A 57,671-nucleotide genomic window follows, 5' to 3' on the forward strand; every position below is an offset into this window, starting at 1 on the left:
GCTTCTATCGCCTGCTTGATTCTTCTCTTTAATAGATAATCAGGATAGAAATAAAGCAGTGGTGAAATCAAAACGCCTACTTTAAATAAGTAGTAATCATGAAACACTGTACATATCAAGAAAACAGAAGTGAAAATGATGGGATACGCAACCTTCATTTTCAAATATTCTTCTGGTTTCGTATCCAAACCAGCTTCTTCTAATTTTTTCTGGATCAGCTCTTTCTTTTCTTCTGTCAGATACTTATGTGATAACGACTGGAAGGGAGCGAGCATCATTTGATTTAAATTCTTTTTTTCAATTCGTTTTGCATTTTCTACATAGTTTGTAAGTAGGCTACCGCTATCTTTTTTACTTTGTAGAAAGGTAGAGAATACCCAGTACATGACAACGAATACCACTAAAGCTAAAATCGTAGCCACTTTATTCCCCTCTTTCTGTTGGATTATAATTTGCAATCTTTTCTACACGGGTTGCTAAGAAAAATACAATGAACATATTTACCGCTAATGCAATTTTCCCCATCATAGAACCTGCTAAAAATCCATATGCTTCTTTTGACATCAACATAATCACAATCGGCATGGCAATCACGATTAAGCAGTTCTGTACAAACGCACGTTGTGCTTGTGACAAACTAGAACGTAATCTTGCCAGATATAGCTTTTGTTTTTCGAAATCTTCTGCAATATCTAATAAGACTTGTACTGAATTCGCCCCGCCTTCTCGACTACATACTTCCAACATTTCATGGAAGAAAACCAATTCTCTAAAATTAAAAGTTTCATTGAATCCTTTAAATGCACGGTGCATTGTAGTTCCACCTTCTAATAAAAGAGAAACTTTTTCTATTTCTTCTTGAATGCTCTCATGCATCATTGGCTTTACTTGTACTAACACGCGTTTAGCGTTATTACTAATTTGAAGAGCATTCGCTACTGCCTTCATATAAATAGAAAGACGGTCAATAACAACCAAGTAGTAACGTTTTTTTCTTCGATAGAGAAGAAATCTCGGTACTAAAAATCCACATAAAGCAGAAATCAGTGTAAAAGGATCTCTTCCAAAGGAGAAGTAGAATATTGCTGCTATACTCATTCCCGAAAGAATCGTATATACCCAGTACATACTTTTCGTCAATTTCCACTCGTACTTTTGGGCTTCTTGGATAACAGATTGTGGCAGATACATTCGTATGCCTTTAATATTCCTTAATTCTAAGCGCCTTTCTTCTTTCTCATTTTCTTGTACAAATTGGGAAAGTGCAGAACCTTTAGATTTTGCAAAAAGTAAAACAAGTAATACTATACTAATAAAGATTAATAATATACATCCATAGGCGAACAAACTATGCATACTGCACCTCCTGTTGTGAAAGGAATGGTGCATAAAGAGCCGGGTTTACAGAAGAAGAACGGAATTTCCTCTCCATTTCGGCTGACATTCTTGCTGTAATTTTATGCTGGCCATGAATCTTTCCTACTCTTTCATTCATTTCATCATGTTCCTCGTATGTCGGAATAAACTGAGAAAGTTGATTAAATTGTATATCACCTTGATAATCCAATAATTCAATCATCTCTGTAATATAACGATTCCCATCATCTTTCTTTTCGAAAAAGACAATCACATCAAATGTCTGTGAAATTAATTCATATAAATATTGAGCACCAATATTCGCACCACTTTGTAGACACATAAGCATTAAACGTCTTACTGCTTCTTTTGCACTTCTTGCATGGACAGAGGTAGAACCCGAGTGTCCCGTTTGGAAGAAGTTAATCATTTTCAGGGCTTCTCCCCCCCTTGATTCCCCTACAAGTAATCTCTTTAGTCCTTGACGTAAAGCATTCGTTAACAATCTATCAAAATCAATTGCATTTTCTTCAACTTCGGATGCTCTACATTGCATCGGAACAAAATGATGCTCTGGAAATATGCGATGTAAATAGAGTTCAGGATTATCTTCCACTACAAGAGTACGTTCATTCTTTGGTATATGAGAAGCGAGGTACTTCATAAACTCCGTTTTCCCTGTTCCTGTTGCTCCAGCAATTAAAATATTCATTTTGGCTTTCACAGCTGCCGCCAAAAAGTCCAACATCTCTTTCGATGCTTGATTTGTGGATAACATACGTTCTTCTGAGGCACGAAGATGATCTGCATTCTTACGAATAGTAATTGTTGTACCAAGTCCAGCAATCTCATCTAAGGCGATATTGATACGAATATAAGGGAACACGCAGTCGACAGATGGCTTTGCTGTATTAAGTGATTCTGACGTACTGTTTACCATCTTATAAGCTAAGGCTTTTACATCTTCTTCAGCTTCATATCGATACTTGTATTTGCATTCTCCCTCACCAATTTTTTCGTATATAATCTCTTTTATGCCATTGATATAAATATCTGTTACATCTTTATCATCAATCAGAGGTTGAATAATTCCAAATCCCACAATATCGTCACACACCATGTTCAGTAACTGTTCAGAAGGTACCTCTGAAATGACGACTTGATTACTTAATAAGAAACTTTTGATGATTTGCTCTACAGCTGCTTTTTTTTCCTTATTCATAAAAGATTCACTTAAGATATCACGATGTTCTTTAACTAAAAACGCACGAATTTCATCTGTTATATCTTTAATTTGTTGAGCTGTAGTTGTTCCTAACTTTCGAGCTGATTTAGAACGAATCATATAACCAAAATGATATAAATCAACTCGATTTCTCTTTAAGGCGACTTGTTTTCCCTGTAAATAGCCCCACATACTACTGCCTCCCTTTTAATTTCGTAAACCAAAGAGACCCTTTTTCATAGAGGATGTATGCTGGGTTGGAATATCAAGACCAGCTGCTTCCATAATGTGATGGACCTTTGTATTAATTTGCGGGGAACCAAACTGCATCCCCCATTCATAACTCGTACGATCCCTGTCATACGGAATTGTCACCGCAATTTTTTGGGAAGAAAGCTTTTCAATATCTTCTACATAATCCTCATCTCCCATATTTAAAACATGAATCATACGAGGCAATGTTAGCTTTGCTTCTTCTAGTAGTTGTAATTCTCTTTTAATTGCTATTGCACCACGAGGGTTGCCGTTTAATACATGAACAACAAGGTCTGATTGGTATAGGATTGGATAACTCAGAACCTCAGATAATTCAGTTGGTACTGATAGAATGATAAAATCGTATTCTGTATCTACAAGTGATTCTATAAATGTCGTTACAAACAGTTCTTTGTTTTGAATCTCTGGGAATTGAGCTAAGTTATAACCTGATGGAAACACCAGAAAACCCATCTTATCGTGCAATTTTTGCATCAACCTTGGATTCACTTTTCTCTCTAATAAATCTTGCTTGGTACAAATATACTGCGAGAGATTGGATTCATTTTCTTTTCTTACAAGTTCTAAGATGTTTTTACTATCGTGGCTAAGACCAGTTCCAACTGCAAAGCTAGGTCTTACTTGGTCTGCTTCAACATAAAGCACCTTTTTCCCTAAATGAGCTAATTCATTTGCCATCGCAATACTTAATGTGCTTTTCCCTACATTTTCGTTTGTTGCATAAAAGGCAATGATTCTTGCTTGCCGCTCCATCTTAATAACCCCTTTCTTACTTAGATTCATTCAGATACTGTGCTACATACTCTTTTACATTTTTAGAAATTGGATTAGTCGAATGCTTCTCTACATAGTCTAAAATGTTCTTTTGATCAGATATTTGTGAGAATCCTTCAGCTGGTTCTAATTCTTTCCCTGTTTGCTCCACCTTTTGTCCAACTGCAACAGGAATGACATCTCCAAGTGTTTTTGCACGATTTAAGTATTGAAGTTGTTCAGGGGAAACAGCCAGTGTGTATAATCGCGTTACTTTAGGCTTTTGTTTTCCTTCTTGTTCCTCTTTTGATTCTTTCTTTTCTAGCACAAATGCATCTTCTGTATTGCTATCTTTTGCAGCCGTCACACGTACACGTTGGAACAGACCACCAAAGACAACCTTCTCATTGTCTCCTTCTTTCACAACTTGTTTGAAATACAAGTCCACATACGTGTTTGGGATAATACTATTCCCTGAACTTGTTTCCAAATCAACGAGTAACGGGAAAGCAACTTCTCCATCTTTCAAATTTAAAATAGCAGAGTCCGGTAACTCCTCTTTCTTTACTACTTTGTTTTTAAAGAGATAGCTATTTTCTGTAATGGGTTGCCCATCATTTGTCCACTTACCTACAACCTCTTTTTTATTTACACGTAATGCATTTGGGGGAATCGCATCACCAGGTAAAGTTCGTTCCACTAGCATGTCTTCTTTAATTTCTGTATGTGCAGGTATATCCTTTGCGGCTACAACAATTTTTGTTGGTTTTACAGCATTTTCTACTGCGAAATGATTGTATCCATAGATACCCGCTACTGTTGCAGCGGCTAGACCTACCGCAACAATCTGCTTCTTTTGAAACTTAGATGGCTTCAATGTTTGTATTCCTCCTTATGTAGCCTTTAAACGCAAAAAAAGGACACACCTATGGCATAATGCGCCTTAGGTGTGTCCTTTTAGCTAATCTAAAGTCTATATGAAAATGTTGGATTTGATTTCTTTAATATTACAATTTCAATATTATGATATATAGAGTTTTATGTCAATCATTTCTAAAAAAAATATTATTTTTACCATTTCAAATCTCTGATTCCAAAACTTAAAAACCCTTAAAAACGTTGTCATATCAAGGCTTTTAAGCTATTAACCCAACCGTAAATATGGTATAATTAATATAACGTAACTGAATATTTCAGGGTGGTCGGTTGCTTTCCTTTCTCTTTTATTTTATGGAGAAAGGAGGTGACACTATGGACATTCTTTTCACGATAGCAATTGAAATTGTAAAAGTTATTGCTAGAGAAGTCGCTGTGTTTGTGGCAAAACGTATAGGGAAATCCCTATCAACGTCTTGGAAGCAAATACAAAAAAAGCGACGAAAGACGAAAAGAACCACCCTCAATGCCAGCAAGCGTCTGTGAACCGCACCCAATTTGTTAGACAAATAACTAACAATTGGAGGTGCGGTTTTATTATGTCTAGAAAATATAAATTCGAATTAAAAAGAAATGCCGTTGAACATTATTTAAATACAAATGATTCTTTTAAAGTGACTGCCAAAAAATATCAAGTCAGTATATCGTTATTAAAAGAGTGGGTGGCACGTACTAGAGAACAAGGAATAGAGTCCTTAAACTCTAAATGTACAAGGTATGACATTCAGTTTAAAATGGAAGTATTGAATTTTATGAACAATACAGGAGCTTCGCCCCTACAAGCGGCCGCTATGTTCAACGTTCCATCTCCTCGTACCGTTAGGAAGTGGCGATCAATGCTAGAATCACAGGGGATAGATGCTCTTCGTAAAACAAGTAAGGGGTACTCCACTGTGAAGAAGAAACAGGCTATTGCACCTAAGAAAAAACAAAATATTAACTCTCAAAATGATTTACAAAAAGAAATTGAATACTTACGCATGGAAAATGCTTATTTAAAAAAGTTACACGCCTTAATTCAACAAAAACAACAATCTCTGAAAAAGACAAAGCACACATAATATATGAGTTAAGGCATGAATATAAAATTATCGACTTGATTAAAGCGGCTGAAATGGCTCGTAGTACATATTATTACTGGGTGAAACAAATGAGTCGTGAAGATAAATATAACGAGGTTAAAGAAAGTATTAAGCAGATTTTTCAGGAACACCAAGGGCGATATGGCTATAGGCGTATCACACTTGAATTACGTAATCAGGGCTATACCATTAACCACAAAACCGTCCTTCGCTTAATGAATCAATTAGGGTTAAAATCGTTGGTAAGAATCACTAAATACCGCTCTTATCGCGGGAAGGTTGGGAAGGTAGCGCCAAATGTCTTGAAGCGTGATTTCAAGGCCTCTAAGCCTAATGAAAAGTGGGTTACAGATGTTACTGAAGTTCATTTGTTTGGTGAAAAACTCTACCTATCTCCTATTCTAGACTTGTTTAATGGTGAGATTATTTCCTATAATATTGAGAAACGCCCTACATTCCTTCTAGTCGAAAGGATGTTAGATAAGGCTTTAAAATGCTTGGATAAAGAAGATACTCCTATCCTTCATTCAGATCAAGGTTGGCACTATCAAATGGATAGATATCAATATATTTTAAGAGAAAATAATATAACTCAAAGTATGTCCCGTAAGGGAAATTGCTTAGATAATGCAGTCATTGAAAATTTCTTTGGCTTATTAAAATCTGAATTACTTTATCTTAAAGATTTTGAAAGTATGGAACACTTTAGGGAAGAACTAGAGAATTATATTTATTATTACAATAATAAAAGGATTAAGGCAAAATTAAAAGGATTGCCTCCTGTAAAATACAGAATTCAATCCTTATTAGCTGCTTAAATATATGTCTAACTTTTCGGGTCCAGTTCAGTGAAGGGCGGTTCTAAGAAAAAATAAACTTTTTTAGCAACTAGCCACCTTGCGGTAACAGTTACATAAGGCGAGATGTTGGAGCATCTCGTCTTCTTTAGTTTATGCAAAAACTATTGTTATAATACTTCTACACTTATTATAACATCAACTATTGTACATGTCATGCAGATTTATCCACGATAGTTGATAAAAAAGACATTATTATTAAAACGAAATCAATTTTGTTCCTGTTTCAAAATACTTTGCAGGGGCATAACTTGTCCCATTTCGATCCTGAAATTCATTTCCAACATATAACGATACAATCATTGCGATTACTCCAAGAAAAATCACTCGTCTCACACGTTGCTTTTTCTTTTTATCCACTCAAATTTCCCCTTTCTATGAAAAAAGGCACACCCCATTAAGGGGTGTGCCTTTGGTTTATCCATTCAGCTACTAGTACAAGAAGGATTATATACTTTTGTCGATTCAAGTCATTATACAATACTATTTAACTAATTTCTATTCTTCATATAGTACCAATTTGATAAATCAGTAATAATATGTTCCTTTCCAACCCAATTCCAACCTGGTGTTTGCACAGGGAATGGAAGATCCGCAAGCACCCTTCTCTTTTTAAAATCATCGTACGCAACACCTTTAATTTCCACTTCATTTGTCAGGCACAAACTCATTTCATTCACACCTGCTGGGTTTGTTTCAACATTGAACGAATATTTTCCATCTTTCGTTTTTAATGGCGCATACCATTTGCGTTGGCCATCAATAATTTTTTCCTTCCCATCCCAATATAAAGACTTAGTTGGTCTGTTACTATCAAAGACATGTCCTGTTACTCCAGATAAATACATATTTTTAGGTAGGAATTTTGATGTTAAGCCATTATTAGAAACACTCTCTAAATCATATGTTGGTTTTAGTCCTTCATCTGCAAATGGATACTGTGCCGTTGCTTTTGTAAATACACCTGGATAATTTGTATTCCAATCATTTTTGTATTTTCCGTTAACTTCATAAGAAAAACCATACCCAGCATGGAGCTTAGATGGTGCTAAATTATCAATACTTCCACTTAATGTTTCATAGAACATTTCTCCCACTGTGTCCTCTTTTGACACACGTTCACTTACTGTTTCTACCACACCTTTTACACTCGTAACTCCGCACATCCCTTTTTCATGGGATGGTGCATAGATAGCTGTTTTAATAGGATTGTTTTTGTATGTGGTTTCTTCTATATCTAGACGGTTACCAGCAGGATTAATTTCTGCCTGAATTGTTCCTTTCCCCTTATGTTGCCAGCCAAGGTTCAAGGTTTTCTTTTCTCCCTCAGTTAACCTTACCTTTTGTGATGCTACTTGTAGTCCATTATGCTTGAGCACGACTACTGTTTCAGGATTTGCATACTTCGCTTCTAGCGCATCTAACTTTTTAATTTTGTTTTTCTCTTTTTCTAACTTCTGCCTTGCTGTATCTAACCTACTTGCTGCACTATCCAGTCTATTTTCTTCCCAAGAGCAGTCTCTATCGTAATAGTGATGGTTCCCTTCTGCATCTACCTCATGAATTGGATTACGACGGCAATAACTAAGACTAGACTGCGCACTATCTCTATCGGATTCAGAACTATTTACCGCTTGCTCGGACATATTAATATTGTTATTTACCTTTTCTCTATATTGGTCACGTTCTGGTTTAAAATTATCACGTGATACATCTATTCTTGTTTTTATATTCTTTCCTTCTCTTGCTGTTTCTCCTTCAATTCGGTCAGCAGAGAAATCAATTTTATATTTAAAATCATCTTCATCACCTGGATCTGGATTAGGTGTTACTTCTGTACCACAGTTACCATTTATGGTGAAATCAACAGTTTTCTCATTTGATTCCCTTTGAACAGCATCAAGAACTTTAATTTTCGCAGTATACCGGCCACACATTTGTGGCTGCCACTTTAGTTCTTCTGACTTAAATTGCCCTGCATCACCTTCATTTGGTTTTTGATTATCTTTTTGCGGTGTTGAACGCAGATAATTTTCTTGATGATACACGGTTTCGTCATCTTTTGTAATATCTAACAGCCATTTAACTCGATTCCGTTCACCAGCAGCTGATTGATATGGATTTACTGTTGTCCCATTCGGATCTCTATCGTTATACCCTTTTCCCTTGCTGACATATTCAAAACCGTTAAAAGTGAATTTCACAGGTACATCTTTTTTTCCACTCGTAGCTTTAAAATCATCTATCTTAGGATTACTTGTACGTACATACCACAAGCTATACCTATTCACACTATCTACACCACCAGCTCCTGCATAACCACCAGAAAGGTAGGCTATATCCCTAATCCAATAAAACTTTCCTAATGTAACATTAGGACCATTAAATTTTTTAATATCATGTTTCTTCAAATTCCCCAAAACAAAATTGGGTTCTCCCCAATACTTATCTTTAATAACAGTTTTCGTAACTTGTTGAACTTCTGTTACCATTCGATCACCAACAACAACTTCACTGTTAATGTACCCATCATTTGAAATTCGAACATAAGGATCCGATGTATCTTCATTTTGGACTAGATTTTCCCATGGATTTCCCCAATTGAAAGAGCCATTGTAAACAGCAGGAAAATGTAAGTCAGCTTTATAATTGAACTCTTTTGATCTATAGCCACTACCCGGTCTAAGCAAATTACCACTTAGTTGCAATTCATCAGATTTTAAAATCGAATTTTTACTGCCATCAAAAAATGGTATGTCATTATTTGCCGCACTTGCAACTGATGGTAATGCCAACATTAATGATGCGCAAGTCAATAATAATCCTTTTCTCATTCTCATAAAATCCTCCTTAAACGCAAAAAAAGGACAAACCTGTACCTTGGTAAGGTACGTAAGGTTTGTCCTTTACGTATTTATCATTATATTAAACTTATATAATTATACAATATTTAACTCAACCTGTAAATACTAAATGATTATTTAGGCTCTACTTCTACATACATCATGTGATCTGCTGTAGAATGGCCTACACGAATTTTATATTTACCTTTTTCATAGTTATTAATTGATTGAGCATCTACAGTTTCCTGAATTTCTTTATTTAAAACTAAATCAGAATTTAACATAGTAACCCATTTTTTAGTTAACTCAATAGTTGCTTCATTATTATCTAAGAAAATAATTTTAAAATCATTTTCATTATTTGCATCAATATAAACTTGCGCACCAATTGTACCTGCTGGCAAGTACATATTTTTATCAAGTATTCTAATAGTTCCATTTAAATCTGCATATTTAAGGTTAGTACCAAATTTACTATTCACACTCTTAATAATGTTTTGCGCTTCTGTAGAAATGGATTTTTGAGAAATTGGATTATCCATAGCAATCGGATTATAAATAACATCCTCTGTAGTTAAAACTTTGTCTAAACTCGTTGGTAAATTAGTTTCTGGTTTTTCCTCTGGTTTTGTTTCAGGTTTTGTTTCAGGTTTTGGATCTGGCTTCACTTCTGGTTTTTCCTCTGGTTTTGTTTCAGGTTTTGGATCTGGCTTCACTTCTGGTTTTTCCTCTGGTTTTGTTTCAGGTTTTGGATCTGGCTTCACTTCTGGCTTAGTCTCTTTTTCTACTGCATTAATAGAGTTATATAAGAACTGGCTATATTGTTCACGAGTTACATGTGCATACGGTGAATACATTTTACCTCCTGTACCAATAGTAACGCCATTTTCTTCTAATGCACTAATTGCTTTTAATGCCCATGAGTTTTTATCAATGTCAGTAAAGGAAGTTGTCTTAGTAGATTTGAACTTGAAAGCATTTGTAAGTACTTGCGCCATTTGTTCACGAGTTAAGACATCATCTGGACCATATTTCGCATCACCATAACCACTTACCAGACCTGCTTTAGCAAGTGCTCTAATTTCTTTTTCAAACATATGTCCTTTAATATCAGTAAATGGATTTTTGAAGCTAGCATCTGCATCTACTGGTTTTACGTACATATAAATCATACGAGCAACTTGCCCACGAGTTACATTGTCACCAAAACCAAAGATATTATTTCCGTACCCTTGTACTATTTTACGATTTGTTAAATCATAAATTGCTTTTGTAGACCAGTGATTTGCTGGAACATCATTGAATTTTAATGAGTCTGTGTTATCAGCCTTTGCAGTAAATGCTCCTGCTCCTAGTAATGATGTACCCATAATTGTTAATGCTGTTGCTGTTTTTAAAAATTTGTTTGCCATTGTTTGTTCCTCCAAATATATTAGTTTTTTTCATAGATTCCTTTATTGTACCGAATTTAAATATAAAATCCAGATATTTTAACATATAAATTATTGAACTACCCCCATTTTCACTTCGTTTAGAAGTGAGGGATTCCTAAGTAAAGGGTTCTATCGAACTCTAATTGATTAGGCTATCTCCGCAGTCCTTGCGGTTAGAAGCCTTATCGCTTCATTTTTTAAATTGATACTTGCGTTAATATCCCTATCATGGTGTGTACGACAAGAAGGACAGTCCCATTTACGTAGATTCAGATTTTTAACGTCTTTGTTTTGATATCCACAACGAGAACATAATTGGCTGGAAGCAAATGTTTTCGATACGACAATGACTTGTTTCCCATACCATTTTGCTTTGTATTCTAACATGGATCGAAATTGCGACCATGATACTTCACTAATTGCTTTTGCTAACTTATGATTCTTTAACATATTCAATACTTGCAAATCCTCTATACCAATAACATCGTGGTTTTTGATGATTTCAGTTGAGACTTTGTCCAAGTAATCTTTTCTAGCATTCGTCATGTGTTCATGAATTCTAGCCACTTTTACTCGCTGTTTATTCCAGCGAGAAGACCCTTTTATTCTTCTAGAAAGAACGCGCTGCGCTTTCGCCAACTTCTCTTCTAATGACCGAAAAAACTTCGGATTTTTATAGGTTGTTCCATCTGACAAAATGGCGAAATCTTTTAGTCCCACATCCATTCCGATGTAAGATTGTGTTTTCGGAATTTCTTGCACTTCTGTTTCAACTAATAATGACACAAAGTATTTGCCAGAAGGGTTCCGTCTAACAGTCGCATTTACAATACGTCCCTCTACTTCACGACTTTTGGCAAATCGAACAAGACCTAGTTTTGGCAATTTTATTTTGTTTCCTACAATGGCAATGTTTTCATTTGTTTGTTTTGTGGTATAAGATTGTACGTTATTCTTCTTAGATTTGAAGCGTGGGGCACTATTTTGTTTCTTAAAAAAACGTGTATACGCATCCGCAAGGTTACGAACAGAAGATTGAATCGCAATACTATCTACTTCTTTTAGCCAAATAAACTCTTTTTTCATGGCAGGAAGTTTGGCAGAGCATGTACCATATGTTAAACCTTTTCCAGTTTCTTTATATGCGTGATCCCATAGAGATAAGAAATGATTGAATACAAAGCGAGAACAACCTATTGTTTTATTAATTAGAATTGCTTGTGCTTGATTTGGATAGATACGAAACTTAAAGGCCTTATTAATTATCATTTGATTCACCTCCATTTTGGTATATGACTATCATAAACCAAACGTATATTTGATGGATAAAGAAGTAACTCTTTATGTATATCGAACAATTAAGATGGCTTCCTGCCATTCCTTGTTCGAAGCCAATTCATCCCCCACCTACTCACTGGGCTGTGACCCTTCACGCTCCTTGAATAAGGAGTCTTCTTGGCTAAAACGATAAATTAGCATTTTTATAACTGTTGTTCTATATGGGAAATATTACCATATAGAAATAGGCTTGTAAAGTATTTTTATATATTTATTTATAAATATATATTTCTAGTAAAAAAACTACACTTTTCAGTATAGTTTTTACCTCTTTTTATACATATTGATATTTTCAACGGAAATAGATTTGTCCCATTCCATCTTTGTTAGCCCATATGGGTGCTTTCACACTATCAATCCCTATCATTTTAAAAATAAAGAAGTGATGTTCAGCTTTTATTTTAAAATTTAATGGCTGATTATGATCTACGCGCCCTTTAGTATATTCATATTTCCATCCATCCATATTCTGCTCTTTCATTTTCTTCTCTATATCAGGAATTAGATTTACGTTTTTTCCTTCATATGTGTACTGAAAACCACCTGTTTGTTCTGCTAACTCTACTGTACTAGAAGCAAAATCATGCGCCTTTACTAACTGCATTCCATACAGTACACCTTCTGGTATAAGAGTTATCAATAATAAAGAAAGCGTTAGAAAAAGCGCTGTTGTTACTGTATTTTGCATTTCTTACACACCTACTTTTTCTTATTTATTTCACGTTTCCTCCAGCTTTCTTGTTGTCAGAATCTGCTTCATAAATAAATATGTGTTTTGCGTTACTCTTAATGCTGCCTTTCTTTTCATCAAATTGTTTCGTATAACTAGCAGCTTCCGCCTCTCCTTCAACCGCAATCATTGCAGGTTGCTCATGTACAGCATGTACAGAAAACTCTCGTTTTGATGCCGGATCCTTAAATGTTGCATTTTGTTTATAAGACTTTTCAAATTCTTTCTTTGCGATATCTGGTTCAATAGCGATTTCTTCTTGTGCTCGTAAAACACCTACTTTTACGGCTTTATCCATCGCTGTACTTCCAGCACGTTCTGATGCAGACTTATTATCTGTGTGTGTTGTATCTCCAATAATCATATCTGTCATTAAAAATAAACAACCAACAAATAATAATAGTGAGGCAGCCCCTATTATTATTTTTTGCATCTTTCTTCACCCCTCCTTAATTTTCAGACTTCCGAAATCGAAATCCACTTAAAATAGAACTTTTCTTTTGATTCAACAATTGGTTTGGCAGCAATAACTCTGCTATTTCCTTCATTATTCCTTCAAGCTCTTTATAATAGTTCCGACTAGATAGTAACGTACTACTTTTTAATTGAGATTCAAATACATCCTCTATCTCATATGGTGCTAAAGCAGTTAATACCTTATCGCCAAAACATTCTTCTACTACTTCATGCTTTAAAAGTGCAGTAGAAAACTTATTCCCAATAATTCTCGTTTTCTCTAAAACTAAGTAAGAAACAAGTTTTCTCTCCTTTTGTGTAAGAGGATGCGCTATCTTTAACAATTGATGCAGATCTGGTTCTGCTACAAAGAAAATAAAATCTGCCATTTCACATATTTCATGGTATAAATCTTTATCCCAATCGTACCCCGCATCAATAATAGATATAGGCGCTTCTTGGTTAGCCAATAATACCTTAATAAAATGGTCAAAGTCCTGCTCTGTTTCGTTTTTCAGCTCTTGGTCCACTATAGGATTCTTTACGATATAATTTATTCTTCCTTGCTTCCATTTTGGAATTGATAATATATCAGATTCCTTCTGTAGCATCTCCTTATATCGCTGTAACATAAATTCACTACGATAGTTTTCTGGTGCTTCTGTATATCCCTTTAATAAAGGATACGTATATCCATCATCATATAGATTCTCTATATAGTTCACATCAATCTGTAGTTCATTTAAGTAAGCAGCTAAAAGATGTGAAACAAAAGTTGCACCACTTCTTTTGTTCATGCTGGCCACAACAATTGTTCTTCTCGGAATAGCAATACCTATTTGTTTTTCATATACCGGCTCAAAAGCCAATTTATATTGTTTTTTTATAATAGGTGCTTTTTGTGACTCACCTGGAACAGACTTACGCTTTTGATTGTTTTTAAATAGTTTCTTGGAGTTAGAGGAAGCTTCATTGTTGCCACCTTCCTCTAATTCACTTGATACTTCCTCTTCTTCCTCATCAACAGGAACTTCGGGTAACTTTGTTTGTTGTGGTGCCTGACTTGCGCCTACAATTTCTGCTACATTTTTAATATCCGACTCCTGTAGCAGCTGCGGGATAACTTTATTATCAATATCAATTCTACGAGAGTTAAAAATGTCATAGATACCTAGATAAATCAGTTTCGCCAAAAACTCATCATCATTTTCACGCTCTGTAAATACCACAATACGAATATCTCGATTAAAGCGAATATCTCTTAGTTTCTGTAAGATAATCAATTCACGTTTCTCTTCATGTCCCGCATCAATATTTAATCGTTTGTCATTAATACATAGAATATCGGGCTGTTCTGTATCTAGAATTTCATCTAGATACTTGATATGCATCACATCACTATCAGCTACTTCAAATCCCGCACCAATAAAATCCTCACGTAAATATGCCGTATATACAGTATCACTAATAGCTAAAACGATTTTTTTCACCATAGTTAACCTCCTACAAAATCTAACGTTGGATTAAAATCATGTTTTCAATTGGAATTTGTGCCTCAAGATGAACCTTCCCAATAATCTCATTCAAAATATACTCAATTTCAACTTGTTCCATTGTACGTGGAGCTCCAAAATCAGAATTTAGCTTTACTCGTATTTCTAATCGATCTTGTATCTCATGTAAAGGTGTACCAAGATAAAGAATGCTGTAGTATAAAACACCATCTTCAATATTTTTTTGAATCATATCTTTTGTTTGATGAATAAACGTAACCTCAGCAAGCTCAATAAAAGGATCATTAATTGTTACTTTGCTATTCCAATTTAAATTCCAAATCTCGCAATGTTCTTCCGCATGTACAACAACTCCATTAACAGAAGGCGTAATCGCGAAAAGACGATCTACAGGAACTTTGGTTAACGAGGTACTATTACCTTTCTTTAATTCAAGTCCTTTTTCCATTCGCTCATGTTCAAAAGCATATTCAGCACCAGTGAATGCAACTTCGCAAAATACTTGTTCTAACAATGGACGAATCCCTTCATATGTTCGTATAGCAAATACACTAAATTCCTGTGTTTCATCTGTACGAATGATTTCGTACAATTCATATTCAGATGCATTTGCTAAGGCAAAAGGAATATCTTTTATAAAATTCGGATCAGTATATAGATTCTCAGGAATTTGCGTTTCAGGATGATTTATAAACTCAAGGCATAATTGATATCCTTTTAAAAATGCATTTTTAACAGCTGCAGGGAATAGAGTTTCAAAACGTTTCACATTATTTTTAAACGTTTTTTCTTCAATTTCGTTATTAAATTCTCTTTCCTGTAAGATATTTGCCTTATTCCCTAGTAATAAAAAGTAGTGATTAATAATGCGACTAATATCCTCTTCAAATGCTGCATTCTCCTCACAATACTTTGTAAATCGTTCTTTACTCATGTTCACAATTTCGTTCATAGCTTCAAATTCTCCCTTTTTATTGTTATTTATACAAAAAAAAGACACACCGATGGCAGGTTATGTGCCTTCGGTGTGTCCGTTTAGCTAGAAATTAAATCTATTAATTTGTATATTTCTCTTAGTTAATTGTAGTTCACGTATAAGAATACCTCTATGAATTTTAAAAGTCAATAGATTAATTACCTCCTTGTAAACTTATATTTATTCCTTCTTTCTATTTTTCTATGTATTTAATTTAAAAAAATACAAGTAATTAAATATAAATAATCCAAGTATTTTATATAAAAACAACAAGAAATATATATAACTAAACTCAATCATTAATTATAAAGAGATTCAGCAAACACCTCTAAAGCCTTGTATTACATACGTTCCTGGATATTAAGCTAAATTCACTATCGTAATATCCCCATTACATACAAGCTCTACATCATAGAAATCACAAATTAAGAAGTTAAATACCATATTACTAAGAATTCACAAGGTTAGAATCATATTACTAAGATAACCACAAGTATTGAATCGAATTATGAACATACCGAGTCGTAACCAAACATAACGTAAATCAATTATATGCTTCCGTAAAAATGCTAATAGATATATTTTCCTAAATAAAAAAGCATGTCTTCAAATTAAAGAACATGCCAAATAACCCTTGCTTTTAAGTAACTTTTTAACAAGGGTTTCCATATATATTTTTTTAAAATCACATAAATTCCGGATAAACACCATTCTTCTTATGATAATTTATCATTGCATCGTGTTTTTTCCCTGTAGACAAGTTTTTTTCCTTAAAACCTATCCAGGACTCTCTAAACTTTACACGCATAAATGCTGGAATAGAGAATATTTCTTGCTCTTTCAAACAACTTTCCACTTGATCTAATGCATAAGTCATTGCGTAAATTAATAATTCACTTTGTTTTTGTTTCGTCGGTAAATAGATTGCGATATCAACAATTTCTTGTCTAAATGCAGTCATTATATTTTCTTTATCTTTTTTACGTAACGCCTGTCCCATATGTTTCAAACGAGACACCGCTTCTTTTCTGCACTTCGCTACTGGTCTATGTAATTCTTTTTTATCATTCTCAATTACGCAGTTTGAAGAAAATACAACGTTGAACTTCTCAATGATGATTTGTTTTACCTGTTTCCTTGCACTAGTAATTCTTGTTTCATTAGATTTCTTCTCTTTAGAATCGATTGCAGTAAATTGCACGATGGGGTTAATAATTTCTATGTAGTGTCTTACTTTCTTTGCATTACGATTTAATCTCCTTTTTAAGGAAGACATCTTTCTTGTAATCTGAAACTCCTCAATTTTATGTTTATAATGTTCCATACCTACTTTTCTTGAAAAAGTATTGATTAAATCTAAAAGGAATATAATCCCTCTATTATCACGAGCCTTTACTAGACTACTCATTATCGTTGTTTGAATTAGGTGAAATGGAATACGGAAATACGATAGCGATATGCCTGTCATCTTTGCAGTTTCTGCAGTAGTGTGGTTATACAACGCATAATCTACAATTTCATATACAGTACGATTTCCAACAGGTGTTTCTTTTACGAGTCTACGCTCCAAACAAACTTGAAACCCTGTATAAATTGTTGTGTAGGGAATCCCACTTTTCTTAGCAAGATCCATTATTTGAAATTCACGTGGTAGCATTCCTATATCATTGCATTCAAAGTGAAGCAAGATGTAAGTAGCTAAAGCTGAAGATGGTAACTCTTTTCTTTCATTTTCTAGTTTTACGATGTTTAATAGTCCATCAAAAAATTTAACCCCATGAACTTTAAAGTTCTGTTGGGAAAAAGCCATTTGCGTATGCATAATGTTGCTAACTCCTTTCGAAAGAGCAGAAAAAGGCACTGTCATACCACGGATACAAAAATACTACTCTCTTAAAAGAGTAATACTTGTATAACAACGGTAAACAATGCCTAAAATTACGCAAGAAATCCCCTTTTTAAGTTGCACAAATACATAAGATACAGTAAAATTATCTTATAATTTCATGCAAAATAAAAAGGTTTATTGGCTTTGTTTACCGCGGTCGATTGAAAATTTCTTTTGGGATTTTTGTGCGGTGTACCACAATGAAGTAGTTGGCGCTATTTCATTGGGCTGATGAACCTTTTTTTGCTTTTTTATATTTTATTTTTTATTATATAAATATTTTATTATTAATAAATTTGTATCTAAAAAAATACAAAAATATAAAGTAACTACATCATATATAGTTTTTCCCATGGTTGCAAGGTGATTTTTTCAAAAGTATGACCTTTGCTAAATGACTATGTATAAATAACCACCACTCAAACACCTCGTTGAGCGCCGCTCAATCAAAAGTCAATTCACAATAAGTAAGAACAACTTAAACAGCCTCTGATCAACCGCCTGATTGTCGCTCAATTAACAAAATATCATCGATAAAGCGCATTAATGGCACATTTTTCATTATCCACACCTTAAATCACCCAACTAATCACCAGTCACTTGTGTGTAAATACTGTTATTTTCGTATGTAGGTTGAGTGGTGATTGAACGGTTGATTTCATTGCATTAAACCTAATTGTAATCAGTCAATTAATCACCGGTCAATCATATTACTATTTTAGAATGAATGATTAGCGAATGGTTGAGTGATCGAGTGAAGGTGTAAGTTTTGAATAAGAATAAACTGTTTTTTTTATGATTAATATAAAAATAGTTTCATACTACTAATTAAGTAGTATGAAACTATTGAAAGAGATGTTTTGGTCAAGAGGTTTTTGCTTACTAACTACTGGTGGTTCATCAATAGACGTAGTAAAAAAATATATTGAAAATCAAAGTGAAAAGTGAGGTGAAATGATATGACAAAGCATAATAAAGCATATAAATTCCGTTTGTATCCAACAGGAGACCAAGCACATCTTATGCGTAAAACCTTCGGTTGTGTACGTTTCGTGTATAACAGAATGTTAGCCGAACGGAAAGAAGCGTATGAAAAACACAAAGATGATAAGGAACAACTAAAGAAACAAAAGCTTCCCACTCCTGCGAAATACAAAGCAGAATTTGAGTGGTTAAAAGAAGTTGATTCATTAGCACTGGCAAATGCTCAACTAAACTTGCAAACTGCCTATAAGAATTTCTTTCGTGGTCAAAATGACTTCCCAACATTCAAAAGCAAAAAAGACAGAAAGTCTTATACAACGAATGTAGTGAACGGAAATATTATGTTGCTTAACGGTCATATTAAATTGCCAAAACTGAAAATGGTACGTATCAAGCAGCATAGAGAAATACCACAAGACCATGTAATCAAGTCATGTACGATTTCTATGACACCTACTGGTAAATACTATGTGTCTATCTTGACTGAATACGAAAAAGAGATTGTACAAAATGAAGTAGAAACAGTTGTTGGATTAGACTTTGCGATGGATCGATTATACGTTAGTTCTGAGGATGAGAGAGCCAATTATCCTAAGTTCTATCGTGAAATGTTAGACCGATTAGCAAAGGCACAACGAGTATTATCAAGAAGAACAAAAGGTTCTATTCGTTGGAATAAACAACGTATCCGTGTAGCTAAGTTACATGAAAAAGTAGCGAACCAACGTAAGAACTTCCTTCATCATAAGTCTAAAGAGTTAGCTACTCATTTTGATGTTGTAGCTATTGAAGATCTAAATATGAAAGGCATGTCGCAAGCACTTCATTTTGGAAAAAGCGTCGCTGATAATGCTTGGGGTATGTTCACTTCTTTTTTAGCTTATAAACTACACGAACAAGGCAAACAACTTATGAAAATAGACAAATGGTTTCCTTCCACAAAAACATGTAGCAGTTGTGGAAATGTGAAAAACATGTCATTGTCTGAGCGAGTATATTCTTGTATATGTGGTGTAAATCTTGATAGAGATTATAACGCAGCTATCAATATCAAAAATGAAGCAATACGCCTATTAGCGTTGGCATAGATAGCAATAAAATAACCCTTGGAACGAGGGGGTTAGCTCGGTTGTCTTAGGACAAATTCGTTAGCTATCAAAAGTAACGACTAACCGAGAAGCCACCACTTCAAACAGTCCATTAGGACGTTAAGTGGCGGGTAGTTCACAGATTGGAAGAAATAGAATTAGAAAACTCTTTGTATAGCAAAATAAACCTAAGTTCTATGATTATTATAAGTTTAAAACAATAGCTGTGAATGAATCATATTGATAATCAATGAACTAAGCTTTTGAAATGATATTAAGAATAAGCAAAATAAAAAGGCTATCAAATGATAGCCTTTTTATTTTTTTCCAAAAAGCTTAGAGAAAAAGCCGCCTTTTTGTTCAGTATTCTCTTGTCGCTGAGCATTAGCACTTTTTTGTTCTTGAATTAATCGTATAGTACTCATTAACTTTTCGTCACGTTCCTCTAATCGCTTATTGATTCTATCGAAATTATCCTGACTTTGTTTAGCCACCGCAGCGAAGAATTCCATATTTTGTTTTGTTAATTCTTCAGTCACTTTAGCTGTAACTTCCTCAGTAATTTTTTCCGTCAAAGCTTCTATAAAGTCTGGATTGACCTGTTGTGCTTTAACTAGTGATGTTTCTTTTGGTTCACCATCACCGTCAACATCTTCAGCATAAACATTGCGAATAACCGTCGGATCCATATCTAAAAGCCCAACAATTTCGTGCTTTTTCTTTGACTCAGAATAATAATGTTTAATCTTTTTTACTGTATCAATACTATCCTCATGAACATATTTAAGTTGGCGTTCTTTTTTTATGTTCAAGTACTCATCGAAATCATTCAACCATCTACGAAGAGTACTTTCAGGAATATCAAGCATGGTTGCTACTTCAGATACGCGATAATAACCATCGCTTAACTGTTCATCAATCATTTGCTCACCACCTAACTATATGATGCCTGTCCTATAATACATTATATAAAAATTCTATAGAAACTAAAAGAACCCCTTTGTAGATTACATAAAATATCATGGACTTTTATACCTGATCACTCAATCATTCACTGCTCATTTATTTAGCTGCATACCAATAATACCTATGTTATCGAGCGGTGATTAGTCGGGTGAGCGTGATTAACACTTGATTATGTACAAAATCACCTTAAAATTCTGTGAACTGAACTAAAAATTTTACATGGATTTTCACTTATTAAAATGCATCTTTTATAATCATTACGTATTCATTACAGTGTTTATTACCGTAATAAATGCGTAACAATTAAAATATTAATTACGGTAATTATTACGGAAGTATTTAAAGTATTGATTTAATAAGATTCTTGATTATCATCCGTAGATGTATTATAGTTAGTACATACAATACTTCGGAAATATATACCGAAGTATTTACGGCTTTTATAACGGTATTAAATTCCGTATAATTATCTTGTCTTTTTGTACCTATAGATAAAATTTATTATTTATTAAAGGTGGTGTGAAATTATTGTCTAATATATCAATGAGTAGTAGTGAAATTATTGATGTGCTTTGTGAGAATTTAAATGATGGGATTTGGGCTTTACGTGTGCTATACGCCGAGGGCGCAATGAACAAAGAAAAGTTATGGGATTATATCAACCAATATCATAAAGACTATCAAATTGAGAATGAAAAAGATTATGAGGGTAAAAAAATACTTCCATCGCGATATGCTTTAGATATTATGACTGCAAGACTTGAAGGAGCAGGGTTAATATCTTTCAAAGCAATAGGACGTGTTCGAATTTATGACGTAACAGATCTAGGAAATGTTTTAATTAAGGAACTGGAAAAACGAGTTGAGAAAAACAACTAAAATATATATTTGAGGAGGATATACATATGGCAGGCAATTTTTCAGAAATCGAAAGCCAAGGAAATATTAGTTTGAAATTTGGATTCTTAGGACTAGGTATGGGTGGATGTGCAATCGCAGCAGAGTGCGCAAATAAAGAAACACAAATTAAAAATAACAAATACCCATATCGTGCGATTCTTGTTAATACAAATAGTCAAGATTTTAATAAAATTGAGATTAAAAACACAGGGAACGTCCGTAAAATACAGTTAGAAGGATATGAACAAGGTGCAGCTCGTAATCCACAGGTTGGAGAGGAAGCATTTGTAAAGCATGAAACAAAGATTTTCGAAGCGGTAAAACAGGAATTTGAAGATCGTGATTTTATTTGGATTACGTGTGGTCTAGGTGGAGGAACAGGAACTGGTGCTCTATTAAAGGCTATTGAAATGCTCTATGAACATGATTACAATTTTGGATTGTTACTGACTTTACCACGTGATGCTGAGGCTTTAAAAGTATTAGAAAACGCAACTTCACGCATTCGTAGTATTGCTATGAACCAAGAAGCTTTTGGCTCAATTGTATTAATAGATAACGCTAAACTATATAGAAAATTTGAAGAGGAAAATCCAAGTGCTTTAGCAAACGAATATACTAGCTATAGTAACAAATATATTGCTGATGCATTACATGAGATTAACCTAGTTACTTCATCATTTACACCGTTTTCAGATACACATTTTGATGCGAGTGAATTTGCTCAAGTAATTAATACACCAGGCGTTTTATCATTAGCAAAATTAGAACTAAAATCAAATCAATTAGACACTGAAAACCCGCTAGGTTACTTGACTCAATTAGGTAACGCACTAGAAAAAGGCGTTTTATACGATACAGAAAGAGAAGAGCTAGAAAGTGCTAAAAAAAGCGCGCTATCTATCGTTACATCACCGCTGCGAGCAGGGCGATTATACAACTTCTCATTCCTTAATCAAATGGAAAACTTCTTAAAAGAAAGAACTCCATATGTAGATGAACGTCCTATAGCTCCATACGTTAATAAACATACAACAAAAAAAGAAGAGGATATAGTAAAATTCTATTCAGTTGTTGCAGGACTTCCATTACCAAAACGTGTTAGTGATATTATTGATGAGATTACGAGAATTAAAGAAGAACGTGAGCAAGCTAATTCAAAGAAATCCAATGCTGTTTTAAATAAACTTTTTGCATTTGATGATTCAGTACAAGAAGAAAAACCTAAAAAGAAAAAATTAAATTTTGGTGCTGAACCTGAAGTAGAAGTTGCTGACGATTCACAACCAGCAAAGAAGAAATTATCATTCTAAACAATAGACCGACAAATATAATTTTGTCGGTCTTTTTCTATTTCAATAGCAAAAAGAAACTACAATGCACAAGTGATTAATCTATTATATTTTCTGTATGTGTAACATGTCTTTATATAATGTAATTGTTTAAATAAATTGTTAGGCCGTCCTAACGATTTTATTCCAATACTTGAACCTTTAAAAAATTGTTCGGTTAAAACATGTCTTCCGTCCGAACAATTTTAAAAGAACTGAAAGACTATATAAATCAATGTTTCTAGCTAATTTTTAGGAAGAGAAGTAATCCAAACTTCAGCGTACAAGTTTTAGTATCTAGATTAAAGCAAATTCAGCTTAAACTTTTAATAATTTACAACTAAATTTTGCTGTAATAAGATATATAGAAATGGTTGTTATTTATTGAAAATACATTCGAGTTATGGAGTTGCATATAATGAAAAGTAAAACGTATAAATATACAAGCAAAGGTACACAGAAATCTTTTCGTTTAAAAGAGGCCGATATATTTGTATTTACATTTTTATATTACAAAAGGTATCTTACTACACGACAAATTACTCAGCTTTATAGTGCATTTGAGGGTAGAGATTTTTCTGAGGATAGTGTGTTTACGAAACTTAATCGTTTTTCAAAATACGGTGCTATCTTGACTAAAAAAATTGATAAAAGAGATGATAGTATAACCAGACGTGCGACATTCTCCTTAAAAGATAGAATGGTTGATTACCTTCAAGAATTAGGAAGGATTCCTGCAGGATCTTCAAAACGTAGATATTCTTCTTCAATCTCACTACATACACTCTGCTCAAGAGAAATATTAGTACGCACACTTTTGGAAGTGTCGAAAAAGACCAATACGAATAAATTATTATGCGAGTTAGATATTCGCTCATATCATCAAAAACAAAAGAAAACAGAAATTGAAGATGCAGGGTTACTTCTAATTCCTGATGAACACATTTCATATAAAGACAAAAATATTTACATTGAAATGGATATGTGCAAAGAAACCAATGCTACCTTAGTTGAAAAGGTGGGGAAGTATATTGAATATGCACAAAAAAACACTAAAAATATAACTGTTGTTTTTGTTATGTATGACAAGTCGATGTTCCTTGCAGAAGATGCAGAACCTCCATACGTACGTATGAAGAATCTCTTATTTTCTATGCGAGAATATCATGAACATTTAATGAATCTACCAAACCTAAATATGCACATCTGCTCTTTGAAAGAAGCTGGAGATGTTATTTCAGATATTCTTCTAGGAATAGATGATAATCAAAACTTTGAACAAGATATTCTCTTACCTTTATCTAAACGTACAGTAGGAGATGCTGATTGGCGCTATGCATTTGTTGAAACAGTTCAAACATTTAAAGAGAAAATAGATGGTGGTCTTAGACGAACGTATAAGAGAGATAAAGATGTAATGCAAGATTTCTTCTTTATTTTTGGGAATGAAAATGATTACCGAATGATTGCTAGATTAGACGATGTTGTGTTTTCAAGAAGAGAAGGTGATGAAGGGGTGCCGCTTGTTGTGATTTATCCAAAGCGCAAAAAGGCTAGAGATATACTTTTAATGGACACGTATGACAACGTATTACTGCTATCCCTCCAAAATGAAGGTGTTACTATCGATGCGGATGAACAGATCATGGCACGTACTGCAAATAACATACATCCGAAAAGACGCAAGCTTGTTGAATTATATTAATCGTTAATTTTTTATATACTTTTATACAATTTTATTGATTTTTATTATTTAAGGTGATAGAATTACGTTTGAACTAAACACAAAAAACTACAATCAAATCAGAACATATGAAATTAAGGCAAGCGACACACGCTGTTTTTACAGTGGGTGTCGCTTGCCTTTTTTTATATGGAGAAAGGTGGAAAATCAAAATGGATTTACAATATGCAACTACTACTACTGGGGGAGTGCTCTCTGCTAGAGAAGCATTTAAAAACCCGGAACTAGTCCTTAATCATATTACAGAAGAGGGGGCAACGTTTAGTGTTTCTCTACAAGATATCCAAATTCCAGGGAAACCAAATTTCTATTGGTACGATGTCATAATTGAAACGGCAACGGATAAAAAGATTGAGGTAAATATCGCGGTACTTTCTCAAGAAGAATACAATCAACTCTGTGAAAGAGAGAGTATTGATTTATATTTAAAACAAACTGAAGATGCAGCAAAATTCTTTCTCGAAAAATCAAAGGAACTATTCCAACCAGAATTCAATAATCGATTCCAGTTTAAACATAAAGCTCAACTATATCTGTAAGAAGTAGGTGAGCCTATATGGAGACATTTAAACAACGATTACCGTTATTTACTACAATCGGCTTAATTAGCGGATTTATTCTTTCATTTGGATTCGGTTTAGTAAACTACATCAAGTTACTCTACTATGCATTTGAACCACCGTCTTATCCTATAGAAATTACATATGTACCGCTTATTTTAATGTTCTTTTCTTTACTATTAGGAGAGTTTAGCTTTAGGTTTTACAGCCGTATTCCAGCTTTACATATAAATAATGGGAAACTAATAATCTTGGTTGCTTCCCACTTTGCGGTTGATATTCAATTTTTATGGTTTGCAACTGCTCCGATCCATGCAAAGGTTATTCCTTATCTAGCGGATAAATCAAAACATCTTAATTTTGGTGAGTATGAAGCCTTAGGTCATGTCTTAACAGGTAATTTTCACACACTCACTATGATTTTTGTATTTTTACCAACAGTATTTATGATTTTGTTTACACTTTGGTATAGTGGGCATATTGTTCGCTACCGAGAAGAGATATTAAAGTGGGTACAAAAATACGAATATAAAAATCACAAATTACAAAAATGGTTTAATAGCCAAGAAGAACAAATATATCCTGATGTAGAAATTGGACCGCATATTGAGCATAAAGAGATGGTTCGTATTAAGGGGAAAGATAGAACGTTAAATTGTATTATTATTGGTCCTATTGGTTCTGGTAAAACATCTAGTTTAATTATTCCCATGATTAATCAAGATTTACATTGGATGGCGCGTTTTATCAATAAGTTCATAAATGTCTTTAAAAAGAAGGATTATCATACAGAAGAAGTAAAAGGAACATTTTTAAATGGTGTGACTGTTATCGAACCGAGTAATGATTTATGCCAAAAGGTTTTTAAGTTAGTGCAAGCACATAAAATACCTGAAAGTGCAGTTTACTACATTGATCCAACTAATCCTGATACCAAAAATATAAACATTCTGCGAGGACCAGTAGATAAAGTAGCAGAAGTTTTCGCAATGGTTATTCAAGGTTTGTCTGAATCTAACAATGCATTCTTTGAACAAGCGCAGCGTAACCACCTTAAACAACATATCTATTTATTAAAGCTTCACAACCCACAAAAAGATGTTACCTTCGACGATTTGATTGAGATGTATGACGATGTAGAACGTGTTCACCGAATGCATAAGCTATTAAAGGTACAGGTCGAAAAGTTATATGATTTTGTTCAAAGTGGAGCAGCTTCACGTGACCAAAAAAATGAATATAAAATTATAAAAGGTATAGACGAATGGTTTGATAATACCATTCGTGAAAAGCTGGATTTTCAAGGTGAACCAGCCGTTTATAAATCGGGAAAATACCGCGGACAACCGATGCATTATGACAGAGAAGAAGAATATGTAAAAGGTTTACGCAACATATTAAAAGATTTAGCTTCAAACGTTTTAATACGACGTGTTTTATTTGGAAAATCCGATTTTGATTTCGATGTTCATTTAGAGCAGGGTGGGATTTTGTTAGTCAATACGGCAAAAGGAGAATTAGCAGACCTTTCAAACGTATTAGGAAAATTTGTATTGTTAAGTATGCAAAATGCAGTATTCCGTAGAGATCCAAACGTCTCACCTTACCATCATATTATTGTCGATGAGTTTCCGGATTACGTTGTGCGGCCGTTTAAAGAATTCCCTGCACAATCTCGTAAATATAAAGTAATTTTAACAATCGCTAGCCAAACACTATCGCAATTAGCTCTCGACTTCACAGAGCAATACATGTTTACTTTACTAGGTTCATTCCGTAACAAAATGATATTTGGAGATGTAACACCATATGATGCAAAAATTTTCTCTGACATGTTTGGTGAGAAAGAGGAATTTAAAGAGGCAGAATCCGAACAGGGCATTTCTCCTATGCAAGAGAATCCAGTTAGTCGACTAGGATCAACCTATCAAAAAACGAAAGAAGTTGTTATGTCACCAGGAGATATCATGGCACAAGGGGCATTCATCTGTGCTGCTCGTATCGTACAAGATAATCATGTGCAACCTGTACAACAAATCACAAGTAACTTTGTACCAAAAGAAGAATTTGCCCAAGCAATTATTCAAGTAGATACAAAAACAGGTGAATATTGGGAAAATGAGCGTCTTCGCCTTATTAATGAATCTATAGAAAAAGCTAATCCTATGAAGCATGTAGATGCAGAAAACATGAAGAAAATACAACCATTACCACCTATACAAGAAGGTGAGATTGAACAGAATAACTCCATAGAAACAAACGAGGAGCATCAACACATTGTATCATTGGAGGATTATAAGGGACAAAAGTCTCAAAATGAAACCTTATCTAATGATCCTGCAGCAATGAACCAGCAGGGGAATGTTGATGATGAAGTTGAAAATAAGTTGTATGAAGATATTAAGGAATTTATTATCGAATCACAACAAGTCTCGCCATCTCTTCTGCAAAGAAAATTCAAGATTAGCTATATGAAATCTATGCAATATATTGAGAAGTTAGAACAAAATCTAGTTGTAAGTTCTTACACAGGGGATGGTCCTCGTAAAGTATTAATTTCAAATAATAGTAGTACATCAGAAGAAACAAGTGTTATTACTACTCATTCACCTGACAATACTATTTCACCGGAAGTAGCAATTCCAATTGAAGGCGAAGAAATCGAACAAGAGGAAACTAGCTCCTTTAAGGATATTCTATACGAAGATGTTTTAAGTTTTGTGAAGGAATCGGGAAGTATCTCTATATCTGTACTACAAGACACGTTTAAAATTAGTTATACACGTGCATCGAGATTAATAGATGCCTTACAACGAAATGGTGAACTGCCTGTTATAGCAGAAGAAACACATGTAGAAAGTATAAGCTCTGAAATAAAAGAACCGGCCGTGAAAGAAGATATTAAAGAAACCATAGATATAGCATTACCTCCTATGGAAGAATGCTATGAAATAAACATGGAGGTAGCAGAACTAAACAAAGAATTATCTATTACTATGTTAGAGCAAGATTGGAATAAAGATTCCATTATTCATTCCGTGATTCCTGTTGAGACCGAACCATTGTTTGAAGAATTCCCATCTGATGGACTTCCCGTTACAATGATAGGAACTGCAGAAACAAGTATAGAATCTACTTCACTTCCCGTTACAATAACAGAGCTAGAAGAAACACATGTAGAAATCAACACGGTTCCAATTGAAGAAACGCTTAATCATATCGAAGAAAACAAGCTAGATGAAGATGTAGCAAAAGTTTACGAATCTATTAGTATTACGGTACAAGAAAACTTAGAAAAAAATAGAGAAGAGCATTCGAAAAATGATGAGAAGCAACCAGAATATAAACCTATGAGTTATAAAGAACGCCAAGAGCACTTAAAATCTCATCAAAAAAATAAGAATAATACTACGCAGTCGCTGCTTAATAAAAATGAGAAACCAAAGCCCAAAACATCGAACGTAATGAGTAAGGAATTGAATAATTTCTTTGATTAATAGTTTGTAAATCTTAAATTAAATCTAGTATTGGTATAGCCAGCATTTCGGAAAAAACCACGCTAAGCCAAAAATAAAATAAGCTGCCCATATAGGCAGCTTATTTAGTCGGGTAAGCGGGGGGCATCGCTGCCCCCAACTCCCCTCAGAACCGTACGTGACAGTTTCCCATCATACGGCTCAAGCCTTCTTTTTATCCGATTTCAGTCCCTTTAGTATAGGCAAGGTAAGTGAACTAATTTTAAGTTTAAATTAGACAATATGAGGTGTTGCGGAACAGGCATGTCTTTTACGACTACCTTTTCCCCGTTTTGTAGTGGAGTTTTGCAGATAGCGCAGCGGTAACCTTGTTTTCTAGCCAGCTTCATTCTATCCATCGTGTTTTCCGTATCAAATACCTTACGGTCTCTTTTTTCCCAGTATTCTTTCAATGTTGGGTCATCAGGACTATTTTTGAATTTCACCATGTTGTGTCTCTCAATCTTAATCCATGACATATGTAAGAGTTGGATATTTGTTTTCGGGCAGGTTGGTGTCCAAGCATTTCCACCATGATGTGGATGCCTGTAATATCTTGCATATATCCATTTCCACGACTTCTTTGGATGGAGCTGTCGAAGATGTTTGCCGATTCTCCAATAGATATAGCTATCCATTGTACCAAAGATTTTCTTAGAAACGACATGTTTCCAGTATTGCCCGTATCCTCTGATAATAGGATTAAGCACTCGGATGATTTCTCCGATGGGTTGACCCCTCATGACACGTAAAGTATCTCCAATTTTCTTCTTCGCTTTCTGTCTACTGCCCTTACTTGGTTTGATGAACAGTTTATTCCCCTGTTCAGTTTGGTACTGCCGAATCAAGAATCCTAGGAACTCAAATCCTTCCTCAATATGTGTAACCTTCGTCTTTTCAGGGCTTAATTCCAATCCCCTGTCCTTTAAGTAGGGACGAAGTCTCATATATACAGAGAGTGCTTGTTCTTTTGTCTCCGTTAAGACCACAAAATCATCTGCGTAACGGATAAGGGTAAATTTGCAAGCAGGATTCATAATATAACTATCATTAGCTTTATAGTTTTTCTTGTAAGTAATTCCCAAGGTTTCTTCCATTCCATGAAGGGCAATGTTAGCGAGAAGTGGCGAGATAATTCCTCCTTGCGGAGTACCTTCTTGCGTTTCCGCGAAAAAGCTTTGCTCCATGTATCCCATCTTGAGCCATCGCTTCAATAGTTTTCTTCCGGGGAAGTAAGAAGTTTGTTTGAGTATCCACTCATGGTTGAGATGATCAAAACAGCCCTGAAAATCTCCTTCAAATATCCATTTCTTCTTTGTGCCCCCGTTGATTCTATTGAAAATGCTTCGTATGGCATCATGGGTACTTCGCTTAGGACGAAACCCGTAAGAAATAGCTTCAAATCTGGCTTCCCACTGTGGTTCAAGGGCATTTCGCACTATATTTTGATATACCCTATCCTTTATAGTTGGGATGCCCAACGGTCGCAATTTTCCGTTTTTCTTCACAATGTATATACGTTTTGCTGGTTTTGGTCGGTGTTGTAGCGTATTTAACTTTTTGAGTTGCTCATAGAGAAGATTTCTTTCTCTGCGACTCAAGGCTGTATGTTCATCAACACCTGCTGTTCGCTTTCCTTTATTCTGCTGTGTTACTCGTCTAATTGATAACAGTAAGTTTGCTTCGCTTCTCATGAGTAAGCGTTGAAGTTTTCTTACCTTTCTTTGTTGCTGTAACTGTTCGGCACGGTAAATTCTTTGTCGTAACTTCGTCACATACATCTGAACTGCTTTCCAGTTTGTATACGAGACGTGCGCCGACGCTCGTTCTGAGGTGTTCATAACTGCACGCTCCTATTCGTCAGAAGATAACTTACAAATGTATTTCCATGTTGAAGACCTATAAGAAGTGGGCTCCCTTTCAGGCTTGTCATGGGTTTGTCCGTAAGGACGACAATATCCGCTCAGTTATACATATTTCTATGCTTTCCTGTTTCCTTTCGGCTAGCGGCTTTTGCTTTCTCTTATATCCTTTACCCTCTGCCACATCGTTTGACTTTACAGTCATCCTACTGCTTGCGCAGATGACATAGGGCTTACCAAGTTTCACATTCCACAGATACGACAGGGTTAGGTGGACTCTTTACTCCGGATAAGTTGCGGGATGCAACGCGGCAGTATTATGAGAATGCCTTTCCTCTTATCAAGACCTGGGTAGAGCTGTACATTATCCCAAGCTAACGATTACGAAGCTTACGAGCCTTCACTCTCGTTCACCGTACCTGTCTTCTCCTAGCGGTATTCCGAGTCATGTACAGACTCTCTGTTTCCACATTTCCTCATGCAACCCACGAGCCCGTTACCAAGTCCGCAGTTTCGGATGGAGATAGACTTTGCATCTAATCTAGTAGCAGAAGCTACCCTGTGGGAATGCGACTTCTTGTCGCACCATAATTCTCGATATAGGAAGTTCTATTTTAGTAAACTCATAGCAACTACAATACATCCAACTATAAATAATTCTTTTTTAAATATGTATTTTTATCTTTACTTAGGATATGCTATAGTCTTTTCCTTAAAAATGTTTCCATAATATCTCTCTTAAATCTTTCATAATTGAACTGAAAAGCGATATTATGTGTTTTATAACCTGGATTTGTCACAAAACGAAAGTCTGCGATACTTTGACCAAATCCTTCTCCTTGATCGGGAATTACTTTGATGGGCACTTTTGACAGACGAACTGCATCTGGATTCAACAAATACCATATTGTTACAAAATCATGCATAGGGCTTCCTCCTATGCCAGGATTCGATTTAGAGTAGAAATTATAGTAGTAGTCTAACATAGGTTTGATGATGAGTCCTGCAAGGTCTTGTGTATTCCGGTGAAATGCATCAATTTGTTGAACCATTTCAGGTGTAACAATCGCGTGTTGGGTGACGTTTAATGGAATAATTGTCAAATTCTTCGCATGCTGCAGAATTAAGTTTGCTGCATAAGGGTCTGCGTAAAAGTTAGCTTCAGCCACAGCAGTCACGTTTCCGGGGTAAAAAAAGGCTCCACCCATGCAAATGTATTCTTTCACATTCCGCATTGCTTCTAAATTCAAAATAAATGACGTAGCCAATGATGAAAGTCTTCCCAAATTGATAATTGTAAGATCGTCTAAATTTGAGTTTATAATTTTGTAAATATCATTTATGGGATAAATTGGATAAGGGATTTCAGGTGGAATGATAGGTCCTAGTCCTACTTTTCCATGTACTTCAGGAAAATATTGAACCAATATACCTGTTAAAGGTACAGAAGCACCGAGAAATACGGGTATCTCTTTTCTTCCCGAAATATACTTCAAATAGTTAATATTTTTTATAGCATTCTCTCTCGATACATTTCCATAATCCGCTACAATCCCCACAAGTTGGATATCCTTACGAAAAAAGGTGTACAGAATAGCAAACACATCATCAATTCCCAAATCTGTAAACAAGAGAACTTTTTTGGGCATATGTTTTCCTCCAAAAGCCATAAAATTTTATTTTTACTAAGGATGTAATGAATAGGCTTGTACTATATTTGATATATATTTGATATATATTTTATATATTCTTCAATAGTACATTTTGTTCATCTATAACTTTAGATATCTTATATGTGTTTGCATCTAAAAAAGTATTTTTGTTTTGTATATTGTATACAAGTACAGTTAACATAACGCATCATTATTGGTAGAGAGGAAAAAAGCGGGCCCTTACTCTCACAGGGAGTCCGCTTTTTTTTGTTCTATGGATCTATTCAATTTTTTATACATTCCTATCTTGGTGCGGTTTTAGGGTTCTCGTTTGTTACTGAATTACTCGAAAAATTGTATAAAATTATGCATACTCTTAGCGTGTTTTTTCCGAAATACTAGCGGTCCCCCTAGTAAGGCTGCATTCTAGATTTTGATTTAACCTATAGCAAACTTATGATTTTAAAATTATTCTTGCATTTGAGTAGAAATACCATTATATTTGTATTAACAACTATATAAATAAACCATAATTTACGTGAAGGACACACCTTACGTACCATCCCAACGGTACAGGTGTGTCCTTTTTTACGTTCTAGGAGGAAAATATAATGGCAGAAGATAAGACAAACACTCAAACTGTAGAAGAACTTGGAATGGCTTTTGAAGCAGAGAACCTACAAGGTGACACAGTGCTAGAAACAAACTTTAATCAATTTGAGCGAGTACGTGATCATGAACTAGAGGAATTAGCCCGTATGAAACGTGAGCGTACTGTAGGAAAAGGCTTGATTACAGTCGTATCTGAAAAGCTATTCCCAACTAAAAACGGAAAGTCTGAGCGTATACAAGTACTTACAATGCAAATTGGTACTCATACAACAGCATATTGCCCCATTACAGAGGCAGGTATAAATGTTCCTAAAAATCCTCAATGGCTAGTTGGTAGAACCAAGCCTTTAATCATTGAACACTTCCAAAAAACGGAGGAAGGCAACTTTGCTGTTGTATCTATCACTGCAGGAGAATTGGCACTTCAAAAAAGATTATATGAAGAAGTGACAGCGCAAGAGGGCAACAAGGTATACACAGGAACCGTTTCAGGACATATCCCATCTGCACAAACAGTCTTAGTTGAAGTACACGGTGTAACAATAGGTGTACGGTACTCACACTGGTCCTATACATTCGTCCGTCCGGAGGATATTGTCATTGGTGATGTTGTAGAACTTATCATCGATAAAGTAGGGGAAAAGAATGGCCGTTATGAATTTAGAGGAAATAAAAAGAAACTAGAAACAGATCCAATTGAAAAATTGTTAGAACTAAAGAAACGCCGTGACCGATTTGTAGGTAAAATTGTAGGGGTAGACGCTATTGCGGGTATTTTCGTAGAGGTTGCACCAGGAATTCAGTTTAAAGGACTCAAGAGCCGTAATCTTGCCAATCCAACTGTAGAAGATGCGAAAAATCAAACGATTGTTACATGTGAGCTGCTTAATATCGACGCCAAAAATAGAAAAGGTACAGTGCGTATCCTAAATTATCCGCAGGGACAAAGTAAAAAAACTAATTCGTCAATTTTCCAATTTTAATGGATGACTATGCGTACAATAGAGAAACAATTGCCTACTTATGTCCCTTCTATTCCTCATTTATCAAGTGAGGATGTACAGGGACTTAAAATATATCGAATACATGAACTGGATAAAACCTATGTATTCCATTCTTTTGACGAATTGGTTAAGTTTAAGCAGCGTTTAACAGAAGAACAGTATACCGTACTTGCTTTCATTGGTGTTCATACATCTGTTCGATTTAATCATTTATTATATTTATTTAAGGATAAATATTCACGTAAGAAAATAAATGATGCACTTCAAGGATTACTTTACTACCGTCTAATTGAAAAATGGCAAGTGGAGAGTTTTGATATGGAGATCTTTGAAGAAACATATACGTTATCCGACAATGGTTACAAATTTTTAAAATACTGGCAGGGAAATATGTTCTTCTTTGCTCCAGAACGAATTGATAATCACGGTAAATATGTTCACCTACGTTATTGGCACGATATAGATTTAATCTGCCATCTACGTTATGCTCCATCGTTTTTAGGGCATATCATGCATCCATCTATTAGTAAAGGGGTTTTTACCCCTCCTTTAAGTTTTGCAGTGCAAGGCGGAGTAAATCATAAATTTAATTTCGTTGTATACTCCTCCCTATTAACAGATAAAAAGGATCGTTTAAAACGAATTATTGCTCGATGGAAAGATTTCGTAGAGTCAGGAAAAGATGTTATTATGCAAGATTTAGGAAACAATCCTACAGTCTTAGTTATATATGTTTCTACTGAAAACCAAGCAAAGAAAATTAATAATGAACTATTACTCGACCTGCTTCCTGGTAAAGTATTGTTATGTATAGGAGAAACCTTGCACATACAAGGATTGCAACATGCATTTTATGAGCCCCTTGCAGAAGGGGAGATTAAACAATTAAATACAAAGTTATTCATAACAAACTAAGCCACCCCTGCACTCTTAAGGGGTGGCTAGTTTTCTTATATAAGCTTTAGAATTTCGTAATGTAGGCTAAACCTTTTTAAGTAGTTTTTCCATAAATTCATTATGTAACTGTATACCCTCGTCATATAGACTATTAAACTTATCTAGTGTATCTTCTTCTTCCATAGTAGGATCAAAATAAAGTATATCTGTAGCTTCCCATAATTTTGCCCCAGCTTTTCTAAATATTTTTTCTTCTTCTTCTAATTCTTTAGGCGGAATTGCAGTTAACACTTTATCAAGATGCTCCTGGGCTTGTCTCATAAGAGCTTGTACAGATTTTTTATCTTTCGCAAATGGTTTATCATCTTTAAAGCAAGCAAGAAATGCTTTTAATTCCTTAGAGACAATCGATATATATTCTTCTTTAGTAATACGTCTATAATCTCTATTTTTTTCATGAAGTTGGTTTCGTGCATTTTCACCTAATTTTTCCTCGAAGGAATTTGAGTAGTTAGACATTTCATCTAAATCTTTTTCGCTAGTGTTATCAAACATATTGGTTGATTTACTAGTTAATTCTGGCATTTTATTAATTTCATTAATTAACATTTTAGAGTATTTTTTATAGTCTTCATGTGCTTCTTTAAATTCAGAAGGAGCATTTATTTTTTGAATTTTATTAATGAGGGAAATAGCTTTTTCAGCATGTTCTTTTCTCTCATTAAATGATAGAGATTTGTCACTCGCCTTCTCCATCTCTTCACCAGATTCATGTCCTACCTTTGCTATTGCTTCAATATATTCTTCTTTAGATACTGAACACGCTGCTAATACTACAAAACACATAATAGCAGTAATAATTTTGTATAATTTCATAAATCCTCCTATATTTACATAAAATATTATTTTAATTCATTATTTTAACATATACAAATATAAAAAAACAAACTTCATAATTACCATTTCAAATCGGTTGCAAACAATCTTCTCATTAAAAACAACTTAAGAAAATTAATTATCCTGTATCTGCCCCTATACAAATTACGGATTTTACGAAATAATATTCTTTGACACCTTTATGCAGAAAAACAATATATACAAATATAATCATTCGTGTAAAGGAATATATTTGAAAGGGGTAACACATTGCTACGTATACAACGAGGGTACATGTATGATCCAGATGATAATGAGGTCATTGTAAACGAAATTTTCTACAACGCTGCATCCGAACAAAAGTTAGGAAGCAAAATGGGTGTGTTTGCTGCAGAAAAACTCCCTACTTCCATTTTTAAAAAAGTTCAAGAAAACGAAAGTATGTCTTATATGGAAAGTATGGAAGTAGAAGAACAAACCATTCCAGAAATACTTTGTTATTTAGACCAAAATCAAAAACCAGAAAAACTCTATTTTGAAATGCAGTACATGAAGTAACAACAAGAACTGAAATAAGAGGGGATTTATAAACGTTGAAACAGGGGCATTATTATATAGTACATAAAACAACTATATATAAATTCCCTTCTTATTTTTGTTCCCTTAAAACAATTGAATATGATATAAAAATAGATTAATATATAACTATATTTATTGTTTAATTGATTCCGTTTATTCCCACACCTTTTTTGTGTTGTGGTTGAGTTGTAGAAGCAAGTTGCGTCTTGTTTCATTTGTGAAAGGGCTTCTTTGAGCCGATTAGTGTATATATAGCTTATTTTGCTATGCACATTTTTAATCGACTTAAAGAAGCCCTTTTTGTGTTGTCTTTAAGTTAGGAAATACTTGTATTAGACCATTTAGGCTAAACGAATAATAAGAGTGACTAAAGCACAATTTTAAGGTGCTTTTTTCTATTTGGGGAGGGGAACTATTAATGAAATTTTATAAGGTTAGTTACGGGGAAAATCAAGCTATAGCACTTATTGCAGCCAATAGTCCATATGAAGCAGTAGGATTTTATTTAATGGAAGCGCAAAGTGATTATGGTGAAGTAGAGTACGTTAATATAAAACGATTAGATTTGCATGAGCGAGTAAAGGTAGATTATGGACATATAGCAATCTATGACACCGTAGAAGAAATCTATCATCGTCAAAAGATTGTAAATTTCCCATGTGTTATAGCAAATTTACTACCATAAATTTAATAAAGTAGGTGTATATTATGAATGTTGAAAAAGAATTAAGAGAGATTTTATATTGTAAACAACTTATGAGGGATATGTTCTCTTTGTCAATTGAGAGAATCGAATATTTAGGTAAAGGGACAGTCTATATGTATTTTGCAGTAGTTTCAGAGCATGAACCGAATGTTTTCTATCGTATAGATAAAGATCTTGATACATTCAGGTTTGAAAAAGGCTCCTGGGCCTATGCTATTACACTGTAAAAAAGCTAATTTAGAGAATGTCGAATAATAAAAGCGGTAAGAAATTTCAACCAAATCCAAGGGTTTATCATATCCTACTTTTGTTAAGAATTTCTGAACTCTCCGTTTTTAAGAACATTTCATAAAAGAGACATAGTACAGTAGATATAGAATGGAATGCAACTATAGAAAATATGGGATTTATATATAGGTAAGGAACTTGTTGCAATGCTAAAAGCACAAGGAATTAGAAAATGTAAACCTGAGAGGAGCACTACAATATGATTACAGTTAACCGAGGATATATGTATGATCCAGATGATAATAAGGTCCTAATTACCGAAATTTATTATGAAGCTGCTACAGATACTAAATTAGGAAGTAAAATGGATAGCTTATCTTACTCAGCCATTCCTAATGAGATTAAAGAAAAAATAGAAGCAGCCGCTTCATTATCCTATGTGGAAAGCATTGAGATGTCTCAGCAATTAGCTGTCGTATATCAAAATGAAATTAACATGTATGGAAAACCAGAAAAATTATACTTTGAGTTAACTAGTATATAAGAGGGAAAAAAGACATTGGACGTATTTGTTCAGTGTCTTTTTTATTAATTTATAGAGGAGAATATAAAATGAATAGTGTAACTGAAATAGAAACAAGTCTTTGGACAATTTGTGTAGGGGATATTTTTAGCAATGGTCGTATGCCATACCATCTAAAAGTTGTAAAAATTGAAGTAGAAGATATGATGAAACCAGACGATGCGAAGGTATATAGTATACCTGTTCACCCTAAAAATCATAGAAGACGTATGAAAATAATGGATGTTTCAGAACATGTTTCTTATCGAGCTTGGTATTATAATGAGTTTTGGAGCAAATAATATACTATGGATGAAAGAGTGATACGGTTGTTTCACTCTTTTTTACTTGCATTAAAAATAAAGATAGTTTAATATACAGATATATTTATTATTTAATTGATTCCGTTTATTCCCACACCTTTTTTGTGTTGTGGTTGAGTTGTAGAAGCAAGTTGCGTCTTGTTTCATTTATGAAAGGGCTTCTTTGAGCCGATTAGTGTATTTATAGCTTATTTTGCTATGCACATTTTTAATCGACTTGAAGAAGCCCTTTTTGTGTTGTCTTCAAGTTTGGAGTTATTGTATAGCCAGCACTTTAGGCAATTATTTTATTAATTAGGGGGAAACATCATGAATTTAGCCATGGAAAAATCACAAGGGAAATTACAAAATGATGCTCATTTACATGACATTATTAAAGAAATTAAAGAACTAGCTAATCCTTTATGGATCAGTTCTTTATCAATGTTGCAAGCGCACAATCAAAACTTCAATACGAAAGCTACGACATTTAAGGATATTACCATTTCTGATTTAAGAGATTTGAAAGTAAGTTTAAGTCTCATTTATGCAGCAAGGAATATCAGTTGTAAAAGTATAGAGGATTTGAATAAGCGTCTATCCATTCAGTCAGGAAAAGATATTACTTCCTATGAGGATTGGCTGCTTCATGAAAACAGAGGAATTATATGTGAAATGATTGATGAACTTCGAAAGAAAGAGTGGTAACACCCAGATTCGAAATAACAAGTAATACAGGAGGATTATTATGACGAATATAATGGAAAGTTTACAAGCTGAATTTCCGTTCGAACAATTAGGTTGGAAAATTACACATACATTTGAAAGCCAAGGTCGTTTTTTTGCGTATGTAGCTCCATTTGTTGACGCACGCGCCATTCAGGACCGATTTGATGAAGTCTTTGGTATTGATAAATGGCAAGTGTCTTATGAAAAATGGGGTGAGAAGGCAACGAAATGTACCATATCAGTGTTTTTGAATGAACGTTGGATATCAAAAGAGGATGGAAGTGAAGAATCTGACTACAGTTCTGTAAAAGGTGGCTTTTCGAATAGTTTAAAAAGAGCTGCTGTACTTTGGGGCGTGGGAAGATACCTTGTGTGAACTGTTCTCGCACAAAAAGTTGTGGAAACACACTATATAAAAGCGAGGGAACTATAAAATGTTCTAACTGCATGTTTGACTATCAAGACTCGGAAGTAAGTCTTGCAAGAACATCGTAAACTCTTGAAAAGGTCTAATACTACGGATAGCAATAATAGAGAACCCTATCATTGTTATGAGCCCGTTGAAGGCGGTGAAAATCGAACCTAAATTCCTCAGGGAACATGGTAAGAAAAGTAATCGGGACGCCATAAAATAGCTATGGATAGAATGAATCATAGATTCTGGCGAATCACTGAATGTACGTGTCGATACTATCCGTTCCTTAGAAATATGGAGGAGGTAAAACCATACCTTTTCAGTTGTGGAAATGATAATAAGGTATATCAAATCTGCGGATAGGGACTATACCCTATTCATCTAATGAATCAAATTACGATTAGTTCATTAGTAACTGACGGCATAAAGGTGAGTCCTAAGGCTATATGTAAGGCTAAAACATGTGGAACAGTTGAAGTTGGTGAGAACGTCATACGATGGTTAATTATCGGTTCGTGGATATAAGGTATTACACATACAATACTGAAGTTCCTTAACACCAATGGCAGTAGGGTCATAGTACCAAAGAAGGTTATGTAATATAACTAGAGGGAAGGGCCCAAGTCTAATAATCATGCAAAGGCAAAATTATTCTAGGAATGTGTAACAGTAACCGACTAAACCTTAGAGCAAAATCTCAGCAAAAGAGGTGATGCAATTTGGTGCGAAAACTAGAAAATACTCTTGAATCAGAAACAGAATTAAAGAGAACATTAGACAAGCTGTACTCAAAAACAAAAGAGCATATGGAAAAAAAGACGAGAATCAAACACACATCTCTCCTTGAAATTGCGATGTCAAAACCTAATATTGTCACTGCGATACACTCGCTAAAAAGCAATAAAGGCTCCATGACTCCAGGGGTAGACGGAAAAACAATCCAAGACTACCTCAGACTATCCGAAGAAAAACTTATCGAGTTAATTCGTGGTAGACTCACAAATTTCAAGGCGCACCTAATAAAACGTGTGTTTATTCCAAAGGCTAATGGCGGACAACGACCTCTCGGTATTCCAACCATAGAAGACCGGATAATTCAACAAATGATGAAGCAAGTCTTAGAGCCTGTACTCGAAGCACAATTCTTCAAATACAGCTTTGGGTTTCGACCAGAAAGAACTACCTATCATGCGTTGGAAAGAGTAAAAGTCCTTGTTCATAACACTGGGTATCACTGGATCGTAGAAGGTGATATTCGTCAATTCTTCGACAAAGTAAACCATAGGATTCTTATAAAAAAACTATGGAGCATGGGAATCAAAGATAGACGAATATTGTGCCTAATAACGGAATTCCTCAAAGCTGGAATCTTCAAAAATATCATTAGAAATGACAATGGTACACCCCAAGGTGGCATATTAAGCCCCCTCTTAGCAAATGTATACTTACATTCCTTCGACAAATGGGTTGCCAAGCAATTTGAAGAATTTACAACCAGACATGAGTATTCGAAACACGATCATAAATTACGAGGTTTAAAATCTTCTAACCTTAAGCCAGGCTATCTAATCAGATATGCTGATGACTGGGTTCTAGTCACTAATAACAAATCCCATGCTTATAGATGGAAGACTGTTATCAAGAATTTTCTTCAGAAAGAACTTAAACTTGAACTATCCGAAGAGAAAACAAGAATAACCAACATCAGGCATAAGCCAATAGAATTTCTTGGCTTCAAATACAAGGTAGTCTTAAAAGGTGTAAAAGGAAAAAAGAAGAAGGATAAAAAGACAAGATATATCAGCCAAATAACTCCTTCTGATAAGAAGATTAAAAGAAAAGTAAAAGAACTCAGAGCCACACTCACTTCTCTCGGCAAAAGATTAAGCCACGATAAACTGAGTAATGCACAGCTAATCTTAGCCTATAACTCAAAGGTTAGAGGATTAATAAATTATTATTCATATGCCACCGAATCTCCCATAATGGATAGAGAAGGTTATAAGTTAAGAAAAAAGACTTTTAATCTTCTATCTAGGCGTGGTGGGGTCTTACATCCTATCAACAAGTGTATTAACCTTGCGGACAAATACCCTAAACGGACACAAAAGACTTTAGCTATTAAAACCGAAGTTGGCTACATTGGCATTATGCATTTAAACCTAACCAAGATGAACGAAAACCTATATAAACAAAAGGTTCAAAATGAAACTCCATACTCTCCTTCGGGACGTAAATTAATCGAGCGAAGAAAGGGAACAAAGGAGTTCAGTGTCAGACTAGATGAAATTACAAGCCTCTCTCTCCTTGAGAAAGTCAGGAAAAAACTTGTGAATTCACCCCGATACAATTTTGAGTACTTTATGAATAGAGGATATGCGTTCAACAGAGATAGAGGAAAATGTAGAATTACAGGAGTCCCACTTGGGAAGCACAACCTGCATGTTCATCACATTAATCCTAATCTCCCGTTAGAAGAAGTCAATAAGCTGCCAAATCTAGCCTGTGTAGATAAGGAAATTCACAAGGCAATACACAATGAAGTTGATATGAGCAGCATCTTGAATAATAAGGAAATTAATAAACTGAAACGATTCAGGAACAAAATTCATGCTATTTGATTATTAGATGGAGCGCCGTATGAGGTGAAAGTCTCACGTACGGTGTGGACCGGGGGAAAAGCCACTCTTAACAGGTAATGCTGAAGAATTGGCTTACCTATCGGTATTATAATGTAAAACCTATAAAAGTAGAACTTTCTACACGTAGCAATGGTCCAAATAGTATCTATGTTTCTTATCAAAAGAAAGGGTACCATTTCACACCACCTACTATGTTACAACAAAAACATAAACAAGGAAGTTCAAAGAAGGAACCATCGAATGGCCAAGTAAGTCTAGGAGTATTAATTCAAAACATACAAGAGCTTGCAAAACCATTAAGTATTACATCCAAGGAGATTCTACTTGCCTATAATCACAATTATAACGCACAAGCAAGAACCTTTGAGGATACGACGATTGGTGGTTTAGAAGGAATGCTAACTAGTTTACAGTTGATTCACGAAGCGAAGAATATTCGTCCTGGAAATGAGAAACAGCTTAACCGGTGGTTATCAGCTCTTATTCCTGGTGATGTTACGTCCTTTAGAGAATGGTTACTTCATGATCATACAGAAGCCATTCATCAACTTATAGAACAGTTAAAAAAACAACAAAGCGCGTAAACCTTTGTTTTATAGCAGGAAAACGAATGAACAGGATATGAGGTCTGTTCTTTTTTTATTACTTTTTGGAGGGATTTATTATGCAATTTACTATTAACCGTACATTATTTATCGAAAAATTAGAGAAAGCTAGTGCTACTGTAGACGTTAAAAACCCAATGCCTGCATTACAAGGTGTTTTATTGGATTGTAATTCAAAGGGAATGATTCTAATGGGGTCAGACGGTACAGAAACAGTAACATTAGTAACTCGCTTTAACGTAAACAGTGGGGATTGTACTGAACCGGGGAAGGTGCTTTTTGCAGCTGCTCCGGTACTTAAAACAATTAAGAAATTCAAAAGTGAATTCATCGGTCTTGAACATAAAAACAATGAGCTAAAAATCGTAGAAAGTAAGAAGAAACAATTTAGCTTTTGTACCATGGATCACGAAGAATATCCTGAAATTAAAATTGAAGCAGGGGAAGACTGGATTTCACTTTCACAAGAACAATTTGTATCAATGGCCAACGGAACATTACATGCTATTCCTGCAATGGATACACGTAAAATCCTAACAGGTGTGAACTTAAAATCAGTTGATGATAAGTTCTTTAGTATAGCAACTGATGCTCACCGTTTAGCCCGTTTACATTTTGATTGTACAAAGATCACTATCGCAAAAGATGGTGGAGTCGTGTTACCGATTAAGTCTCTTAAAACAGCTCTTAAGCTCTTTAATCGTGAAACAAATTTACAATTAAAGCTAATTAGTGATACACAGCTGTTGATCCGTGGCGAAAGTATTATTTATCAGTCTAGATTATTAGCTGGTACATATCCTGATACGGCACGTATGGTACCCGGCGAATTTAAAAGTGAAATACAACTATCACGTGAAGAATTTAAAAACACGTTGGAGCAGCTTTCAGCATTTTCTTCCTTAATCGTACTTACGTCAGAAGGAAAAGAAAGCATCCATCTTAAACCACAAAATTCTCAAGTAGGTACTGCAAGTGTAGAAATTCCATGTAATCAAGTAGAAGCATTTACATTGGCTTGTAATGTGGAATATCTGCTGCAAGCACTACAAACGATAACTTCTGAAACAATCGCGATAAAAATGATTAGTAATCAGAGACCTATCGTTGTAGTGGGAGCAGAGGATACAACTCACTCTAATCTGCAGTTAATTCTACCGGTTCGCGTGTAAGGGGGCATCCAAATGAGTATGAATCACAGTGACTTCTTTGACTTTTTACAGTCAAAAGAAGTCCTTCCTAATAATCAAGAACTTCGTCAATCCTTTGAATCGATTATAAATGGATTTATTGCAAACGAAATGCCTGATTTAGAAAACATACCATTAGAACATATAGATGAATTTGAAAAGCAATTTGAACAGCTACGTCATTATGTCACGTTTTATAGTGGTAATTCATTTCGTATAAATGGTCCAGATTGTGAATTAAAAGAAATGCTACATTTACATCTTTTCACTGAACAACTAGAAGATGTAGAAAAGCAAGGGCTAGAAGATGAGATATTTATTTAATCAAGGAAATGAGATGAAAGTATACATTCGGATACTACGCATACAAAAATTAATTCGTAAATATAACATCCCATTCTTAATCAATATCAATGATTTTCACAGGGACAAGTTGCATATCACAAGTGAACTATTATTCGAGTCGCTTGCGCGTTTTAACGAGCAAACAAGTATATTTTGTCACTTTGCCTTTGGAACTGAAGAAGACCTGTTAGATGGGACGTTATTTAGCTCAGAAGACATGTATTCGAATTTCGCTTCGGATATTAGTTCTATGGCTGCGGAAGGATGTTACTTCGATACAGCTGGTTACTATTTATGTATAGGATCGGAACATATAACACAATCTGATTTTCAATTCGTGTTACATGAATTTTCGTTTAACACCTATCAAAGTGAAGCGTATCCCAGTCATATTTTGATTGAATTTCTAGAGGATGGTTATGAACAGTACTCATTTGATGAATGGGTACTTTCTTATTATGAAATTATAATCCGTCTTGCGGCAATGATTCGAGAAAAGACGAAGGGGAACCAGGTATGAAATTATTATTTACATACAATCAGCAGAAAGTAAGAAGGTATCTACTTTCGTTAAAAATACAAAAGAATGCTCACTTACTACATGAATTACTTGCAGATAAGAAACATGAAGAAGAAATCTACATATTAGATTGTTTAGAGCACTCAAGAGAAATAGACTTCAGCAAGATTTCGGAACGAGCCATTCAACAAGTAATGGCTGCCGTTTCTTATTTAGAAGAGGACTCCAATTTCCCTATTAATTTAGATTCGAAAACTTTACTTGAAATAATCATGATTGCGGAAAAATCTTTAGATACTGATCTTTCCTGCTTCTATACATCGCAATTGTATCTTATGGAGATATTTATGCGTATGTATAGATTAGGAATTCCCGTAAAAGATTATTACCCCAATTATTTAGAACAAGATAATTTCGAAGAATACGATTGTGAGGATTCATTTAAAAGCTGGGGGGATGACTTAATTCAAGATATGAAATTACATCATGAAGAGGTAGATAGCGACGATAAAGATACTCTAATCATATATTCGAATCTATTTCATATACCCATGGATGAATTAAACCGCATTATCGAGAATGCATGGAGTCCAATTGGTGAAATGTTCTCTAATATCAAGATAGAGGATCAAAGTTTCTTTCATTCAATCCAGAATCAGTTTGATATACGTATGCTTTACCAAGCTGAAGAGGAAAAACTTTACCTTTTCTATGATGATGATACATATTTTCCAGCAATTAAACGAATTGAGATGTTACTTCGTATCTTTGAAGAGATACAGTTAACAAAAAATATAGCAAGTTAGTACAGAGGGCCTAAAAATGAAGAAATTATTTAGCTATGCATCTAATGTAGCGATGTCAAACTACTTACTATCACTTAAGTTAAACAAAACTTATAGCATTGTATGTTGGGAACAAATTAAACAAAGATATCAAGAGGAAATATATATATTAGAAAGCCTTTCTAAAGATATAGAGATAGATTTCAACAAAATCTCTCATGGGGCAATTGGTAAAATCCTAACTTGTGTGGATTTTCTAGATGAAAACCAATCACTAAGGTGGGAGGACATAGAAACAACAGATACGATTGTAATCTTCTTACTTTCCATGAACCTATTAAACATAAATCTATCTAAATTTTATTCATGTCAATTTCATTTCTTACATTACTTTAAAAGGCTGCATGCGCTTTCGATTGATGTAACACAGTATTCTCCATCGTATTTAGAGCGAGAGAATATCTATGAATTAGACCATGAAGAAGGATTTAAAGAATTGGGTACGGACATGATCGAAGATATGGGCTTAGAAGCTTTTCCAATTGATGAAGAAGAGCATGAAAAGCTCTCCACATTATTCGACATACCATTAAAGGAAATACAGGAAGCTGCAGAGGACACATGGGGTGCTATAGCTGAAACGATAGATGGCATATCACCAAAGCATAAAGAAAAAATTTCAATATTACTAGATTGTTATCCAGTAAGGTATTCTTACCAAATTAATGAGGAATCTCTTTATCTCTATTATGGCGAGGAACCATTATACGGGCCATATAAATTTGAAATGTTACTAGATTTATTGGAAGCAATCTATACGCAGGGGGAAACAACAAATGAAGACAGTAGCAATATTTGATGCTTTAGAGCCAAAAGGAATTGTAACCATACAGCAATTTAACAACGAATTATCACGTGGAGAAACTGCCGTTACTTTTAAGGACTTTTATTTAGCTTTAAAAGAAGTTATGGAGCAGGGTACACAAGATAATACTCATTACTCTAGTGGCGTACTCCCAAAAGGTTGTATAAAACACGAGGTGTTATCTAAGAGTGGAGATAAACAAGCTGTTTGGATTGAAGTACCAAAGGCTCAGTGGGATATTCATTTTTTTGAACGACCGTTTCAACAAGTAGGCTTTCCACGTCTATTATTTCGTTATACGGTGTACCAAAAACGAGTTACGAATATCTCTGTCTTTGCTGTAAAAGAAGATATGGAGTTAGAAGAAGGAATGAAATTATATCAATTTCCATATTCTAATGTTCATCCTAGTGGATCTGTATGTACGGGTAGAGTTGTGATACCTGAATTCCGGACTTTAAAAGATTTAGAAACATTTCATGTTTTATTCTTTGCAAGTTCATTCAACCATGACCTTACACATACTCACACGGAACCAGTAGGAGAGTTATTTAAACGATTTGAAAACCAAAGTTTTGATGATTCTATTCTAATAGAATCAGAAATTACTTTTTAATAAATAGCGGGATTATATACAAGAAAACATACTAGGAGGATTTTTAATATGACTAACTTATTCGATTTTTTTGATATGGAAAAACAAGTAGAGGAAACAACAGTACCAGTGAAAAAAGCTGCTTCAGAGCAAGCCACTGCTAAAAAGGAAGAAAAAAAGGAAAAAACAAAAGATAAGACAAAGAGTAGTAAGAAAGTTAAGGCTACAAAATCTACAGATTGTCTAGATAAAATCAATACAACAACGGTTGTTCGTCACGTAGTATTTGGAGATATACCGTTAGTAGATTGGTTTACAGAAGAAGAAATTACACATGGAATCGCTGTTCAAAATGGAGATTCAACAGATGTAAGAAAAATAGAAGCAGAGGACATCCGCGTAAAATTAGAGCATCGTTATCCCTCATTTGTTAAAGGCTTAACTGTCATTAAATTTGATGAGGATACAAATGCACTACTTCCGATTTTAACTGTCGGCGCAAAAGGAGCAAGTACTGTAGAGGGACAATCTATTTCAGATTGTCCTTTTTCTTTTGGTGCTTGGCGTAAGCATTTTTTACCTGGGGATTTTATTCCGAGGATCTTATTAATGGACTTTATCATTATTGCACAGGCCATTTCTCGTAAACGTGATTGCGAATTACATGCTGATATCTATTTCAATACAGAGCGTGGTTATTTTATGGACTTTCCACGCCAGCAGGTAGCAACTGAAATTGTAATCCCTGAAACGAATATAGAGATGCAGTCTATCGCTATGAAAATTATGGAGATACATAGTCATCATCGTTTCTCTGCTGAACCAAGTGATTTAGATGATCAAAGTGAACGGGCTCCTATTCTTTATGCAATTGTTGGCAGAATAGAGGATGTTTTCCCTGAACTACTTGTACGCACTTGTGTAAATGGGGAATTTCATTCTATTAACCCTAACTTTATATTTGCAGGAGAATATGCAACGAAAGGGATAAGCCAAAATTACGATTTAAGTAGGATCACACTTTTAAAATAGATACACAAGGGGGCGTAAAAGAGACATATTTTATGTCTCTTTCTTTATTATGACAACATTAAAAACAATTCACGGCTCAATGTTTACAAAGATAAAGCACTACATGTTAGTTCTTACAAAGAATAAACATGCAATAGAGGAATCGCATGATGACTATAAGCTATTTCAATTTATGTGCAAGTTAGAGATGAATCACATATATAAAGCATTAGAAGGACAGAGGAAGGAGTCATTTATGCTGCACCGATACTATTGATGCATTCATTTGACTTGTATACCGTGCATAGGATTACAAATTTATCGATTCCATTTCTACGAAATTTAGAGAATACACAATCAAAAGAAAATAGGGGGCTATAAAAATGAGTATTGTTATTGATATTGCAGAAGGAAAGAAGATTGTACCACATATTGTATTAGTAGGTGCTGGAGGAAACGGAGGATTAATTTTACAACATATTGCTCAAATGATGAGTATTTTTCAATTGGATGGCGAAATTGTAGTTGCAGATCCAGACACGGTTGAAGAAAAAAACCTTGGAAATCAACTCTTTATTCGACCTGATGTTGGTAAATACAAAGCACAAGTACTGGCTCGTCGATATAAAGCTGGCTATAACGTTCCTATCTCTTCCTTTACGTCACAGTACATAGAAGACATAGAAACAATGCAGCAGTTGTTTGGTAATAAATATGATTTATTAAAAAAACAACATAAAGACGACTACTTGTATCTGCCAATTGTAATTGGGGCAGTAGATAATATGTTTTCTCGTGAGGTCTTTCATCAATTCTTCCATCAATCGGATAATCTTCTTTACATCGATGTAGGGAATACAGCTGTAACCGTTCCTGATAATTGGAGAGAAGTAAATAAAAGACATTGGACACCTCAACAAATAGCTGATTATAAAAACAGTGGTTATAACGGACAAGCAGTATGTGGAGTTAAATTGAATGGCGAGGTCATTCTTTCACCGCTTGGCGATTTATTTCCGGATGCTTTTACGAAAAAAGAAACGGCTCCAAGTCAATTAAGTTGTTCCGAATTAGCTGCTTCAGAACCACAGCGCGTTATTACCAATAAGTTCGCTGCCATGACTGTTGCCCAATTCGTTAACGAACTCTTTGATGAAGGTACCGTATCGAATCACTATATCATTTTCCAAGCTCAAAAGGCTTTTATGAAAGCTGCACCAATTGAGAAGTAATGATATAGGAGGGGACAAGATGAGAGTGTATCAATTAGATTCCACTCAATTACAACACAGTTTAACACCAACAAACATGTGTAATGGTGTTCTACAATACTACCAATATAAACAGTATACCGTTGTATCTGTACTTGATTTATCAAAGCAAGATTCCGAAATGATACCATTGCTTCTGGCTTGTTTAGCAGGGGCTTTGATTCATTTCAATCCGGATTCTTTTTTAGCGAAGGATGAATCTAGCATTTTATATTGGTGTAGAAAGAACTTTAAAGGATTTCATAGTATCTCTGACGATGGATTTTTACAAGATTTCAAGCAGATATACGAATGTTATCAAGCATTGCAGAACGTTGGGAAACAAGAGAAAAATATAAAAATAAATATGTAATAGCAAGGAGAAGAGGAACACATGTATAATATACTTAAACGTCAATATAATTACTTTATCCGAGGAGTGATTCGGATTAACGAAGAAGTACAAAGGGAATTGGACCTATTGGTGCAAAAGATTCGTGAAACTGTATCTTCTGTCCAAAAAATCATCCTTTTTGGCTCTCATGCATATGGCACACCAAATGAAGACAGTGATTTTGATCTCTGTATTGTTGTGGAAGGTGTCGGAGAAAGAAAAAGAGAAGTCATTAATCGTATCAATTGGGGTATTTATGATGTTATGGAAACACCAGTTGATATTTTAGTGTATGGGCCAGAAGAGTTTCAAGAACGTGCTAACCGTACCGTAACTATGGAACATAAGATTGCACTAGAAGGGAAGGTCCTATATGAGAAATACTGAGGATCTAAAAGAATGGGTATTCATTGCAAAATCTGATTTAGATTCTGCTGGTTACTTAACTCACATGAAACCTTTCCCTACTGCAATTATTTGTTATCATAGTCAACAATGTGTGGAAAAACTTCTAAAAGGATTTCTTGCACTAAATGGTAGAATAGTCCCAAAAACTCATAACCTTTTAATGCTGCACAAATCTTGTTGTAGATTAGATGAGGAGTTCTCATTGATTTTAGAACAATGTGTGCAGCTGAATGGTTATGCTACAGACATTCGTTATCCGTATTTTGAAGCACTTACTGTTCAAGATGGATTAATCGCTATACAACATGCTCAAAAAGTAATGAGTTTTTATATGGAAAAGTTAAACAAGTTGAATATACATGAAATCACAGTTGATTAAAAATAGAGGATATACATAAAAGAGAGTGCCTATTAGATAGGGACTCTCTTTTTCTATCTAATAAAAAAGGAGGAATGCTCCATGGCAGTATGAAATGATACTTTGCTATGGGGATAACAATATAACTCTGAATATTTATTAAGAAATTAAAGAGGAATCACCAAGTAATAAAGTGGCAATGCAATGTTTCAAACATGGAATATAAATTTAACTAGAATCAAAAACATGAGTTTAGTACTGTACTAAACCCATGTTCTAGAAGTTATTTACTTTTTATACTTATTCTATTTAATATTCTCGTAATCAGATACCCAAATGACACTGTCCTTAATTAAATATTCATTAGAAGTTTCATCTTCGTAGGAGGTAACCTTTCGGACCTCTAGTAAATTATTTAATAATAATTCTTTTTCTGTTGCAGATAGAGTATTTATTTCATCTTCTAGCCAAATAGAAACTAAATGATATGCCTGCCAGTTGAGAGCAATGTTATTTAAAAATAACGGCTTTTCCAATTGAGTTTGATATTCGACGAATTTATTTTTATACTCTACTATTTGTTCATCTAAAGCTATAATTAGCTGAGAATCTAATAAATCATTTCCATTTATCTGTAATCTTAAATAAAAGTGATCAAACTTAGATTCGGCGGTCGACTTCCAACTTTGAAAAACTTCAACTAATGCACAAATCACTTTCTTTTTATACCAAATTGGTAAATCCTGTGTATCTAGATAATTAAAAGTTTTTACATAATCAAAATGGTTAACCTCTAAAAATTTATTATCAAATTGACTATTCTCTACTTTCCATTCATTCAGCTTTCTTACTCTTCTTTTCCAACCTCTAATTTTTTTCAAGAAATAATACACCTCTGTTCAAACTATTATATTTTTATAGATCTACCTTTAACAGGACCTTTTATCATGTCACCAGTAAGTGGATCCATACTTCCTAGATGCTTACCTTTACTATCATAAACCTCAATGTCGTTATGAGTATGATCCCATTCATAGTATTTCTTTTTTGAACCTTTACCACTAGTTTTTGTTTTTCCTTTATGTGATGATAGACCTTTCCACACTGGACTATTTGATTTTGTTAGTTGCTTAGAAACTTGTCTTAAAGCAGTTTTTCCCCATTTTTTTATAGCAGCTTGGATACCTGCTCTGGCTACTAAAGCTAATACCACTGGAACGGCTGGTATTACAGAAGCTTGAAGTTTTGTTGTATCATACTCATATATTTTACCAGTTTTTTGATCTCTAAAGTTGGCGATGAATACTTCTTCATTTGATTCAATGACTTCAACATCAAAATTTACTTTTATTTCTTCTCCATTTTCATCAATAAAGTTTCCATTAACCTGAATATCACCTGTTTCTTTATCTAAAGAAACATCCGTTGATGCGGTAAAATCTTCAGCATTTACTGCACTTTCTACTATAATTTCTGCACTATTATCTGTAACAACCTCAACGTTCAACCCTTCTGAAACGCTACTATCAACTTGTTGTTCTACATTTTGATCAATTAGGTCTGTTTCTTGTGTTGCAGCATTAGCTTCATGAACAATAATCCCTAAATTAGGAATTAAAGTAATAAATAAAGTCAATATCATTATTTTTATTAATAATTTTTGCATCTTTAGTCACTCCTAGTCATTTTTGTATTAAACCATAGCCAAATTCATTATCATAACCCGTACTTCCTAGATCTATTGAACGCTCAATTAAAATTTTTTTAATTTGGTCCAAGTTAAGCGTATTATCGCCCTCAGCTAATAATGCAGCTATAACACCAGTTGCAAATGCAGTTGCAAACGATGTTCCACTATATGTGGAATACCCTCCATCTTGATTAGTTGACAATATATCAACTCCAGGAGCTGCAAAATCTATTTTTCCTTTGGCAGATGAGCTAGCACGTTTAAATTCTTTATTTACTGATGATATAGATATAACATTTTCATACTTAGCGGGATAGTCTACACCCAATCCATAAGTATTACCGGCAGCAGCTACTACAATAATTCCAGAATCTACTGCTTCATCTATTGCTTTTTTTAATTCAGGACTTTCAGATTGTAACCCAAAGCTAATGTTTAATATATTAACTCGTTGTTCTATACACCAACGTATACCTTTAATAAGATGGTCAACATCGCCTTTACCTTGCTTATCAAGGACTTTGACGTCATAGAGTTGAATGTTTGGCATTACACCTAAAATTCCCAAATTATTATTTTCAGCAGCTATGATTCCAGCAATAGCAGTTCCATGGCCAGTTTCATCAATAATAGGATTATTTAAATTAATAGTATTGAATTCTTTTACAACTTTACCTTTTAAATCTTCATGTTCTTTATATATACCATTATCCAAAATAGCAACCTTGATTTTATTTTGAATACCAGTAAATCTATCTTCTATTACAGCCTTTCTTCCCCAAGTTACAGATTGTTCTTCTTTTTTGTAGGGAATGTTAGATTTTGTTTTTGATAACGTAGACTCACTATAAAAAACAAAATAAAAAAGTGAACTACACAAAACTAGTACTGTTAGTATAATAATTAAAATCTTTTTAACCTTATTCACCTCTTTTCTACATGTTTTCAAGGTATGTATTGTAATTAATACTATTTAATCCAAATATAAAGATATCATTCGCGAAAACGCTTTATAAGTCTGCAAATTATTTCTTTTTTATGTTAATATTTACATATGGTAATTGCGATAATTAACGTGGTTTACTATACATGATATTAATGGTGAAGAAGATTTATTTGTCATAATGTCAATGAACGAAAAGCCCGAAATCTTTTTGTTATAAATAGATGTCACTGTAAAAAATGCATTAAAAAACATCTTGAACCAAATTAATTGAACTCGGCAGTTTTTTAGTACCAAGATATATTCATTTTTAACGAATTCCAACTAGAATTCTCCTTCCTCTAAGCGCAACGTAGGTGGGGATAAATTACAAAATCAGCAAAAACTTGATAAAAAGATATGACATTTCCTGAAGAGGTTCCTTCACTAAGGTAATTCTTAATATAATGAGGTTGGATTTAATACGTATGAAAATTTTCTTTAGGTACAACTACATGAATCCGAGGGAGTTTGGGGTGTTCTAAAATCATTTCTACAAATTGAGATGTTATCTGTCTTTGAATTAGAGTAATACTTAAAAGTAAAAGCGAAGAGGAGATTATAATGGAATTTAAGGAACTTATGAAGTACATAGAAGAAAATAAAGAAGAGTACTTCGAGGAATTAATGAAGACCAATGAAAATCTAATTAAAGAAATAGATCTAAAAATAGAGGAGGAAAAGTAAACTGACAAAAAAACAGCAAAGTAAATCAAATGAGTGATTTAGCAATACGGCTTAAAGACTTAGGAGTTAGCAGATGGAGAGTTCTAAAACTAAACTTTAAGTGCTCATTATTACGAAGGAATTGGTTATATAATACATAGTGATGAGAATCATAAATCTTTACTATTACGATTAATTGGTGCAAGATCTGTTACTGTATCTAAAGTTACAATTTACAAAATGCACAATTAATATACCTGTATACGAAATAATTAAACTCCCTCTATTATGATTTAAAGCAGAGGGAGTTTATTGTTTAATAATAAATTCAATTGAGCCAATTAAGATATGAATTAAGGTGAAATATCACCAATAAATCCCTCAGCACGATTAATTGATATAAATATTTTATATCAAATTTCCTTATATGACTTATAAATTCAAATATTGAAAATATCTTTTTAACGATATTTTAGTCTTAAAACCAATTCTAGCAATTAATTCACTTTCAGAAAGTCCTTGCTTAATAAGGCGAAGAATAAATGTGTTCCTCAGCTGCTGTGCAGAAATACGCCTATCTAATTCTGCTCGTTTCACTTCAAGTCGAATCATCTTTTGTATAGCAACCTCAGACAAAGCCTTTGGTGCATCATTTTCGTAAACCCATCGATAAGTACCTCGATTAAAATCAAATGCCACAAATAGGGGATTATCTGTGTGCTGTCGAGGTCTTACAGGTTCAGGGATAGTCGAATAATATTTGTAAAGCTGTTTTGTATCTTCGACTGTTAAGAAGATGGATCTAGTAACTCCGTTTTCTCCTGGAACAATTATAGTGTTCCTAGCAAACTGTATATGGCTCATATTAAGCGATACAAGCTCTTGCAAAGACAAACCATAGTTTATTATTAAATTAATTATACAAGCATTTCTATTCATGATTAGAGGGCGATATTTAGCTTGTCTCTCTGTTAATCCTTTAGTTGATAGAACAGTTTGTTTTAAAAGTGCTTCTTCCAATACAGTAATAAAATCATTGTCATTTAGTGATTGATCCGGAATTAAAGAGAGATGAATATAATCTAATGGACTAACTATACCTAAAAACATGTGTAACTTCTTTAAAACCACCCATATCCTGTGCCTTGTTTTAAGAGAATATTCTCGTTTGTTTTCTAACACGGAGAAATAAGCTTGATAATCATCTACGGATATTTCATTCCATGATTTGATATGTAAAAGCAACTCATTTTCATTCAACCATCTATAAAAATCTTTAATATCGTATGCATAGCGTTGGATTGTAGAATGTTTTCGGCCTTTTTCACTTAAATATGTAGAGAAAGCTTCTAAAGTTTTCTCTAAGTTAATTGTTTCATTCAATATAATCACCTAATTTCATTGGATATATTATAACAGAAAATAAGTGAAAGACCTGCTACCGCCCTTTGCTACGCACGGTTGCTGGCATATCCCAAAAGCAAACGGACAAACAACCCTTTGTTTTTGGGATATGTTGTTTATTAATTATAAATCCAAATAAATAGGGCTATCATAATACTCCAAAAGGGCACTACAAAAACTAATCCCCAAAGAATACCTTTAAAAAATCCAATCTCATTATAAGTATTCTTTTCTATGTAATTCATATCTTTTAGTACAGCCATGTTTAATCCTCCCAATATAAATTGTTTAGTAAAATGAAAAAAGGACAAACCTAGTCCTGGTAGGGATACGTAGGTTTGTCCTTTTGTATGAGGGTAATGATCTGTTTAATTACCATTATTATAACGTAATTTACAAATATTTTCAATTAAGTCGGACATCTTATTAACAAACATACTAGCTGTATTAAAAATCTATTATAAATATATATCTTATATATTAAAAAGAAATAAAGATAAAACTTTTATAGGTTATTTAAAATAGAGGTTAGACTTACTGCTGCAAGGGGAAAGTTGATATAAAAACATAAAAAATCATAAATTATAGAAAAAGTATCCGTAGATTCAAGGATTATTAGACTTTTAATTCTACAAAAAAGCAGAAAGAAAATACTATATTTCTACATGAAATCGGAAAGAATTTGATACCAATCGCATTATATATATTCAATCTTGTAAATAGAAGTTGTTTTACTTATTTTGGTAATCAAGTTGGTATTAATCTTCTAATTATCCACATTTCATTCAGGTTAGGCAGCTATTTGTTAACATTACTCAGTATTTACACATAACTCACATTATTATTGATGATTTTTATTAGATAAAATGAGCGACAGTAGTATTATCAGGGGTATTGAGGAAATATTATCCACATTGGATCATATTTATCCTCATATCCACTATTATTATTATTTTCCTTTTGATTTTTTGTAGGTATTATGAGATAGGTTTTAATACATTAGAAGAACACACTCTAGTATTATGTGGAGAGTTATGTATTGATAGAACCAAATTTGTATAGAAGTGCATAAAAAAAGACTCCATTTTACATGAAGTTCTTTCGATTTGGTATTTATAAATAGAGTAGTAGGAAGGTATTACTAATTAAAGAAACACGAATAGCCCTCCACTTTTGTTTTTTTCAAAAATAGAGAGCTAGTTGTTATTATTTTATTTCCATTGCAGTTAGTACCTGATCTGGAGCTGTTATTGTTACACCAGCACGTACTAAACGTTCGAAGGTACGCATAAACTCTAGTAAATTAAACTGCTTTGGTAGCTCAATCACACGAAGTTTTTCTTGTGGTAGCTTATCAATGGCTTCGATAAACCATTCACGTACATCACTTGGGATCGTGCGTTCTTTATGACCACGAACTTTTAATTTTTCTCGCATTTCAATTTCTAAAGCGATATATGCATGAAGATTCACACCTTGATCATATGCATATTTTCTAAATAACGTTTCTTCCGGGTATTTTAAATAATTACGGTGATAAGATTCTTCCGTCACAGGTACCGCAAACTTCTGCTTCAGTAGTGCATGCACATTCTTAAACATCTTCTTAATGTTGTGTAGAGAGTACATAGAATAATATAAACCGAAATTAAAGACAGCTTGCTCACGGTCACTATTTCTCTCTTTTGGTATATGTTGCGCAATAAGAGGGTAGATACCTTCTTTCGCTGCAGCATCAAGGATTTGATATTGAGATGTTTGATGTAATAGTTTTTTCAATGTATATACAATTTTCGTTGGATATCCTTCTTTTCGATCAATTATGTCACGAAGTCCGCGAATTACACTGCGGATTTGGCGATGACAAGTATGCTTTAATACATGAATGAATTTATTCATGTCTGCAGACAGTTCACCGATATTCATCTCTTGTAGAACTGCTTCTATAAATTTCGCTTTACGAGCATAGGTAGCTTTTGGTGTAAATGGATCCCTGTGTTGCTCTTCTCCAGATTCTTTTTTACATAAAAAATCCGAATGAATAGATAAATATAAGGTTGTATATCGTTTTGTATGCTTTACACCTTTTTGCATTTTGCAAATTTTGAATAGGGGATTCCCCGTACATGGTAATGCAGTTGTTAATTCTTCGATAACCGCACGGATCTGATGCGGATATTTTTTATGTAAGAAACGATACATCCCACCGAAGTGAGTTTTGTTGCCTCTTTCGTCCTGCTTGTCCAAAGAACGCTTTAATGTTGTTTCTGTATGTTGTTGCATGGCGATATCTAAGAATAGTTTCTTAGCCGCTACAGATAGCTTAAAGAAAGCCTTTGTAAATACAACAGGACTAATATATACGTATGGATTTGCTTTTCCTGTTTCCTCATTCATAAAATGAGTCAGCTTGATAGTATATCGGCCATCTACTCCGTTTTCAATGGAGATAATGTTATGTAAGTTTAATTTCTTTAATGCAATATAGAATTGAGAGTGTTGGATATAAGCAAATTCTTCTTTGTATTGCTTGTAATCTTCCCACATCATATGTATTGTTACATTTGGAATAACACCATTAGTAAAGCATTTCTTATGTAGATATAAGAAAACTTCGAGATCAGCATTCGTAATGCCGTATAATTTATGTTTTCTTCCTGTTTTTCCTGCAAGTGCAGACATTGCGCGACGTGAAAAAGATGGTTTGGCTTTTTCGACAAAGCCTTCTACGTCAGCAATACGTTCTTCGTATGTCATGTGCTGCAGAATATCTTCTAAATATGTAT

54 protein-coding genes and 3 pseudogenes (2 of these 57 running past the window's edge) are annotated in these 57,671 nt (G+C 34.1%); 33 read left to right on the forward strand and 24 right to left on the reverse strand.

Annotation, left to right across the window (positions count from 1 at the left end; genetic code table 11):
• The 5 genes in view from NLJ82_RS28335 to cpaB are tightly spaced (at most 16 nt apart) and all read right to left on the reverse strand, a layout consistent with a single transcriptional unit that may run on beyond the window.
• Positions 1 to 422, reverse strand: the start of a protein-coding gene (locus NLJ82_RS28335; protein ID WP_000201161.1) for a type II secretion system F family protein. The gene continues 445 nt to the left of window position 1, outside the view; the window shows 422 of its 867 coding nt (coding positions 1-422); it begins with the start codon at positions 420 to 422; its stop codon lies off the left edge, out of view.
• A gap of 1 nt (position 423) precedes the next feature.
• Complete coding sequence (locus NLJ82_RS28340; RefSeq protein ID WP_000555801.1) at positions 424 to 1,356, reverse strand: hypothetical protein; 933 nt, start codon at positions 1,354 to 1,356, stop codon at positions 424 to 426.
• Positions 1,349 to 2,773, reverse strand: a complete 1,425-nt coding sequence (locus NLJ82_RS28345) for a TadA family conjugal transfer-associated ATPase (RefSeq protein ID WP_000264623.1) — start codon at positions 2,771 to 2,773, stop codon at positions 1,349 to 1,351. Before NLJ82_RS28345 ends, NLJ82_RS28340 begins: the two co-directional genes overlap by 8 nt.
• A 15-nt stretch (positions 2,774 to 2,788) precedes the next feature.
• Positions 2,789 to 3,610: a CpaE/TadZ family protein gene (locus NLJ82_RS28350; RefSeq protein WP_000441032.1), complete on the reverse strand. Its 822-nt coding sequence runs from the start codon at positions 3,608 to 3,610 to the stop codon at positions 2,789 to 2,791.
• 16 nt (positions 3,611 to 3,626) lie between these two features.
• Positions 3,627 to 4,487, reverse strand: coding sequence for a Flp pilus assembly protein CpaB (cpaB, locus tag NLJ82_RS28355; protein ID WP_000804792.1), 861 nt, complete (start codon positions 4,485 to 4,487; stop codon positions 3,627 to 3,629).
• Positions 4,488 to 4,861: 374 nt separating this feature from the next.
• On the opposite strand from cpaB, the gene NLJ82_RS28360 reads away from it, so the two are divergent.
• Together NLJ82_RS28360 and NLJ82_RS28365 are read left to right on the forward strand one after the other, a co-directional pair.
• A complete protein-coding gene (locus NLJ82_RS28360; RefSeq protein WP_000353182.1) occupies positions 4,862 to 5,032 on the forward strand; it encodes a hypothetical protein in 171 nt (56 codons plus the stop codon).
• Between the two features lie 53 nt (positions 5,033 to 5,085).
• Positions 5,086 to 6,446, forward strand: a protein-coding gene (locus NLJ82_RS28365; RefSeq protein WP_085963576.1) for an IS3-like element ISBce15 family transposase whose coding sequence is annotated in 2 segments (ribosomal slippage) — positions 5,086 to 5,542 and positions 5,542 to 6,446 — 1,362 coding nt in all. Because the reading frame shifts where the segments join, the coding sequence is not laid out codon by codon here.
• 237 nt (positions 6,447 to 6,683) lie between these two features.
• Here the strand turns inward: NLJ82_RS28365 and NLJ82_RS28370 are convergent.
• From NLJ82_RS28370 to NLJ82_RS28410, 9 genes are all read right to left on the reverse strand, one after another.
• Positions 6,684 to 6,845 (reverse strand): hypothetical protein, encoded by a 162-nt coding sequence (locus NLJ82_RS28370; RefSeq protein WP_012552682.1) that lies wholly within the window; start codon positions 6,843 to 6,845, stop codon positions 6,684 to 6,686.
• Between the two features lie 131 nt (positions 6,846 to 6,976).
• Positions 6,977 to 9,325 (reverse strand): hypothetical protein, encoded by a 2,349-nt coding sequence (locus NLJ82_RS28375; RefSeq protein WP_012552692.1) that lies wholly within the window; start codon positions 9,323 to 9,325, stop codon positions 6,977 to 6,979.
• Positions 9,326 to 9,462: 137 nt separating this feature from the next.
• Positions 9,463 to 10,740 (reverse strand): S-layer homology domain-containing protein, encoded by a 1,278-nt coding sequence (locus tag NLJ82_RS28380; RefSeq protein WP_012552690.1) that lies wholly within the window; start codon positions 10,738 to 10,740, stop codon positions 9,463 to 9,465.
• Positions 10,741 to 10,908: 168 nt separating this feature from the next.
• Positions 10,909 to 12,030 (reverse strand): IS200/IS605 family element RNA-guided endonuclease TnpB, encoded by a 1,122-nt coding sequence (tnpB, locus tag NLJ82_RS28385; protein ID WP_000586180.1) that lies wholly within the window; start codon positions 12,028 to 12,030, stop codon positions 10,909 to 10,911.
• A 361-nt stretch (positions 12,031 to 12,391) separates the two neighbouring features.
• The gene (locus NLJ82_RS28390) at positions 12,392 to 12,787 is read right to left on the reverse strand and encodes a DUF4320 family protein (protein ID WP_001181745.1); all 396 of its coding nucleotides are present in this window, start codon (positions 12,785 to 12,787) and stop codon (positions 12,392 to 12,394) included.
• A gap of 25 nt (positions 12,788 to 12,812) precedes the next feature.
• Positions 12,813 to 13,262 carry a hypothetical protein gene (locus tag NLJ82_RS28395; protein ID WP_001169428.1) on the reverse strand — a complete coding sequence of 150 codons (450 nt, stop codon included), beginning with the start codon at positions 13,260 to 13,262 and terminating at the stop codon, positions 12,813 to 12,815.
• Between the two features lie 16 nt (positions 13,263 to 13,278).
• Entirely contained in the window at positions 13,279 to 14,778 is a 1,500-nt protein-coding gene (locus NLJ82_RS28400; protein ID WP_000239320.1) for a hypothetical protein, read from the reverse strand.
• A 19-nt stretch (positions 14,779 to 14,797) separates the two neighbouring features.
• Positions 14,798 to 15,751 carry a hypothetical protein gene (locus NLJ82_RS28405; protein ID WP_001002941.1) on the reverse strand — a complete coding sequence of 318 codons (954 nt, stop codon included), beginning with the start codon at positions 15,749 to 15,751 and terminating at the stop codon, positions 14,798 to 14,800.
• 709 nt (positions 15,752 to 16,460) lie between these two features.
• Positions 16,461 to 17,597, reverse strand: coding sequence for a hypothetical protein (locus tag NLJ82_RS28410; RefSeq protein WP_000557422.1), 1,137 nt, complete (start codon positions 17,595 to 17,597; stop codon positions 16,461 to 16,463).
• 906 nt (positions 17,598 to 18,503) lie between these two features.
• On the opposite strand from NLJ82_RS28410, the pseudogene NLJ82_RS28415 reads away from it, so the two are divergent.
• Both NLJ82_RS28415 and NLJ82_RS28420 read left to right on the forward strand, forming a co-directional pair.
• A pseudogene (locus tag NLJ82_RS28415) lies at positions 18,504 to 18,611 on the forward strand (transposase); the annotation flags it as partial.
• 11 nt (positions 18,612 to 18,622) lie between these two features.
• Positions 18,623 to 19,735 carry an RNA-guided endonuclease TnpB family protein gene (locus NLJ82_RS28420; RefSeq protein ID WP_000160678.1) on the forward strand — a complete coding sequence of 371 codons (1,113 nt, stop codon included), beginning with the start codon at positions 18,623 to 18,625 and terminating at the stop codon, positions 19,733 to 19,735.
• A 317-nt stretch (positions 19,736 to 20,052) separates the two neighbouring features.
• On the opposite strand, the gene NLJ82_RS28425 is transcribed toward NLJ82_RS28420, so the two are convergent.
• Positions 20,053 to 20,658: a MerR family transcriptional regulator gene (locus NLJ82_RS28425; protein ID WP_000564666.1), complete on the reverse strand. Its 606-nt coding sequence runs from the start codon at positions 20,656 to 20,658 to the stop codon at positions 20,053 to 20,055.
• 586 nt (positions 20,659 to 21,244) lie between these two features.
• Here NLJ82_RS28425 and NLJ82_RS28430 point away from each other — a divergent pair.
• The 5 genes from NLJ82_RS28430 to NLJ82_RS28450 all read left to right on the forward strand — a co-directional run bounded on the left by NLJ82_RS28430 (position 21,245) and on the right by NLJ82_RS28450 (position 28,733).
• Entirely contained in the window at positions 21,245 to 21,580 is a 336-nt protein-coding gene (locus NLJ82_RS28430) for a hypothetical protein (protein WP_000098927.1), read from the forward strand.
• A 26-nt stretch (positions 21,581 to 21,606) separates the two neighbouring features.
• Positions 21,607 to 22,914 carry a plasmid replication protein RepX gene (gene repX, locus NLJ82_RS28435; RefSeq protein WP_000918313.1) on the forward strand — a complete coding sequence of 436 codons (1,308 nt, stop codon included), beginning with the start codon at positions 21,607 to 21,609 and terminating at the stop codon, positions 22,912 to 22,914.
• A gap of 436 nt (positions 22,915 to 23,350) precedes the next feature.
• Complete coding sequence (locus NLJ82_RS28440; RefSeq protein ID WP_000837871.1) at positions 23,351 to 24,637, forward strand: replication-relaxation family protein; 1,287 nt, start codon at positions 23,351 to 23,353, stop codon at positions 24,635 to 24,637.
• 191 nt (positions 24,638 to 24,828) lie between these two features.
• A complete protein-coding gene (locus NLJ82_RS28445) occupies positions 24,829 to 25,215 on the forward strand; it encodes a hypothetical protein (RefSeq protein ID WP_000365750.1) in 387 nt (128 codons plus the stop codon).
• 17 nt (positions 25,216 to 25,232) lie between these two features.
• The gene (locus NLJ82_RS28450; RefSeq protein ID WP_000447304.1) at positions 25,233 to 28,733 is read left to right on the forward strand and encodes a DNA translocase FtsK; all 3,501 of its coding nucleotides are present in this window, start codon (positions 25,233 to 25,235) and stop codon (positions 28,731 to 28,733) included.
• 212 nt (positions 28,734 to 28,945) lie between these two features.
• Here the strand turns inward: NLJ82_RS28450 and ltrA (NLJ82_RS28455) are convergent, their stop codons facing one another.
• The gene (ltrA, locus tag NLJ82_RS28455; RefSeq protein ID WP_001097732.1) at positions 28,946 to 30,592 is read right to left on the reverse strand and encodes a group II intron reverse transcriptase/maturase; all 1,647 of its coding nucleotides are present in this window, start codon (positions 30,590 to 30,592) and stop codon (positions 28,946 to 28,948) included.
• 719 nt (positions 30,593 to 31,311) lie between these two features.
• Complete coding sequence (locus NLJ82_RS28460; protein WP_001125083.1) at positions 31,312 to 32,262, reverse strand: nucleoside hydrolase; 951 nt, start codon at positions 32,260 to 32,262, stop codon at positions 31,312 to 31,314.
• A gap of 614 nt (positions 32,263 to 32,876) precedes the next feature.
• On the opposite strand from NLJ82_RS28460, the gene NLJ82_RS28465 reads away from it, so the two are divergent.
• Both NLJ82_RS28465 and NLJ82_RS28470 read left to right on the forward strand, forming a co-directional pair.
• Positions 32,877 to 33,860 carry a hypothetical protein gene (locus NLJ82_RS28465; protein WP_000796697.1) on the forward strand — a complete coding sequence of 328 codons (984 nt, stop codon included), beginning with the start codon at positions 32,877 to 32,879 and terminating at the stop codon, positions 33,858 to 33,860.
• A 9-nt stretch (positions 33,861 to 33,869) separates the two neighbouring features.
• Positions 33,870 to 34,796, forward strand: a complete 927-nt coding sequence (locus NLJ82_RS28470; protein ID WP_046647685.1) for a hypothetical protein — start codon at positions 33,870 to 33,872, stop codon at positions 34,794 to 34,796.
• A 66-nt stretch (positions 34,797 to 34,862) separates the two neighbouring features.
• Here NLJ82_RS28470 and NLJ82_RS28475 read toward each other — a convergent pair whose 3' ends face one another.
• A complete protein-coding gene (locus NLJ82_RS28475; RefSeq protein WP_046647683.1) occupies positions 34,863 to 35,654 on the reverse strand; it encodes a hypothetical protein in 792 nt (263 codons plus the stop codon).
• 294 nt (positions 35,655 to 35,948) lie between these two features.
• Here NLJ82_RS28475 and NLJ82_RS28480 point away from each other — a divergent pair, with 294 nt between their 5' ends.
• The 21 genes and pseudogenes from NLJ82_RS28480 to NLJ82_RS28580 all read left to right on the forward strand — a co-directional run bounded on the left by NLJ82_RS28480 (position 35,949) and on the right by NLJ82_RS28580 (position 50,164).
• Complete coding sequence (locus NLJ82_RS28480; protein WP_001996246.1) at positions 35,949 to 36,212, forward strand: hypothetical protein; 264 nt, start codon at positions 35,949 to 35,951, stop codon at positions 36,210 to 36,212.
• 439 nt (positions 36,213 to 36,651) lie between these two features.
• A complete protein-coding gene (locus tag NLJ82_RS28485) occupies positions 36,652 to 36,918 on the forward strand; it encodes a hypothetical protein (protein WP_001996153.1) in 267 nt (88 codons plus the stop codon).
• 23 nt (positions 36,919 to 36,941) lie between these two features.
• On the forward strand, positions 36,942 to 37,166 hold the full coding sequence (locus NLJ82_RS28490) for a hypothetical protein (RefSeq protein ID WP_046647679.1): 225 nt from the start codon (positions 36,942 to 36,944) through the stop codon (positions 37,164 to 37,166).
• Positions 37,167 to 37,426: 260 nt separating this feature from the next.
• A complete protein-coding gene (locus tag NLJ82_RS28495) occupies positions 37,427 to 37,711 on the forward strand; it encodes a hypothetical protein (RefSeq protein WP_046647677.1) in 285 nt (94 codons plus the stop codon).
• A 68-nt stretch (positions 37,712 to 37,779) separates the two neighbouring features.
• Positions 37,780 to 38,031 carry a hypothetical protein gene (locus NLJ82_RS28500; protein ID WP_046647675.1) on the forward strand — a complete coding sequence of 84 codons (252 nt, stop codon included), beginning with the start codon at positions 37,780 to 37,782 and terminating at the stop codon, positions 38,029 to 38,031.
• Between the two features lie 330 nt (positions 38,032 to 38,361).
• Positions 38,362 to 38,739: a hypothetical protein gene (locus tag NLJ82_RS28505; RefSeq protein ID WP_046647673.1), complete on the forward strand. Its 378-nt coding sequence runs from the start codon at positions 38,362 to 38,364 to the stop codon at positions 38,737 to 38,739.
• A 40-nt stretch (positions 38,740 to 38,779) separates the two neighbouring features.
• Positions 38,780 to 39,130: pseudogene (locus tag NLJ82_RS28510) on the forward strand (Rad52/Rad22 family DNA repair protein); the annotation flags it as partial.
• 767 nt (positions 39,131 to 39,897) lie between these two features.
• Entirely contained in the window at positions 39,898 to 41,796 is a 1,899-nt protein-coding gene (gene ltrA, locus NLJ82_RS28515; RefSeq protein ID WP_002019929.1) for a group II intron reverse transcriptase/maturase, read from the forward strand.
• 77 nt (positions 41,797 to 41,873) lie between these two features.
• Complete coding sequence (locus NLJ82_RS28520; RefSeq protein ID WP_046647670.1) at positions 41,874 to 42,401, forward strand: hypothetical protein; 528 nt, start codon at positions 41,874 to 41,876, stop codon at positions 42,399 to 42,401.
• 80 nt (positions 42,402 to 42,481) lie between these two features.
• A complete protein-coding gene (gene dnaN, locus NLJ82_RS28525; RefSeq protein ID WP_046647669.1) occupies positions 42,482 to 43,594 on the forward strand; it encodes a DNA polymerase III subunit beta in 1,113 nt (370 codons plus the stop codon).
• Between the two features lie 12 nt (positions 43,595 to 43,606).
• Positions 43,607 to 43,936: a hypothetical protein gene (locus NLJ82_RS28530; RefSeq protein ID WP_000062338.1), complete on the forward strand. Its 330-nt coding sequence runs from the start codon at positions 43,607 to 43,609 to the stop codon at positions 43,934 to 43,936.
• Positions 43,920 to 44,477, forward strand: coding sequence for a hypothetical protein (locus NLJ82_RS28535; RefSeq protein WP_001269724.1), 558 nt, complete (start codon positions 43,920 to 43,922; stop codon positions 44,475 to 44,477). Before NLJ82_RS28530 ends, NLJ82_RS28535 begins: the two co-directional genes overlap by 17 nt.
• On the forward strand, positions 44,474 to 45,283 hold the full coding sequence (locus NLJ82_RS28540; protein ID WP_046647668.1) for a hypothetical protein: 810 nt from the start codon (positions 44,474 to 44,476) through the stop codon (positions 45,281 to 45,283). Before NLJ82_RS28535 ends, NLJ82_RS28540 begins: the two co-directional genes overlap by 4 nt.
• Positions 45,284 to 45,299: 16 nt before the next feature.
• On the forward strand, positions 45,300 to 46,121 hold the full coding sequence (locus tag NLJ82_RS28545) for a hypothetical protein (RefSeq protein WP_046647667.1): 822 nt from the start codon (positions 45,300 to 45,302) through the stop codon (positions 46,119 to 46,121).
• On the forward strand, positions 46,099 to 46,743 hold the full coding sequence (locus NLJ82_RS28550; protein ID WP_046647665.1) for a hypothetical protein: 645 nt from the start codon (positions 46,099 to 46,101) through the stop codon (positions 46,741 to 46,743). Before NLJ82_RS28545 ends, NLJ82_RS28550 begins: the two co-directional genes overlap by 23 nt.
• Positions 46,744 to 46,791: 48 nt before the next feature.
• A complete protein-coding gene (locus NLJ82_RS28555) occupies positions 46,792 to 47,754 on the forward strand; it encodes a hypothetical protein (protein WP_046647663.1) in 963 nt (320 codons plus the stop codon).
• Between the two features lie 49 nt (positions 47,755 to 47,803).
• Positions 47,804 to 48,114 (forward strand): annotated as a pseudogene (locus tag NLJ82_RS28560) (hypothetical protein).
• A gap of 2 nt (positions 48,115 to 48,116) precedes the next feature.
• Positions 48,117 to 48,965 carry a ThiF family adenylyltransferase gene (locus NLJ82_RS28565; protein WP_046647661.1) on the forward strand — a complete coding sequence of 283 codons (849 nt, stop codon included), beginning with the start codon at positions 48,117 to 48,119 and terminating at the stop codon, positions 48,963 to 48,965.
• Positions 48,966 to 48,984: 19 nt separating this feature from the next.
• Entirely contained in the window at positions 48,985 to 49,356 is a 372-nt protein-coding gene (locus NLJ82_RS28570) for a hypothetical protein (RefSeq protein WP_046647660.1), read from the forward strand.
• Positions 49,357 to 49,377: 21 nt separating this feature from the next.
• Positions 49,378 to 49,764, forward strand: coding sequence for a nucleotidyltransferase domain-containing protein (locus NLJ82_RS28575; protein ID WP_046647657.1), 387 nt, complete (start codon positions 49,378 to 49,380; stop codon positions 49,762 to 49,764).
• Positions 49,751 to 50,164 carry a HEPN domain-containing protein gene (locus NLJ82_RS28580; protein WP_046647655.1) on the forward strand — a complete coding sequence of 138 codons (414 nt, stop codon included), beginning with the start codon at positions 49,751 to 49,753 and terminating at the stop codon, positions 50,162 to 50,164. The genes NLJ82_RS28575 and NLJ82_RS28580 overlap by 14 nt, the downstream gene beginning before the upstream one ends.
• Positions 50,165 to 50,448: 284 nt before the next feature.
• On the opposite strand, the gene NLJ82_RS28585 is transcribed toward NLJ82_RS28580, so the two are convergent.
• The 3 genes from NLJ82_RS28585 to NLJ82_RS28595 are packed head-to-tail and all read right to left on the reverse strand — an operon-like array spanning position 50,449 to position 52,761.
• Positions 50,449 to 51,024, reverse strand: coding sequence for a hypothetical protein (locus tag NLJ82_RS28585; RefSeq protein ID WP_046647653.1), 576 nt, complete (start codon positions 51,022 to 51,024; stop codon positions 50,449 to 50,451).
• 26 nt (positions 51,025 to 51,050) lie between these two features.
• Positions 51,051 to 51,809 carry an SAR2788 family putative toxin gene (locus NLJ82_RS28590; protein ID WP_046647651.1) on the reverse strand — a complete coding sequence of 253 codons (759 nt, stop codon included), beginning with the start codon at positions 51,807 to 51,809 and terminating at the stop codon, positions 51,051 to 51,053.
• A 16-nt stretch (positions 51,810 to 51,825) separates the two neighbouring features.
• Positions 51,826 to 52,761 carry a S8 family peptidase gene (locus NLJ82_RS28595; protein ID WP_046647649.1) on the reverse strand — a complete coding sequence of 312 codons (936 nt, stop codon included), beginning with the start codon at positions 52,759 to 52,761 and terminating at the stop codon, positions 51,826 to 51,828.
• A gap of 618 nt (positions 52,762 to 53,379) precedes the next feature.
• Here NLJ82_RS28595 and NLJ82_RS28720 point away from each other — a divergent pair.
• Positions 53,380 to 53,502, forward strand: coding sequence for a hypothetical protein (locus NLJ82_RS28720; RefSeq protein ID WP_256490000.1), 123 nt, complete (start codon positions 53,380 to 53,382; stop codon positions 53,500 to 53,502).
• A 411-nt stretch (positions 53,503 to 53,913) separates the two neighbouring features.
• On the opposite strand, the gene NLJ82_RS28600 is transcribed toward NLJ82_RS28720, so the two are convergent.
• The 3 genes from NLJ82_RS28600 to NLJ82_RS28610 all read right to left on the reverse strand — a co-directional run.
• Positions 53,914 to 54,873: a tyrosine-type recombinase/integrase gene (locus tag NLJ82_RS28600; RefSeq protein WP_046647647.1), complete on the reverse strand. Its 960-nt coding sequence runs from the start codon at positions 54,871 to 54,873 to the stop codon at positions 53,914 to 53,916.
• 131 nt (positions 54,874 to 55,004) lie between these two features.
• Positions 55,005 to 55,148: a hypothetical protein gene (locus tag NLJ82_RS28605; protein ID WP_162837644.1), complete on the reverse strand. Its 144-nt coding sequence runs from the start codon at positions 55,146 to 55,148 to the stop codon at positions 55,005 to 55,007.
• Positions 55,149 to 56,091: 943 nt separating this feature from the next.
• On the reverse strand, positions 56,092 to 57,671 hold the 3' portion of the coding sequence (locus NLJ82_RS28610) for a hypothetical protein (RefSeq protein ID WP_046647645.1). 130 nt of this gene lie beyond the right edge of the window; 1,580 of the gene's 1,710 nt are visible here — the last part of the coding sequence; the start codon falls outside the window, past its right edge — the gene reads right to left on this strand; its stop codon occupies positions 56,092 to 56,094.

The organism is Bacillus paranthracis (assembly GCF_024296885.1).
Lineage (GTDB): Bacteria > Bacillota > Bacilli > Bacillales > Bacillaceae_G > Bacillus_A > Bacillus_A paranthracis.

Bases quoted from the DNA above. Each gene is read 5' to 3' on its own strand.
- NLJ82_RS28340 (WP_000555801.1), bottom strand. From the start codon at position 1,356: ATGCATAGTTTGTTCGCCTATGGATGTATATTATTAATCTTTATTAGT.
- NLJ82_RS28405 (WP_001002941.1), bottom strand. From the start codon at position 15,751: ATGAACGAAATTGTGAACATGAGTAAAGAACGATTTACAAAGTATTGT.
- NLJ82_RS28500 (WP_046647675.1), top strand. From the start codon at position 37,780: ATGAATAGTGTAACTGAAATAGAAACAAGTCTTTGGACAATTTGTGTA.
- NLJ82_RS28580 (WP_046647655.1), top strand. From the start codon at position 49,751: ATGAGAAATACTGAGGATCTAAAAGAATGGGTATTCATTGCAAAATCT.
- NLJ82_RS28345 (WP_000264623.1), bottom strand. From the start codon at position 2,773: ATGTGGGGCTATTTACAGGGAAAACAAGTCGCCTTAAAGAGAAATCGA.
- dnaN (WP_046647669.1), top strand. From the start codon at position 42,482: ATGCAATTTACTATTAACCGTACATTATTTATCGAAAAATTAGAGAAA.
- NLJ82_RS28400 (WP_000239320.1), bottom strand. From the start codon at position 14,778: ATGGTGAAAAAAATCGTTTTAGCTATTAGTGATACTGTATATACGGCA.
- NLJ82_RS28545 (WP_046647667.1), top strand. From the start codon at position 45,300: ATGAAGAAATTATTTAGCTATGCATCTAATGTAGCGATGTCAAACTAC.
- tnpB (WP_000586180.1), bottom strand. From the start codon at position 12,030: ATGATAATTAATAAGGCCTTTAAGTTTCGTATCTATCCAAATCAAGCA.
- NLJ82_RS28395 (WP_001169428.1), bottom strand. From the start codon at position 13,262: ATGCAAAAAATAATAATAGGGGCTGCCTCACTATTATTATTTGTTGGT.
- NLJ82_RS28605 (WP_162837644.1), bottom strand. From the start codon at position 55,148: ATGGCTGTACTAAAAGATATGAATTACATAGAAAAGAATACTTATAAT.
- NLJ82_RS28530 (WP_000062338.1), top strand. From the start codon at position 43,607: ATGAGTATGAATCACAGTGACTTCTTTGACTTTTTACAGTCAAAAGAA.
- NLJ82_RS28360 (WP_000353182.1), top strand. From the start codon at position 4,862: ATGGACATTCTTTTCACGATAGCAATTGAAATTGTAAAAGTTATTGCT.
- NLJ82_RS28445 (WP_000365750.1), top strand. From the start codon at position 24,829: ATGGATTTACAATATGCAACTACTACTACTGGGGGAGTGCTCTCTGCT.
- NLJ82_RS28550 (WP_046647665.1), top strand. From the start codon at position 46,099: ATGAAGACAGTAGCAATATTTGATGCTTTAGAGCCAAAAGGAATTGTA.
- NLJ82_RS28555 (WP_046647663.1), top strand. From the start codon at position 46,792: ATGACTAACTTATTCGATTTTTTTGATATGGAAAAACAAGTAGAGGAA.
- NLJ82_RS28475 (WP_046647683.1), bottom strand. From the start codon at position 35,654: ATGAAATTATACAAAATTATTACTGCTATTATGTGTTTTGTAGTATTA.
- NLJ82_RS28420 (WP_000160678.1), top strand. From the start codon at position 18,623: ATGACAAAGCATAATAAAGCATATAAATTCCGTTTGTATCCAACAGGA.
- NLJ82_RS28480 (WP_001996246.1), top strand. From the start codon at position 35,949: ATGTATGATCCAGATGATAATGAGGTCATTGTAAACGAAATTTTCTAC.
- NLJ82_RS28460 (WP_001125083.1), bottom strand. From the start codon at position 32,262: ATGCCCAAAAAAGTTCTCTTGTTTACAGATTTGGGAATTGATGATGTG.
- NLJ82_RS28390 (WP_001181745.1), bottom strand. From the start codon at position 12,787: ATGCAAAATACAGTAACAACAGCGCTTTTTCTAACGCTTTCTTTATTA.
- NLJ82_RS28425 (WP_000564666.1), bottom strand. From the start codon at position 20,658: ATGATTGATGAACAGTTAAGCGATGGTTATTATCGCGTATCTGAAGTA.
- NLJ82_RS28505 (WP_046647673.1), top strand. From the start codon at position 38,362: ATGAATTTAGCCATGGAAAAATCACAAGGGAAATTACAAAATGATGCT.
- NLJ82_RS28470 (WP_046647685.1), top strand. From the start codon at position 33,870: ATGCGTACAATAGAGAAACAATTGCCTACTTATGTCCCTTCTATTCCT.
- NLJ82_RS28350 (WP_000441032.1), bottom strand. From the start codon at position 3,610: ATGGAGCGGCAAGCAAGAATCATTGCCTTTTATGCAACAAACGAAAAT.
- NLJ82_RS28570 (WP_046647660.1), top strand. From the start codon at position 48,985: ATGAGAGTGTATCAATTAGATTCCACTCAATTACAACACAGTTTAACA.
- NLJ82_RS28440 (WP_000837871.1), top strand. From the start codon at position 23,351: ATGAAAAGTAAAACGTATAAATATACAAGCAAAGGTACACAGAAATCT.
- NLJ82_RS28720 (WP_256490000.1), top strand. From the start codon at position 53,380: ATGGAATTTAAGGAACTTATGAAGTACATAGAAGAAAATAAAGAAGAG.
- NLJ82_RS28520 (WP_046647670.1), top strand. From the start codon at position 41,874: ATGCTGAAGAATTGGCTTACCTATCGGTATTATAATGTAAAACCTATA.
- NLJ82_RS28590 (WP_046647651.1), bottom strand. From the start codon at position 51,809: ATGCAAAAATTATTAATAAAAATAATGATATTGACTTTATTTATTACT.
- NLJ82_RS28485 (WP_001996153.1), top strand. From the start codon at position 36,652: ATGAAATTTTATAAGGTTAGTTACGGGGAAAATCAAGCTATAGCACTT.
- NLJ82_RS28490 (WP_046647679.1), top strand. From the start codon at position 36,942: ATGAATGTTGAAAAAGAATTAAGAGAGATTTTATATTGTAAACAACTT.
- NLJ82_RS28565 (WP_046647661.1), top strand. From the start codon at position 48,117: ATGAGTATTGTTATTGATATTGCAGAAGGAAAGAAGATTGTACCACAT.
- NLJ82_RS28465 (WP_000796697.1), top strand. From the start codon at position 32,877: ATGGCAGAAGATAAGACAAACACTCAAACTGTAGAAGAACTTGGAATG.
- NLJ82_RS28450 (WP_000447304.1), top strand. From the start codon at position 25,233: ATGGAGACATTTAAACAACGATTACCGTTATTTACTACAATCGGCTTA.
- NLJ82_RS28540 (WP_046647668.1), top strand. From the start codon at position 44,474: ATGAAATTATTATTTACATACAATCAGCAGAAAGTAAGAAGGTATCTA.
- NLJ82_RS28410 (WP_000557422.1), bottom strand. From the start codon at position 17,597: ATGCATACGCAAATGGCTTTTTCCCAACAGAACTTTAAAGTTCATGGG.
- ltrA (WP_001097732.1), bottom strand. From the start codon at position 30,592: ATGAACACCTCAGAACGAGCGTCGGCGCACGTCTCGTATACAAACTGG.
- NLJ82_RS28430 (WP_000098927.1), top strand. From the start codon at position 21,245: ATGAGTAGTAGTGAAATTATTGATGTGCTTTGTGAGAATTTAAATGAT.
- NLJ82_RS28535 (WP_001269724.1), top strand. From the start codon at position 43,920: ATGAGATATTTATTTAATCAAGGAAATGAGATGAAAGTATACATTCGG.
- NLJ82_RS28575 (WP_046647657.1), top strand. From the start codon at position 49,378: ATGTATAATATACTTAAACGTCAATATAATTACTTTATCCGAGGAGTG.
- NLJ82_RS28375 (WP_012552692.1), bottom strand. From the start codon at position 9,325: ATGAGAATGAGAAAAGGATTATTATTGACTTGCGCATCATTAATGTTG.
- NLJ82_RS28495 (WP_046647677.1), top strand. From the start codon at position 37,427: ATGATTACAGTTAACCGAGGATATATGTATGATCCAGATGATAATAAG.
- repX (WP_000918313.1), top strand. From the start codon at position 21,607: ATGGCAGGCAATTTTTCAGAAATCGAAAGCCAAGGAAATATTAGTTTG.
- NLJ82_RS28380 (WP_012552690.1), bottom strand. From the start codon at position 10,740: ATGGCAAACAAATTTTTAAAAACAGCAACAGCATTAACAATTATGGGT.